This is a genomic window from Pseudonocardia sp. MH-G8 (assembly GCF_002262885.1).
Taxonomy (GTDB): Bacteria; Actinomycetota; Actinomycetes; order Mycobacteriales; family Pseudonocardiaceae; genus Pseudonocardia.
Genome location: NZ_NKYF01000029.1, coordinates 1 through 56626, shown reverse-complemented (window position 1 = coordinate 56626; position 56626 = coordinate 1). Strand labels below are relative to the sequence as shown.

Annotated in this window: 53 protein-coding genes and 3 pseudogenes (1 of these 56 cut by a window edge); 30 read left to right on the top strand and 26 right to left on the bottom strand. The window is 71.2% G+C overall.

The genetic code is table 11. From position 1 onward, the window contains the following. The 11 genes in view from CFP66_RS38775 to CFP66_RS38725 are tightly spaced (at most 45 nt apart) and all read left to right on the top strand, a layout consistent with a single transcriptional unit that may run on beyond the window. Positions 1-297: the 3' portion of a tripartite tricarboxylate transporter TctB family protein gene (locus CFP66_RS38775; protein ID WP_158228386.1), read on the top strand. The gene continues 198 nt to the left of window position 1, outside the view; 297 of the gene's 495 nt are visible here — the last part of the coding sequence; its start codon lies beyond the left edge, outside the window; its stop codon occupies positions 295-297. 4 nt (positions 298-301) lie between these two features. Beyond that, the gene (locus CFP66_RS38770) at positions 302-1795 is read left to right on the top strand and encodes a tripartite tricarboxylate transporter permease (RefSeq protein ID WP_094930352.1); all 1494 of its coding nucleotides are present in this window, start codon (positions 302-304) and stop codon (positions 1793-1795) included. After that, positions 1792-2595 carry an LLM class flavin-dependent oxidoreductase gene (locus CFP66_RS38765; RefSeq protein WP_094930351.1) on the top strand — a complete coding sequence of 268 codons (804 nt, stop codon included), beginning with the start codon at positions 1792-1794 and terminating at the stop codon, positions 2593-2595. The genes CFP66_RS38770 and CFP66_RS38765 overlap by 4 nt, the downstream gene beginning before the upstream one ends. Before the next feature lie 45 nt (positions 2596-2640). After that, positions 2641-3423 (top strand): enoyl-CoA hydratase/isomerase family protein, encoded by a 783-nt coding sequence (locus CFP66_RS38760; RefSeq protein ID WP_094930350.1) that lies wholly within the window; start codon positions 2641-2643, stop codon positions 3421-3423. A 9-nt stretch (positions 3424-3432) separates the two neighbouring features. Then, the gene (locus CFP66_RS38755) at positions 3433-4596 is read left to right on the top strand and encodes a hypothetical protein (RefSeq protein WP_094930349.1); all 1164 of its coding nucleotides are present in this window, start codon (positions 3433-3435) and stop codon (positions 4594-4596) included. Continuing rightward, complete coding sequence (locus tag CFP66_RS38750; protein ID WP_198961968.1) at positions 4593-5009, top strand: Zn-ribbon domain-containing OB-fold protein; 417 nt, start codon at positions 4593-4595, stop codon at positions 5007-5009. The genes CFP66_RS38755 and CFP66_RS38750 overlap by 4 nt, the downstream gene beginning before the upstream one ends. After that, on the top strand, positions 5006-6181 hold the full coding sequence (locus tag CFP66_RS38745; RefSeq protein WP_094930347.1) for a CaiB/BaiF CoA-transferase family protein: 1176 nt from the start codon (positions 5006-5008) through the stop codon (positions 6179-6181). The genes CFP66_RS38750 and CFP66_RS38745 overlap by 4 nt, the downstream gene beginning before the upstream one ends. Further along, positions 6178-7389 carry a CaiB/BaiF CoA-transferase family protein gene (locus CFP66_RS38740; protein WP_094930346.1) on the top strand — a complete coding sequence of 404 codons (1212 nt, stop codon included), beginning with the start codon at positions 6178-6180 and terminating at the stop codon, positions 7387-7389. Before CFP66_RS38745 ends, CFP66_RS38740 begins: the two co-directional genes overlap by 4 nt. Then, positions 7386-8768 carry an MmgE/PrpD family protein gene (locus CFP66_RS38735; protein ID WP_094930345.1) on the top strand — a complete coding sequence of 461 codons (1383 nt, stop codon included), beginning with the start codon at positions 7386-7388 and terminating at the stop codon, positions 8766-8768. Before CFP66_RS38740 ends, CFP66_RS38735 begins: the two co-directional genes overlap by 4 nt. Beyond that, positions 8765-10015: an acyl-CoA dehydrogenase family protein gene (locus tag CFP66_RS38730; protein WP_094930344.1), complete on the top strand. Its 1251-nt coding sequence runs from the start codon at positions 8765-8767 to the stop codon at positions 10013-10015. The genes CFP66_RS38735 and CFP66_RS38730 overlap by 4 nt, the downstream gene beginning before the upstream one ends. Then, positions 10012-11025, top strand: a complete 1014-nt coding sequence (locus CFP66_RS38725; RefSeq protein ID WP_094930343.1) for a TIGR03617 family F420-dependent LLM class oxidoreductase — start codon at positions 10012-10014, stop codon at positions 11023-11025. Before CFP66_RS38730 ends, CFP66_RS38725 begins: the two co-directional genes overlap by 4 nt. Here the strand turns inward: CFP66_RS38725 and CFP66_RS38720 are convergent, their stop codons facing one another. Together CFP66_RS38720 and CFP66_RS38715 are read right to left on the bottom strand one after the other, a co-directional pair. After that, positions 11026-11727 (bottom strand): IclR family transcriptional regulator C-terminal domain-containing protein, encoded by a 702-nt coding sequence (locus tag CFP66_RS38720; RefSeq protein WP_233160065.1) that lies wholly within the window; start codon positions 11725-11727, stop codon positions 11026-11028. A gap of 304 nt (positions 11728-12031) precedes the next feature. Next, positions 12032-12451 (bottom strand): annotated as a pseudogene (locus CFP66_RS38715) (integrase core domain-containing protein); the annotation flags it as partial. A 23-nt stretch (positions 12452-12474) separates the two neighbouring features. On the opposite strand from CFP66_RS38715, the gene CFP66_RS38710 reads away from it, so the two are divergent. Both CFP66_RS38710 and CFP66_RS38705 read left to right on the top strand, forming a co-directional pair. Continuing rightward, a complete protein-coding gene (locus tag CFP66_RS38710; RefSeq protein WP_094930341.1) occupies positions 12475-13434 on the top strand; it encodes an oligopeptide/dipeptide ABC transporter ATP-binding protein in 960 nt (319 codons plus the stop codon). Further along, positions 13431-14465 carry an ABC transporter ATP-binding protein gene (locus tag CFP66_RS38705; RefSeq protein WP_094930340.1) on the top strand — a complete coding sequence of 345 codons (1035 nt, stop codon included), beginning with the start codon at positions 13431-13433 and terminating at the stop codon, positions 14463-14465. The genes CFP66_RS38710 and CFP66_RS38705 overlap by 4 nt, the downstream gene beginning before the upstream one ends. A gap of 3 nt (positions 14466-14468) precedes the next feature. On the opposite strand, the gene CFP66_RS38700 is transcribed toward CFP66_RS38705, so the two are convergent. Further along, positions 14469-15368, bottom strand: a complete 900-nt coding sequence (locus CFP66_RS38700) for an IclR family transcriptional regulator (protein WP_158228385.1) — start codon at positions 15366-15368, stop codon at positions 14469-14471. A gap of 1223 nt (positions 15369-16591) precedes the next feature. Here CFP66_RS38700 and CFP66_RS38695 point away from each other — a divergent pair. The 5 genes and pseudogenes from CFP66_RS38695 (at position 16592) to CFP66_RS50490 (ending at position 18880) form a co-directional block, all read left to right on the top strand. Next, on the top strand, positions 16592-17428 hold the full coding sequence (locus CFP66_RS38695) for a dihydroorotase family protein (RefSeq protein ID WP_094930338.1): 837 nt from the start codon (positions 16592-16594) through the stop codon (positions 17426-17428). Continuing rightward, positions 17400-17933: pseudogene (locus tag CFP66_RS50505) on the top strand (FAD-binding oxidoreductase); the annotation flags it as partial. The gene CFP66_RS38695 and the pseudogene CFP66_RS50505, both read left to right, overlap by 29 nt. Positions 17934-17995: 62 nt before the next feature. Further along, positions 17996-18334, top strand: a complete 339-nt coding sequence (locus CFP66_RS50500; RefSeq protein ID WP_369805262.1) for an FAD-linked oxidase C-terminal domain-containing protein — start codon at positions 17996-17998, stop codon at positions 18332-18334. Beyond that, a pseudogene (locus tag CFP66_RS50495) lies at positions 18310-18666 on the top strand (SDR family oxidoreductase); the annotation flags it as partial. The gene CFP66_RS50500 and the pseudogene CFP66_RS50495, both read left to right, overlap by 25 nt. A gap of 85 nt (positions 18667-18751) precedes the next feature. Beyond that, positions 18752-18880 (top strand): hypothetical protein, encoded by a 129-nt coding sequence (locus CFP66_RS50490; RefSeq protein ID WP_198961974.1) that lies wholly within the window; start codon positions 18752-18754, stop codon positions 18878-18880. A 245-nt stretch (positions 18881-19125) separates the two neighbouring features. On the opposite strand, the gene CFP66_RS38680 is transcribed toward CFP66_RS50490, so the two are convergent. Then, on the bottom strand, positions 19126-20319 hold the full coding sequence (locus tag CFP66_RS38680) for a CaiB/BaiF CoA-transferase family protein (RefSeq protein ID WP_094930337.1): 1194 nt from the start codon (positions 20317-20319) through the stop codon (positions 19126-19128). Positions 20320-20372: 53 nt separating this feature from the next. Between CFP66_RS38680 and CFP66_RS38675 the strand changes: the two genes are divergently transcribed. Then, entirely contained in the window at positions 20373-21227 is an 855-nt protein-coding gene (locus tag CFP66_RS38675; protein ID WP_198961965.1) for an IclR family transcriptional regulator, read from the top strand. Between the two features lie 33 nt (positions 21228-21260). Here CFP66_RS38675 and CFP66_RS38670 read toward each other — a convergent pair whose 3' ends face one another. Further along, on the bottom strand, positions 21261-22748 hold the full coding sequence (locus tag CFP66_RS38670) for a serine hydrolase (protein ID WP_158228384.1): 1488 nt from the start codon (positions 22746-22748) through the stop codon (positions 21261-21263). A 74-nt stretch (positions 22749-22822) separates the two neighbouring features. Here CFP66_RS38670 and CFP66_RS38665 point away from each other — a divergent pair, with 74 nt between their 5' ends. From CFP66_RS38665 to CFP66_RS38640, 6 genes are read left to right on the top strand one after another with little or no spacing between them, the layout of a single operon-like run. Further along, on the top strand, positions 22823-24640 hold the full coding sequence (locus CFP66_RS38665) for a gamma-glutamyltransferase family protein (protein ID WP_094930334.1): 1818 nt from the start codon (positions 22823-22825) through the stop codon (positions 24638-24640). Next, entirely contained in the window at positions 24637-26184 is a 1548-nt protein-coding gene (locus CFP66_RS38660; RefSeq protein ID WP_094930333.1) for an ABC transporter substrate-binding protein, read from the top strand. The genes CFP66_RS38665 and CFP66_RS38660 overlap by 4 nt, the downstream gene beginning before the upstream one ends. Before the next feature lie 5 nt (positions 26185-26189). Next, complete coding sequence (locus CFP66_RS38655) at positions 26190-27143, top strand: ABC transporter permease (RefSeq protein WP_255413927.1); 954 nt, start codon at positions 26190-26192, stop codon at positions 27141-27143. Then, entirely contained in the window at positions 27140-27964 is an 825-nt protein-coding gene (locus tag CFP66_RS38650) for an ABC transporter permease (RefSeq protein ID WP_094930331.1), read from the top strand. The genes CFP66_RS38655 and CFP66_RS38650 overlap by 4 nt, the downstream gene beginning before the upstream one ends. A gap of 17 nt (positions 27965-27981) precedes the next feature. After that, complete coding sequence (locus CFP66_RS38645; protein WP_094930409.1) at positions 27982-30081, top strand: ABC transporter ATP-binding protein; 2100 nt, start codon at positions 27982-27984, stop codon at positions 30079-30081. Positions 30082-30118: 37 nt separating this feature from the next. Next, a complete protein-coding gene (locus tag CFP66_RS38640; protein ID WP_198961964.1) occupies positions 30119-30904 on the top strand; it encodes an enoyl-CoA hydratase/isomerase family protein in 786 nt (261 codons plus the stop codon). 87 nt (positions 30905-30991) lie between these two features. Here CFP66_RS38640 and CFP66_RS38635 read toward each other — a convergent pair whose 3' ends face one another. From CFP66_RS38635 to CFP66_RS38600, 8 genes are read right to left on the bottom strand one after another with little or no spacing between them, the layout of a single operon-like run. Beyond that, positions 30992-31261, bottom strand: coding sequence for a hypothetical protein (locus CFP66_RS38635; protein WP_143517525.1), 270 nt, complete (start codon positions 31259-31261; stop codon positions 30992-30994). Positions 31262-31266: 5 nt separating this feature from the next. Next, positions 31267-32466, bottom strand: a complete 1200-nt coding sequence (locus CFP66_RS38630; protein WP_094930328.1) for a homogentisate 1,2-dioxygenase — start codon at positions 32464-32466, stop codon at positions 31267-31269. A 38-nt stretch (positions 32467-32504) separates the two neighbouring features. Further along, a complete protein-coding gene (locus CFP66_RS38625) occupies positions 32505-32996 on the bottom strand; it encodes a nuclear transport factor 2 family protein (protein WP_094930327.1) in 492 nt (163 codons plus the stop codon). Between the two features lie 6 nt (positions 32997-33002). Then, positions 33003-33797, bottom strand: a complete 795-nt coding sequence (locus tag CFP66_RS38620) for an SDR family NAD(P)-dependent oxidoreductase (protein WP_094930326.1) — start codon at positions 33795-33797, stop codon at positions 33003-33005. Positions 33798-33805: 8 nt separating this feature from the next. After that, positions 33806-35137, bottom strand: coding sequence for an MFS transporter (locus tag CFP66_RS38615; protein ID WP_094930325.1), 1332 nt, complete (start codon positions 35135-35137; stop codon positions 33806-33808). 48 nt (positions 35138-35185) lie between these two features. Further along, positions 35186-36637: an FAD-dependent oxidoreductase gene (locus CFP66_RS38610; protein ID WP_233160062.1), complete on the bottom strand. Its 1452-nt coding sequence runs from the start codon at positions 36635-36637 to the stop codon at positions 35186-35188. Continuing rightward, a complete protein-coding gene (locus CFP66_RS38605; protein ID WP_233160061.1) occupies positions 36634-37473 on the bottom strand; it encodes an SDR family NAD(P)-dependent oxidoreductase in 840 nt (279 codons plus the stop codon). The genes CFP66_RS38610 and CFP66_RS38605 overlap by 4 nt, the downstream gene beginning before the upstream one ends. Beyond that, the gene (locus tag CFP66_RS38600) at positions 37470-37946 is read right to left on the bottom strand and encodes a nuclear transport factor 2 family protein (RefSeq protein ID WP_094930324.1); all 477 of its coding nucleotides are present in this window, start codon (positions 37944-37946) and stop codon (positions 37470-37472) included. The genes CFP66_RS38605 and CFP66_RS38600 overlap by 4 nt, the downstream gene beginning before the upstream one ends. Before the next feature lie 171 nt (positions 37947-38117). Here CFP66_RS38600 and CFP66_RS38595 point away from each other — a divergent pair, with 171 nt between their 5' ends. The 3 genes from CFP66_RS38595 to CFP66_RS38585 all read left to right on the top strand — a co-directional run bounded on the left by CFP66_RS38595 (position 38118) and on the right by CFP66_RS38585 (position 41456). Next, positions 38118-38804: an IclR family transcriptional regulator gene (locus tag CFP66_RS38595; RefSeq protein ID WP_233160060.1), complete on the top strand. Its 687-nt coding sequence runs from the start codon at positions 38118-38120 to the stop codon at positions 38802-38804. A gap of 520 nt (positions 38805-39324) precedes the next feature. After that, a complete protein-coding gene (locus tag CFP66_RS38590; protein ID WP_094930323.1) occupies positions 39325-40182 on the top strand; it encodes a tryptophan 2,3-dioxygenase in 858 nt (285 codons plus the stop codon). Beyond that, positions 40179-41456 (top strand): kynureninase, encoded by a 1278-nt coding sequence (locus CFP66_RS38585; protein WP_094930322.1) that lies wholly within the window; start codon positions 40179-40181, stop codon positions 41454-41456. Before CFP66_RS38590 ends, CFP66_RS38585 begins: the two co-directional genes overlap by 4 nt. 6 nt (positions 41457-41462) lie before the next feature. Here the strand turns inward: CFP66_RS38585 and CFP66_RS38580 are convergent, their stop codons facing one another. From CFP66_RS38580 to CFP66_RS38545, 8 genes are read right to left on the bottom strand one after another with little or no spacing between them, the layout of a single operon-like run. Further along, positions 41463-42593 (bottom strand): alpha/beta hydrolase, encoded by a 1131-nt coding sequence (locus CFP66_RS38580; RefSeq protein WP_198961963.1) that lies wholly within the window; start codon positions 42591-42593, stop codon positions 41463-41465. Next, positions 42590-43762, bottom strand: coding sequence for an LLM class flavin-dependent oxidoreductase (locus tag CFP66_RS38575; protein ID WP_094930321.1), 1173 nt, complete (start codon positions 43760-43762; stop codon positions 42590-42592). The genes CFP66_RS38580 and CFP66_RS38575 overlap by 4 nt, the downstream gene beginning before the upstream one ends. Beyond that, on the bottom strand, positions 43759-44091 hold the full coding sequence (locus tag CFP66_RS38570; RefSeq protein ID WP_094930320.1) for a TIGR04076 family protein: 333 nt from the start codon (positions 44089-44091) through the stop codon (positions 43759-43761). Before CFP66_RS38570 ends, CFP66_RS38575 begins: the two co-directional genes overlap by 4 nt. A 35-nt stretch (positions 44092-44126) precedes the next feature. Beyond that, positions 44127-45077: an ABC transporter ATP-binding protein gene (locus CFP66_RS38565; RefSeq protein WP_094930319.1), complete on the bottom strand. Its 951-nt coding sequence runs from the start codon at positions 45075-45077 to the stop codon at positions 44127-44129. After that, entirely contained in the window at positions 45074-46111 is a 1038-nt protein-coding gene (locus CFP66_RS38560; RefSeq protein ID WP_094930318.1) for an ABC transporter ATP-binding protein, read from the bottom strand. Before CFP66_RS38560 ends, CFP66_RS38565 begins: the two co-directional genes overlap by 4 nt. A gap of 1 nt (position 46112) precedes the next feature. Continuing rightward, positions 46113-47000: an ABC transporter permease gene (locus CFP66_RS38555; RefSeq protein WP_094930317.1), complete on the bottom strand. Its 888-nt coding sequence runs from the start codon at positions 46998-47000 to the stop codon at positions 46113-46115. After that, positions 46997-48046, bottom strand: coding sequence for an ABC transporter permease (locus tag CFP66_RS38550; protein ID WP_094930316.1), 1050 nt, complete (start codon positions 48044-48046; stop codon positions 46997-46999). Before CFP66_RS38550 ends, CFP66_RS38555 begins: the two co-directional genes overlap by 4 nt. Beyond that, positions 48043-49668 (bottom strand): ABC transporter substrate-binding protein, encoded by a 1626-nt coding sequence (locus CFP66_RS38545; RefSeq protein WP_094930315.1) that lies wholly within the window; start codon positions 49666-49668, stop codon positions 48043-48045. Before CFP66_RS38545 ends, CFP66_RS38550 begins: the two co-directional genes overlap by 4 nt. Before the next feature lie 120 nt (positions 49669-49788). Between CFP66_RS38545 and CFP66_RS38540 the strand changes: the two genes are divergently transcribed. Further along, positions 49789-50325, top strand: coding sequence for a helix-turn-helix domain-containing protein (locus CFP66_RS38540; RefSeq protein ID WP_094930314.1), 537 nt, complete (start codon positions 49789-49791; stop codon positions 50323-50325). 10 nt (positions 50326-50335) lie between these two features. Here CFP66_RS38540 and CFP66_RS38535 read toward each other — a convergent pair whose 3' ends face one another. Both CFP66_RS38535 and CFP66_RS49520 read right to left on the bottom strand, forming a co-directional pair. Next, positions 50336-51568 carry an amidohydrolase family protein gene (locus CFP66_RS38535; protein WP_094930313.1) on the bottom strand — a complete coding sequence of 411 codons (1233 nt, stop codon included), beginning with the start codon at positions 51566-51568 and terminating at the stop codon, positions 50336-50338. Next, a complete protein-coding gene (locus CFP66_RS49520; protein ID WP_094930312.1) occupies positions 51561-53171 on the bottom strand; it encodes an amidohydrolase in 1611 nt (536 codons plus the stop codon). Before CFP66_RS49520 ends, CFP66_RS38535 begins: the two co-directional genes overlap by 8 nt. Positions 53172-53328: 157 nt before the next feature. Between CFP66_RS49520 and CFP66_RS49515 the strand changes: the two genes are divergently transcribed. Further along, positions 53329-53769 (top strand): Lrp/AsnC family transcriptional regulator, encoded by a 441-nt coding sequence (locus CFP66_RS49515; protein WP_094930311.1) that lies wholly within the window; start codon positions 53329-53331, stop codon positions 53767-53769. Positions 53770-53779: 10 nt separating this feature from the next. Here the strand turns inward: CFP66_RS49515 and CFP66_RS38520 are convergent, their stop codons facing one another. The 3 genes from CFP66_RS38520 to CFP66_RS38510 all read right to left on the bottom strand — a co-directional run. After that, positions 53780-54181, bottom strand: a complete 402-nt coding sequence (locus CFP66_RS38520) for a nuclear transport factor 2 family protein (RefSeq protein WP_198961961.1) — start codon at positions 54179-54181, stop codon at positions 53780-53782. Continuing rightward, positions 54178-55446: an amidohydrolase family protein gene (locus tag CFP66_RS38515; RefSeq protein ID WP_094930310.1), complete on the bottom strand. Its 1269-nt coding sequence runs from the start codon at positions 55444-55446 to the stop codon at positions 54178-54180. Before CFP66_RS38515 ends, CFP66_RS38520 begins: the two co-directional genes overlap by 4 nt. Next, positions 55439-56626, bottom strand: a 1188-nt coding sequence (locus CFP66_RS38510; RefSeq protein WP_143517524.1) for a hydantoinase B/oxoprolinase family protein, incomplete at its 5' end; no start/stop codon positions are given. The genes CFP66_RS38515 and CFP66_RS38510, both read right to left, overlap by 8 nt.

Genomic DNA, 56626 nt, shown 5'->3' with positions numbered 1-56626 from the left:
ATCGGCGAGGCGCGGTTCACCACGAAGGTCACCGGCGAGGTCGGGCGTCCGGCACCCGGTCGTACGCGCGTGGTACTCGCCATGTCCGGCGCCATCGTGGGTTACCTGCTGCTCCTGCCGTTCATCGGCCCGTACCTGGGCGCGGGCCTGTTCGGCGCGGTGGCCGTGCTGCTTCTGCGGGACGGGGTCCGGTGGAAATCCGTGCTGTACGGCGCGGCACTCGGACTGCTGATCACCTATGTCTTCATCGAACTGCTGGGCGTACGCCTGGCGGCCGGTTCGCTGACGGGGGTGTGAGCGCATGGGCCCCCTCGACGGCCTGCTGTTCGGTCTGGAATCCGCGCTCACCCCCGAGTTGCTGCTCGCCTCGCTGGTGGGCGCGCTCGCAGGCACGATCATCGGTGTGCTGCCCGGGCTCGGTCCGGTCGCCGGTGCCGCGCTCGTCCTGCCGCTGACGTTCTCCATGTCGCCGATCGTCGGCATCGTGATGATCGCCGCGATCTACGTCGGCTCCATGTACGGCGGATCCACCACCGCCGTACTGCTCAACATGCCCGGCGAGGCCGCCTCCGTGATGACCGCGGTGGACGGTCACGCGATGGCACAGAAGGGCCGAGCCGGCGCGGCACTGAGCATCATGGCGATCGGCTCGTTCATCGCCGGCGCCATCGGCGTCGTGCTGGTCACGCTCTTCTCGCCGGTGCTCGCCGGGGTGGGCCTGCTGTTCGGGCCGGCCGAGTACCTGGCACTGGTGGCCGGCGGTCTGATCGCCCTGGCCCGGGTCGCCGGGGGGAGCGCGGCCAGCGGCTTCCTGCCGATGATCGTCGGGGTGCTGCTCGGGACGATCGGCCAGGAGGCCATCACCAGCACGTTCCGGTACACGATGGACGTGCCGGAGATGGCGCTCGGTGTGGACCTGGTGCCGGTCGCGATCGGCCTGTTCGGCATCGCCGAGTTGCTGCTGCTGCTCGAGAACCCCGGCCGGTCGGCGAAGCCCACCCGGGTCCGCTTCCGCGAGCTGCTCCCCACCCGGGACGAGTGGCGCGCCGCGTGGCCTGCCTGGGGCCGCGGCTCGGTGGTCGGGTTCGCGTTCGGCCTGCTCCCCGGGCCGTCGGCGACGCTGTCCAGCTTCGCGTCCTACCGGTTGGAGAAGAGCGTCGCGCGGAACAAGAAGGCGCTCGGCACGGGTGCGGTCGAGGGCGTGGCCGCACCGGAGGCGGCGAACAACGCCGCGGCGATCGGCGGCCTGGTCCCGCTGCTCTCCCTCGGCCTGCCGTTCTCCGCCACGTTCGCACTGGTGATCTCGGCGATGGTGGTCCAGGGCATTGAGCCGGGACCGCTGCTGATCGAGGACAACCCGGAGATCTTCTGGTCACTGATCGGCGCGATGCTGGTCGCCAACCTCATGCTGCTGGTGCTCAACCTGCCGCTGGTCGGGGTATGGGTGCAACTGCTCCGCATCCCGCAGAGCCTGCTGCTGCCCGGCATCGTGGTGGTGGCCGTCATCGGCTGCTACAGCGTGCGGAACAGCCTGCTCGACGTGTACATGCTCGGGCTGATGGCGGCGGTCGGGTACGTGATGCGCAAGCTCTCCTTCGACCTGGCGCCGTTCGTCCTCGGGCTGGTCCTCGGTCCGCTGGCGGAGAAGCACCTGCGTGAGGGGCTCTTCCTGAGCCGGGGCGACATGTCGTACTTCGTCTCGAGCCCGATCGCGATCACGCTCTGGGTGCTGGTCCTCCTCCTCGTCGTCGGGGCCGGGATCCGGACCGTGTTCACCCGCCGGAGGCGGACATGAGGGTTGGCATGATCCTCTCCGCCGCGCCGGACGGTACGGCGAGCGCCACCGGCATCGCCGACAGCGCCCGCCGGATCGAAGCGGCCGGGCTCGACGGCGCCTGGGTGTTCGACGCCTTCAACCGCGGGTTCGCATTGCCGGACCCGCTGATCGCACTCTCCGTGGCGTCCACCGTGACCGACCGGGTCGAGCTCGGCACCTGCATCCTCCAGCTGGGGCCGCGTGCGGCCGGGGAGCTGGCGACGCGCGTCATGACCACACATCTGCTCTGCGGGGACCGGCTCTCGCTCGGCGTGGGCGCAGGTTCGACGCGTGGCGACTTCCATGCGGCCAGTGCCCCGTACGGCGAGCGGCGCCGGCGGTTCGACGACGCGCTGGACGTCCTGCCCCGGCTGGTCCGCGGCGAGTGCGTGGACGGCGTCGACCTCACGCCGTGGCCGGAGGTGCGGAGCGGACCGCGGATCCTGATCGGCTCCTGGGCCCGGCCCGAGCTGATCGAGCGGGCGGCCACCACGTACTCCGGTTGGATCGCCTCGGCGGCCAAGGGCGGGCGGCTGGCCGAGGGCGTCGCGCGATACCGGGCGGCCGGCGGCGAGCGCGCCGTGGTCACCAACATCCCAGTGGACCTGACCGGCCCGGACGAGCCGCGCGATCCGGACCGCCCGCTCGACCTGATCTGCACGGCGCGACGGGCGCGAGAGCGCCTCGCCTGGCTGGCCGATCTCGGGTTCGACGACGTGATCCTGCGGACCGCACACCACGACGAGCGGAGCCTCGCAGCCATCCGCGAGCTGGTGTGAGCGCCAGGCCGCCAGGCAGGACGAGGAGGAGGAGGTTCGGAGAACGTGTCCGTCGACATCGAGGTGCGGGACGCGGTCGCGGAGATCGTGCTCAACCGGCCGGAAGCGATGAACTCCATCGATCCACCGGCCCGTGCCGCACTGCACGCGGCCTTCGAGCGCGTCGCCGCCGACCCGGAGATCCGAGTCGCGATCATCACCGGTGCGGGCGAGCGTGCGTTCTGCACCGGCTCGGATCTCAAGCGCACGATGCCGCCTGCGGAGTCGTACGCGCAGGGCGCCTTCGGCGGGGACGGCCGCGGCGACCACCTGTTGCGTGGCTTCCCACGGGATACGCCGGTGATCGCAGCGGTCAACGGTTACGCGATCGGCGGCGGCCTGGAGATCGCCCTCGCCGCCGACATCCGGGTCTGCTCGCCGAACGCGCAGTTCGGGCTCTCGGAGGTGCGTGTCGGCAGCATCCCCGGGGCCGGCGGTACACAACGCCTGACCCGGGCCGTAGGCCGTTCCACGGCGATGCAGATGCTGCTCACCGGCGACCGTATCGACGCCGCGGAGGCGCACCGCACCGGCTTGGTCAGCGAGGTCGTGGGGCCGCCAGCTGTGCTGCTGGACCGGGCGCGGGAGATCGCCGCGCGGATCGCGGACAACGCGCCGCTGGCCGTACGCGCTGTCAAGCGACTGGCCATCGACGGCGCCGACCTGCCGCTGGACCGCGGTGTGGAGCTGGAGAACTACGTCTGGGGTCTGCTGCGGGACACCGAGGACCGCATCGAGGGCCGCACGGCCTTCGCCGAGAAGCGGCCGCCGCGCTACCACGGCAAGTGAGGAAGGCGAATGACGGAATCGCTGAAGGACCGCGCCGCGATCGTCGGCGTCGGCAAGACACCTCAGGGCAAGGTCCCGGGAAGCACGCAGCTCTCGCTGGCCACCGACGCCTTCACCGCGGCGCTCGCGGACTCGGGGCTGGAGAAGTCGGAGATCGACGGCCTGCTGACCTTCCCGGGCACCACGGCGCCCGAGGGGCCGCTCAACTACCTGCGGGTGGCCGAGACGCTCGGCATCGACCCGGCCTACACCGGCAGCATGTCGATGGGGGGCGGCACCGCAGGCGCGCTGGTCCAGATGGCCGCGATGGCGGTGGCCACCGGCATGGCCACCACCGTGGCCTGCGTCTTCGGTGACGCGGCCAAGACCGGAGGCTCGCGGTTCAACCGGGCGTCGGGCTGGGGCGACTCGTGGGGAATCTGGGGGATGATGGGCGCCGCCGCCAACAGCGCGATCGCGGCCAGCCGGCACATGGCCCTGTACGGCACCACCAGCGAGCAGCTCGGCGAGGTGGCGGTGGCCTGCCGCCGGCACGCCTCCATGAACCCCGACGCCGTGATGCGCACGCCCTTCACGCTCGCCGACCACCAGGCCTCCCGGTGGATCGTGGAGCCGCTGCACCTGCTGGACTGCTGCTTGATCAGCGACGGCGGCGTCTGCATCATCGTCACCTCCGCCGAACGCGCCCGGGCGCGGGAGACGAAGCAGCCACCGGTCTTCCTCTCCGGCATGGGCCAGGCGTACACGGCCCGCACGCTGGAGCGGCCGGACTGGTGGTACGTGCCCCACCAGAAGGACGCGCTGGACAAGGCGTACGCGATGGCGGGCGTCGGGCCCGCTGACGTCGACGTGGCGCAACTGTACGACAACTTCAGCATCAGCGTGCTGCTCTGGCTGGAGCACGCCGGCTTCTGCGGGGTGGGCGAGGCCGGCCCGTACGTGGAGGGCGGGCGGATCCAGCTCGGCGGGGACCTGCCGGTCAACACGGCGGGCGGCAACCTGTCGGAGTCGTACATGGAGGGCTGGCTGCACATCGTCGAGGGCGTCCGCCAGCTCCGCGGCGACTGCGGTGAGCGCCAGGTCTCCGGTGCGGAGGTCTGCCTGGTGACCGGCCGTGGCATGACGCTGAACTGCTCCAATGCGATGATCTTGAGCAAGGACGGGCTGACGTGAGCACGTACGACAAGCCACTGCCGGAGCTGACCGAAGAGAACCGCCCGTTCTGGGACAGCCTGCGCGAACGCTCCACGCTGAGCCTGCAGCGGTGCGACGCCTGCGGGCACATCCGCTATCCCGTCGGCCGGGTCTGTCCCGAGTGCCTGGCCCCCGGCGCCACCTGGACCGACGTCTCCGGTGGTGGCGAGGTGCTGTCCCGGATCGTCTTCCACCAGGTCTACAACCAGGCGTTCGCCGACGACGTGCCCTACAACGTGGTCCTCGTGCAACTCGACGAGGGCCCGCGGATGTTCAGCAACGTGGTGGGCATCCCGAACGACGAGGTCCAGGTCGGGCTCCGGGTACGGCTGCACTGCGACCCGGTGACCGACGAGGTCACCATCCCCCGGTTCATCCCGGAGGAGCCATGACCGGAGCGCTCACGGGGTTGCGCGTCCTCGACCTCTCCGGGGCGTTGGGCAACTACTGCGCCAAGTTGTTCGCCGAGCTCGGCGCGGACGTGGTCCTCGTCGAGCCGCCCGGCGGGTCGGCACTGCGGGCCGAACCGCCGTTCGCCGGCGACGTGGTCCACCCCGATCGCGGCCTGACCTTCGGCTACGTCAACACCGGCAAGCGCGGCATCGTCCTCGACCTGGACAGCCCGACCGGGGTGGAGACGCTGCGCGAGCTGGCGCGCACAGCCGACCTGGTGATCGAGTCCGATCGTCCCGGTGTGGCCGCGTCACGCGGCCTGGCCTGGGCGGACCTGGCCGCGCTCAACCCTGCCCTGGTGCTGACCAGCATCACGCCGTTCGGGCAGAGCGGCCCGTACGCCGCGTACGAGGCCGACGACCTCCTGCTGGTCGCACTCGGCGGGTTCCTCTCCCTGTCGGGCTACCCGGACGGGCCGCCGGTGCGACCGGCGGGCGAGCAGGCCGTCGCCGCCGGCAACCTGTTCGGGGCCGTCGCCTCGATGATGGCGCTCACCTCGGCCGAGCTCACCGGACAGGGACAGCACGTGGACGTCTCCGTGCAGGAGAGCGTGGTGCTCGCGCTGGAGAACGCGGTGCAGTACTACGACCTGGAGCAGACGGTGCGCGGCCGGAGCAGCGGCCATGCCGCCCGCGCCGGATCCGGCGTGTTCGGCTGCGCCGACGGTCACGTGTACATCCTTGCCGCGGGCATCGGCGGCAACCGGTTCTGGCCCCACTTCGTGGGCTGGATGGAGGACGAGGGCGTCGCCGAGACCGGGCTGCTCCACGGCGAGCGGTGGAACGAGCGGGAGTACGTCGTCGGAACGGAGGCCCGGGAGATCTTCAACCGGATCTTCGGCAGCTTCACCGCGGGGCGCACCAAGGCCGAGCTCTACGCCGAGGCGCAACGCCGCAGGGTCCCGCTCTGCCCCGTCAGTACCGCGGCCGACCTGGTGGCCAGCCGGCAGCTTCAGCACCGGGGATACCTGGTGGAGCAGACCGGGTTCGGCGCGCTCATGCCCGGCGCACCGTACCGACTCAGCGCGACGCCCTGGCAGACCACCGGCCGCGCTCCCCTGCTGGGCGAGCACACCACCGAGGTGCTCGCCGAGATCGGAGTGAGCACATGAACGGGCCGCTGCACGGCGTCCGCGTGATCGACTTCTGTTGGGTCGGGGCCGGTTCCTTCACCACGAAGATCCTGGCCGACCACGGCGCCGACGTGATCAAGGTCGAGAGCGCGGCCAAGGTCGACGGCATCCGGCTCAGCCCGCCGTTCGCGGGAGGTCAGGCCGGGCTCAATCGCAGCGGTTACTTCGCCGACCGGAACACCAGCAAGCGCAGCATCTCCCTCGACATGAAGACCGAGGGCGGCCGCGAGCTCGCCCGCAGGCTCGTCACCGACTGCGACGTGGTGGCCAACAACTTCACCCCCGGCACGATGGACAGGTTCGGCCTCGGCTGGGAGAGCGTGCACCGGCTCAACCCGCGGGCCGTCTACCTCGCCATGTCCATGCAGGGCGACTCCGGGCCGGAGCGCGACTACCTCGGGTACGGCTCCACGATCAGCGCGCTGGTCGGGCTCCACCACTTCACCGCCGTCCCCGGGCGGCCGCCGCTGGGCACCGGCACCAACTACCCGGACCACGTGCCCAACCCGTGCCACGCGGCCTTCGCGCTGCTGGCTGCGCTGCGCCACCGGCGACGTACCGGCGAGGGCCAGTACATCGACGTCGCGCAGACCGAGCCCACGATCGCGCTGCTCGGCCCGCTGATCATGGACTGGACGGTGAACGGCAGGGACGCCGGGCCACAGGGCAATGGGCATGCACGGCGGGCACCGCACGGCGTCTACCGGTGCGCGGGCGAGGACCGGTGGATCGCGATCTCGGTCCTCCACGACGAGCAGTGGCCGGCGCTGGTCCGGGTGCTCGGGCTGAGCGGCCCGCACGAGGAGTGGCGGGACATGGACGGACGCCATCGGGACCGGGAGCGGCTCGACGCGGCGCTGGCCGCGGCCGTGGCGGAGCGCACGGCACCGGAACTGGCCGCGCGGCTGCGTGCGGCCGGTGTGCCCGCCGCGCTCGTGCAGAACGCCGCCGACCTGGTCGACGACGACCCCCAGCTCGCCGAGCGGGAGCACTGGCTGCGGATGGACCACCCGGAGATGGGCGACAGCCTGTACAACGCCCCGCCGTTCCGGCTCACTGGCACGCCCGTACGTCCGCAGCGCCCGGCGCCGCTGCTCGGTCAGCACACCGGCGAGGTTCTCCGCGACGTACTCGGCCTGACGGACGCGGAGATCGAGGAGTACCGCGGAGCGGGGGTGCTGCGATGACCGCCAGGGCGCCGGCAGCGCTGCGGATCGCAACGTTCGCGGCTGCTGCACCCGGGCCGACGCCGTACGTCCAGGACACCGTGGCCCGCGCCGTGCTGGACACCGTCGCCGTCGCGGTGGCAGCCAGGCACGACCCGATCGTCGCTGCCCTCACCGCGTACGCCGGTACCCCGGGCGAGGGCTGCAGCCGGATCTGGACGGGCGGCCACGCCGCGCCGGAACGGGCAGCACTGGTCAACGGCGCCGCCGCGCACGTCCTCGACTACGACGACGTCACGTCCCTGATGCGCGGCCACCCGAGCGTGGCCCTGCTTCCGGGCCTGCTCGCGTTGGCCGAGGCCGAGGACACCGACGGCACCGCGGTGGCGGCCGCGTACGCGGTGGGCTTCGAGGTAATTCTGAAACTCTCCCGCGCCGTCGGCCAGCAGCACTACGCCGCGGGCTGGCACTCCACCACCGCGATCGGCGGCATCGGCGCGACCGTGGCCGCCGGCCACCTGCTCGGCCTCACCGAGACCGGCATCGCCGACGCGATCGGGCTCTTCCTCGGCCAATGTGCCGGCACCCGGGAGAACTTCGGCACCCAGGCGAAGTCCTTCCAGGTCGGCGCGGCCTGCGCGGCGTCGGTCCGATCCGCGCTGCTGGCCCGGGCCGGGCTCGACGCCGGCCACGGCGCTCTGGACGGTCCGGCCGGCTTCACCGTCCTGTACGGCGGCGGCATGGAAGGCGTCGAGGCGCTCCACGCGCAGCTCGACGGGCTCGGCGCCGGGGCCGGCGAGCTGCGAATCGCCGGGCTGGACGTCAAGAAGTACCCGCTTTGCTACGCCACGCACCGCGCCCTGGACGCCGTGCTCGACCTGCGCACCGAGGCCGACCTCGGCGCCGCGGACGTCACGGGGATCGACGTCCGTACCAGCGGCGCGGCGCTGGTACCGCTGGTCCACCACCGCCCACGGACCGGCCTCGAGGCCAAGTTCAGCATGGAGTACGCGATCAGCGCGGCCCTGCTCGACGGGCACATGCGGCTGGCAGGCTTCACGGATGCGGCCGTCAACCGGCCGCAGGCGCAAGACCTGATCCCCCGGATACGCGCCACGGAGGCCGACACCCCGCTGACGCCGCGCTGGGCCGAGGTGAGCCTCGATCTCACCGACGGCCGGGTGCTCCGCCAGCGTACCGAGGTGCTCCGCGGTAGCGCGGCAGCGCCGATGTCCCTGGACGAACTCACCGAGAAGGCCACCGACTGCTTCGGCCACGGCGGTGCCCCCGAGGCGGCACGCCCCTTCGCCGACGCGCTGCGTACGTGGACCGGCCGCACCGTACGGGACGTACTGGCGCCACTGCCGGCCGCGCCGCCCGAGAACCAGGAGAGCTCATGAGCGAGCGTCAGGTCACCGACATCCGGCAGCGGGTCCGGGCCTTCGTGACCGAGGAGTTGCAGCCGCTGGAGCCCCAGATCATCCGGTGGGAGCTGGAGGCCTCGCAGCGGGTGGAGCCGTTCACCGGAGAGGCGGGCCGGAGCTACCTCTTCGACCCGCTCGGCGACCTGCCGGCCGAGGTGTACGAGCGGCTGCTCGACGCGGCCCGCGAGCGCGGCTTATGGGGCATCGACGTACCGGCCGAGTACGGGGGCCTCGGTCTGACCAACCAGGCGAAGATGGCAGCGATCGAGGAGATGGCCAAGACCATCGTCCCGTTCGTCCTGCCACCGGACTCGCCCAACCTGCACTGGCTCTCCGCTGCCTGCTCCCCCGATCAACGGGAGCGCTACCTGGAACCGTACGCGCGGGGCGCGATCACCTCCGGGATCGGGATCACCGAGCCTGGCGCCGGCTCCGACGTCTCCGGGATCCAGACCACCGCCGTACACGAGAACGGCCACTGGGTGCTCAACGGCCGGAAGAAGTGGATCGGCAAAGCCGACTGGGCCGACTTCCTCATCGTCGTCGCGGTGACCGACCCGGAGAAGGGCTCCCGCGGCGGCATGACCTCGTTCCTCGTCGACCGCGGCACTCCCGGGGTGGTGGTGGAGCGTCGGCTGCCGACCATCTCCAACTACCGGCCCTGTGAGATCCGCTTCGAGGACGTGGGGCTCGACGACGAGCAGGTGCTCGGCGAGGTCGGGCAGGCCTTCGTGCCGATGCAGAACCGGCTGTCCGTGCGGCGCCTGGAGATCGCCGCCCGCTGCGTCGGCGCCACGGAGCGGCTGCTCGACATGATGATGGAGCACGCCAAGCAGCGGGTCACCTTCGGCGAGCCGCTCGCCTCCCGGCAGACCGTCCAGAACTGGATCGCCGACGCCGGCATCGGCCTGCACGCCAGCCGCCTGGTCAACCGGGACGCGGCCGCCAAGCTGGACGCGGGCGCGAGCGACATCAGGTTCGAGGCCTCCACGGCCAAGGTGCTCGGCACCGAGCTGCTGCAGCGGGTCGCCGACGAGTGCCTGCAGGCACACGGCGGGATGGGCCTGGGCAAGGACCTGCCGATCGAGTACTACTACCGGCTGGTCCGCGTCTGGCGGATCGTCGAGGGCGCCTCCGAGGTGCACCGGGTGACGATCGCTCGGCAGCTGCTCCGCAAGGGGATGCCAGCGACGGCGGTAGCCCTGACCGGGGGGACACCATGAAGGTCGAGGCCGTGCTCCGGGAGGTGCCGCTGCGGGACGTACCGGCCGTGGCCGGCAAGTTGGATGCGGCCGGCGTCGACGTCATCGCCGACGTCGAGACCCGGCGGGACCCGCTGCTCACGCTGATGGCGGCGGCCCCGGCGGTGTCCCGCGCCGAACTGGCCACCGCGATCACGGTGGCGTTCCCGCGTACGCCGATGGTCCTGGCCGTACAGGCGCGGATGCTGGCCGACCACACCGGCGGCCGGTTCCGGCTCGGCCTCGGTACCCAGGTCCGGCGGCACGTGGAGGACCGGTTCGGCGCGCAGTGGTCCTCGCCGGGACCGCGGATGCGCGACTACGTCCGCGCGCTCCAGGCCATCTGGGCCTCCTGGGCCGACGGTGGCGAGCTCGCCCACCAGGGGCCGTTCTTCCAGCACACCTTGATGACCCCGGGGTACGTCCCTGACTCCGACCACGCGCACATCCCTGTCGACCTGGCCGCGGTGAACCCGTACAACCTGCGAACCGCGGCAACGCTCTGCGATGGCGTACGGCTGCACTCGTTCTGCACGCGCGCGTACGCAGCCGAGGTCACCCTCCCGGTGCTCCGGGATGCCGCCGAAGGGGCGGGGCGGACCATGGCCGACGTCCGCGTCTACGGCGGCGGCTTCGTCGCCACCGGCGCCGACACGGGTGAGCTGCGCGCCGCGCGGGAGTACGTCCGGTACCGGGTCGCGTACTACGGGGCCACCAAGGCGTACCTGCCGGTCCTCGCCCAGCACGGCCTCGAGGAGCTCGGCCACGAGCTGCGTGCCATGGCCAGGGCGGGCCGCTGGGCCGAGATGGCCGCCCGCGTCGACGACGACGTGCTTGCCCTCTTCTGCGCCTCGGGCACGTACGACCGGATCGCCGGCGCGGTGGCCGAGCGCTTCGCCGGCATCGTCGACGTCATCCAGCTCCCGGCCCCGCCGCCCGGTACCGACTGGGAAGGCCTGCGGCGCGCCGTCGCCGCCATCGCGGAGATCTGATCAGGGCTCCTGCGCGAAGGACCGGCGGGCACCGAAGATCAGGCTGACGTCGCGCGCACCGTCCAGCAGCGGGGGGACGATGCGCCGCTCGACCTCGTCGAGGTCGAGGCGGTTGCCGTGCGCGGAGACGTTGATCGCGGCGACCACCTGCTCCCCGTCGCCGAAGACGGGGGCGCTGACCGACATCAGACCCCGCTCGAGCTCGTGCTCGGTGGTCGCCCACCTCTGGCTGCGTACCGTGGCGAGCTCCGCGCGCAGGGCGGTCTCGTCGGTGGTGGTGGCGTCGGTGACGGCGGTCAGCTTGGCGGTGGCGAAGTACGCGTCCAGCTGGTCCGGCGGGAGGTAGGCGAGGATCGCGCGGCCCATCGAGGAGGCATGGGCAGGCACCCGCCCGCCGACGAACACCGCCACCGTCACCAGCCGACGGCTGGTGCGGGCAACGCAGACGACGTCCGTGCCGTCCAGCACGCCCGCGAGCACGTTCTCGTCGACCGCCTCGCTGAGCCGCTCGAGCAGCGGGTTGGCCGCATCCCAGGGGTGGACCGAGGACAGGTAGCTGTAGCCGAGCTCGAGCACGGTCGGGCTGAGCGAGAAGTACCGCCCTGCCAACCGGACATAGCCCAGGCTCTCCAGGGTGAGCAGGAAGCGGCGGGCCGCGGACCGCGGCATCCGCGTCCGCTCGGCGATCTCGGTCAGCGTCATTCGAGGGTGCCTGGGGGAGAAGGCCCTGATGATCTTCAGCCCGCGTTCCAGGGACTGGACGTACTCGGCAGGACGTTCCTCGGCGCTCAAGCGCGTTCACCCGGGTTGACTGGGACCATGCGGGTCAGGGTAGCGAGCGCAGGTTGCGACTCGACACGAACGAGCCCGCGCTCGTAGTCAAAGACGCCCCTGACCGCTCTCGTCTCCGGCAATGGCGGTCCTCATGGAGTCCGCCCCCCCTGCGGAACCGGCAACGGAACCTGCCGAGCGCCGCCGACTGAATCGCCCCGGCGTGTCGGGAGGCTTACGCAGTTGAGTGGCCGACCTCAGCGAGGGCGGCGTGTTGACGGTAGTGGGCGGCCTCGAGCTCGACTGGTGGGATGTCGCCACAGGCTTCGAACAGCCGGCGGTGGTTGAACCAGTCCACGTATTCGAGAGTGGCGATCTCGACCTGCTCGACTGTCCTCCAGGGCCCGCCGGGCTTGATCAACTCAGTCTTGAACAGTCCGATCAACGACTCGGCCAGCGCGTTGTCGTAGGCGTCTCCGACACTGCCCACCGACGGTGCAGCGCCCGCCTCGGCGAGGCGCTCGGTGAACGCGATCGACGTGTACTGGGAGCCGGCGTCGTTGTGATGGATCAACCCGTCGAACTCGACGATCCCGGCTTGGTGCCGGGTCCAGACCGCCTGCTCCAGCGCGTCGAGCACCAGCGTGGTCTTCATCGTCGTCGCTGCCCCCGGGCGGCGTGGGGGACCCACAGGCGAACGCGGACCTGCTGGACGGCGCCGACGTGGTGGTCCGCGACGGCACGCCGGACGAGCCCGCGCAGCCACTGGCCCTGCCTGACTCGGTGGTGGAGTGCGTCGTCACCGACTTCCCGCACAACGGGCCCTACGCGCGCTGGCAGGCCGACGAGATGGTGCACCAGGCCCTCTCCGGCTACATGAACGCGACCGGCCGCGCCGCCCGGCGCCCGCTCTACGGCGTCGGGCACCGGGCGTACTACGCGTGCGGCACCACCGCGTTCATCTCGGTGCTCGCCGCACTGCACGAGCGGCGCCGGTCCGGGCGGGGACAGCGGGTCCGGGCCACCGTGTTCGAGTCGATGGCGGCAATCGGTCAGAACTTCGTCACCCAGTACAACTACAACGGGACCACCGAGAGCCGGGCGCGCTACACCGGCCTGCTGGCCACGCTGAAGTGCTCCGACGGATACATCGTGATGTTCGCGATGCGCGACTCGGCGGCTGTCTGCCAGGCCGGCATCCTCGAGCTGCTCGAACGACTGGCACAGGACACGAACCTCGCCACACTGCTCATCACCCACGATCTCGGCGTGGCCGCCGGGCAGTGCCGGCGCGTGGTGGCCATGTACGCCGGCCAGGTCGTCGAGGACCGTCGCACGCAGGACTTCATCACCGCGCCGGCACACCCCTACTGCCAGGGCCTGATGCGCTGCGTGCCCGACCCGTCCGTGCTCGGCACGATCCGGCCGGGCATCCCCGGTTCCCCACCCGCTCCCGGGTCCGTACCCCACGGTTGCCGGTTCCGGGAACGATGTGACCTCGCTGAAGCGGGGTGCGAGACTGACCAGCCGCTGCTAGCGATCACCGCACGTGGTCGCCTCGGGACGGTGCGGTGCTGGCGCGCCGAGGAGTTGCCAGGGGCCGCTGCGCCCTCGACGAAAGCCGAGGCGAGCGCGTGAGCCACCGACCCGCGACCCCGAACCCGACTGACGACGGCGAGCCCGGTGCGCTCCTCGACCTTCGCGACGTCGTCGTGGAGTATGGAGCCGGCGCCCATGCTGTGCGGGCCGTCGACGGCGTCAGCCTGCAGGTGCCCCGGGGCGCGACGATGGCCATCATCGGAGAGTCCGGCTGCGGCAAGTCGTCGCTCGCCAAGGCCGTCTGCGGGTTGGTCCCGACGGCCTCGGGCCACATGACCTTCGCCGGCCAGGCCATCGGCACGAGCAAGGACCCGGCCGAGCTCGCCGGCCGGCTCGGCATCCAGATCGTGCTGCAGGACCCAGCCGGTGGGCTCGATCCGCGGTGGCCGATCTGGCGCAGCGTGGCCGAGTCACGCCGCCGACTCCGCGAGCCGCGCGAGGAATCGCGCCGCCGCGCCGAGGCGGCACTGGCCGAGGTGGCGATCGGCCCGCACCTGGTCGAGAGACGTCCAGCGGAACTCTCCGGAGGTCAGCGCCAGCGGGTGACGATCGCCCGGGCGATCGCGGCCGAACCCCGATTGATCGTGCTCGACGAGGCGGTGTCCGCACTCGACGTGTCCGTGCGCAACGAGATCCTGATGTTGCTGCAGAAGCTCAAGGACCGGTACGGGCTGACCTACGTGTTCATCACCCACGACGTCTCGGTGGTCACGCAGTGCGCGACCGATGCCACGGTGCTCTACCTCGGACGGGCGGTCGAGACCGGCACCGTCGCCGAGGTGCTGCAAGGACGGTCGCACCCGTACACCGAGGCGTTGCTGTCGGCCGTGCCGACGCTCACCGGGGACCTTCGTGCGCGGCTGCGCATGGCGGGCGAGCTGCCCAGCCTCGCCGATCCGCCGTCGGGTTGCCGTTTCCACACCCGGTGCCCGTTCGTCCGACCGCGGTGCAGCGGCGACGAGCCGGAGCTCGTAGTGCGCGCAGGCGGCCACCGCGCTGCCTGCCACTTCGTGGGCGAGCTGCACCCGCCGCGCGAGGTCGCGCCCGACGAAGTGCCCACACCGACCTGATCGTCAGGAGGCGGAGCAGGCTTCGTCGTCGGTGTCGTCGGCGGGGGCGAAACCTGAGGCGACGCGGGCGAGCAGGTCGTTGGTGCGGGCCGCGACATCGCGGCAGAGCTCGGTGAAAGTGTCCAACCGTTCCGGCGAGTAGCGGAAGGCCGGCGTGGACACCGACAGCACACCGATCAGCACGCCCTCGCGCAGCACCGGTGATGCCACCCCCCACGACTCCTTGCCGATCGATTCCACGACGCCGTCACGCAACGCCCGTTCGCAGTCGGCCACCAGGTCTGCGACCGGGCGCTTGCCGCTGGAGCGAGTGTCGTAGTTGCCGTCGGCGTCGGTGATCCCGGGCAGAGTCTTCTTCAACAGCCCGTGCGCGAGGAAGACAATTCCCGAAGCGCCGTGGTGCAGGGGGAACCGGCCCCCGACCGGCACGACCCGCCGGATCTGCTCCTTGGTCTCACCGACCGCCAGGCACTCACGCATCCCGTCGCTCTCGACCATGAACAGCGACGTCTCGTGCGTCTTCTCGTTGAGCTCGGCCACCGCCGAGGTGATCAACCGCCAGGCGAGGCTGTCCGGCTCCAACGCGAAGAACATCCGGATGAGGGCCGGCCCCGGCGCGTAGCCGTCGACGCTGCGGGAGACGAATCCCTCGCTCTCAAGCGCGTTCAACAGCCGCACCGCCGTCGGGCCTGGGACATCGGCAACCTTCTGCAGCTGCCCCGTCAGCCGTACGCCTCCGCCCACCGCCTTGAGCAGGCTCAGCGCCCGCGCTACGGAACGCACCGGCGAGACACCAGAGCTGCCCGACTGGTCCACTGTACGATCCCCTACTTCCGCCTGATGACTACACCAATATACGGCCGCGCCGATTGCTCCCGGATGCTGGCCTCCCGCGGCGATCAAGGGAGTCAGGATCAGCTGCGATTCGCGCAGCTCAGAGCGTGTCCAGCGAGGCGAGGTGGACTGCAGCGCGCTCCCCGGTCCTCCGAGAGCCGGAACAAGGTGCGCGGACGAGAAACGATCGCACCGGTTGGGCCTCGAGAAGCCCGCTGCCTCCAACATCCCGACGGGCGGCTGCCCCCGCACCCACCAGAACTGGGGCGAGGCCGAAAATAGCTGCTCCACGCCTCGACCGCACGGCTCGTCGGCGGCGGACCGTCTTCATGCCCCAGGGCGGACAGATCAGTTCGAGCGCCGCCCGCGCCAACGGGGCACCCGGTGGCCGGCCGCCCATCTTCGACCGGGCCGGCGACGCCGGCGCAACGTCGTCGAACGTTGCTTCAACCGGATCAAGCAAACCCGCGACCTGACCACGCCGGCCTGGGCAAACGCGCCGACGCATCACCGACTCGGTCGTGTTTCGACTGAACGCCGACTTGCAGCTCAAGTTTTCACGGCGTAGCGACCTCAAGCTCCGGCCCACCTCGCTCGAATGGAATCGCGGTCAAGTGCGCCGCCGCAGCAACACAATCCCCAGCTGGCGTCAGAGCAGGTCAGCACTGCCTCGACAGCCCCCAAAGGTCGCATTGATCACAGCGGTCCGCGGCCTGCTCGCTACCCTGTCCAGCAGCGAACCAGACGTCTGGGCCAGGTGGTGCCGCAGCGCCATCTGGCCCAGAGTCGCGGCCGCGGTCAGGCCGTGGGGGCCGAGGACGAGCTGGAGTCGGGTGGGGTACCGCACGGTGCACCCGGCCTACACCCCACACCGGAGGTGCCCGTCTGCGTGGCCGACTGGCCAGCCGGAGCCACACACAACCGGCACTGCAGCGCCGCGGAATCCGCGTGAAATGCTCGAGCTGACACTCGGTCGAACTTCCACACCACGACCGCGTCAAACTGACGATCGGCCGACTGCGCCTGCAACCCACGGTCGGCGATCACCGCCAACGCGGCCAGTATGGCGAAGGCCGCTACACTGCTGACATTCCTGGTCATCGATCGGTGCGTTCACGCGCGAATAGCAACCAGCTTCGTCCGCTGCCCCCAGGGGCCAGTAGATCAGCTCCCAAGCGACTTCAAAACATCGAAGATTCCGTCTTCTCGCTCGCGGCGGACTGTCGGTAAAGGTCTTCCTCGCCCATCCCGACAAGAAGATTCAGGCGGAGCTGTCGGACCTGGTCACCGCCATGAGCCAGACCGTGCGTGCGGGCATCCCGACAGTCGTGCACGCCGAGCTCGGCAGCGCTGTCGACGAGCTCCTCGCCGTGGGGTTCGCCGGCCGCAGCGACCTCGCCGGCATGCATTCCTGGCGCTCCACCGAGATCGAGGCGGCCGCGGTCACCGCCGCGGCCGCGCTGGCCAAAGCCACCGGGGCACACCTGTACGTGGTTCACGTGTCCTGCGCGGATGCGATGCGGGCGTGCCTGCGGGCCCGCGCCGAGGGCGTCGACATCAGCATCGAGACCTGCCCGCACTATCTGGTCCTGACTCATCAGACTGGTCCACGCGGCGGTCAGGGATTCGTGCTGCCCCCGCTGCGGACCCTCGACGACGTGCACGAGGTGCGGCGCGCGCTGGTCGACGGCAGCGTCGACACGGTCGGTAGCGACCACTGCGGGCACGGCGCGCAATCCAAGAAGCCCGATGACATCGCCGGGTTGAAGGCGGGTCTGCCCGGGCTCGAGCTGATGATCCCGCTGCTGATCGACGCGGCCCTGCGCCCCGATGCCTGGCTGCCTCGCCGCCGGGTGGTCGATGTCTTGGCCGCCGGCCCGGCGAGGGTGTTCGGGTTGACGGGCAAGGGCCATCTCGCACCGGGCTTCGACGCCGATGTGGTCCTGGTCGACCCGGCGGCGTCGCCGGTAGCGGCCAGCGAGAACCTGCACGACGCGGCCGGCTACACCCCCTACGACGGGGCGACCCTGACGGGGGGCATCGCTCAGGTCTGGCGGCGCGGTGAACTCATAGTCGACGGCGCGGTCGCCACCGCCACGGGTGGCGGACGTTTCGTGGGGGGCCGATGAGCCTCATCGACGAGCTGACCCGGATCGTCGGGCCCAGCCACGTCGCACCGACGACGCGGCGCTTGCCGGCCGGCTCACAGACTACACCGGGCATTGGCACGGCACGGCGCGCGCATTGATACGCCCTGCGGACACCGACGAGCTCGCGGCAGTGGTCCGCGCCTGCCACGTGGCCGATCATCCGGTGACTGTGCAGGGCGGGCGGACCAGCCTCGTCGCCGGAACGGTGCCTCACAACAACGACATCTTGCTCTCCACCGAGCGGCTCGACCGGCTCGGCGAACCCGACCCGCGGGGTCGGATCCGAGTTGGTGCCGGCACCATCCTCGTCGCGGTGCAGTCTGCCGCGGCGAGGGTGGGCATCGAGTTCGGCGTCGACCTGGGGGCGCGCGACACCGCGACCCTGGGAGGGATGGCCGCCACCAACGCCGGCGGGCTGCACACCGTCCGTTACGGCCCGGTCTCCGCCCAGGTTTTGGGGCTGGAGATCGTCCTACCGGACGGGCGGGTCGTGCGTCGGATGAGCGACGTCCGCTCCGACAACACCGGCTACGACCTCGTCAGCATCTGGGTGGGCAGCGAAGGCACCCTGGGGGGATCACCGAGCTGGAGCTGGCGCTGTATCCACTCCCGGAACACCGCGTCCTCGCCCTCCTGGGCTTCGCCGAGCTGCCCGCGCTGCTGGCCGCTGGCGAGACGCTGCGCACCGTCGATGGAGTGCGCGCGCTCGAGCTGCTCGACGGCCGCGGACTCGACCTCGCCGAGCATCGGCTCGGGCTGCCCCGTCCCACCCGCGAACGGCACCCCTGGTATCTGCTGGTGGAGGTGGGCGGAGACCTTCGAGAAGGCCGTGGCCGAACTCGGCGCCGACGACCGTTTGCATGGCGTCATCGCCGACAACGGTGACCCGGCCGCCGCGGACCACTTGGGCCGCCCTCGGGCGGTGGGGCAGGCTCGACAGCGTCCTCGTCAGCGTGGGCGGCCCGCCCGGCGGCAGTGTCCTGGCCGTCACCGACGAGCAGTGGCGCGAGGCGTTTGACACCGTGTTCCTCGGTGCGATCCGGCTCGCCCGGGTCGCGGCCGGAGCAATGGGCAACGGCGGCGCGCTGGCGTTCGTCCTGTCGAGCTCGGTGCGCCAACCCATCCCGAATCTGCCGCTGTCGAACGGGCTGCGACCCGGCCTGGCGATGGCAGCCAAGACCCTTGCCGACGAATTGGGCCCGCGCGGGATCCGGGTACTGAACCTGTGCCGGCTCGGATCGCCACCCCCGCACGCTCGAGGTCGACGCCGCATCTTCCGATGCCGGGTTCCGCAACCGAGCGATTCCGCTCGGACGACTCGGAGGCCCGAGGAGTTTCTGCCCGGTCGCTGCGTTCGTCCTGTCGCCGATCGCGTCCTACCTGACCGGATCAGCCATCACGATCGACGGAGGGCTGATCCGAAGCTTCTGATCCGGTCCCGCAGGTGGTGCACGGGCGGTCGGGCCATGGGGCCCGCGAGCTCCGCTCCGGAGAACCCCGGCCACTCCGCGGGAATCGCGGCGTACTGGGGAGCGCCCTGTCGAACCAGGTCGGCGCGGCGATCAGTTCGACGGCGTTCCCGGTGACCGGAGCGGCCGGGGTGGCGGCGCGGCAGCCCGGCGACAGCCCGTGGTGCGATTCGCGATGGCGCGCCGCCGCGTTGCCGGCAACCGGTCTCACGCCACGTCGCCGCTGCTGCGCAGGCTGGTGCTCTGTTCCGCCGTGAACCCGGCCTCTGCGAGGACCTCGTCGGTGTGTTGCCCCAGCATCGGCGCAGCTCGTCGGACTGCACCCGGTGTCACGCTCATCTTCACGGGGATGCCGAGACCACGGATCTCGCCCTCGACCGGATGCTTCATCGTGACCACCATGTCCCGCGCCGTTGTGTGGGGGTCGTCGCACGCCTGCCGGTAGTCCTGGATCGGGGCGGCGGGCACACCTGCTTCCAGCAGCGCCGCGACGAGCTCGTCGCTCCGCCATTCCATGAGCGCCGACTCGAGTACGGCAGTGAGCTCGTCGCGGTGACGCATCCGGTCGGCGTTGGCCATGAACCGGGCATCGCTCTGCAGATCGGGGCGGCCGAGCACCGTGCAGAGTGCGGACCACAGCCGCTGGTTGTTCGCCCCGATCACGATGTGACCATCAGCAGTCCGGAGCTTCTGGTACGGCGCACTCATCCGATGGGCCGACCCGACTGGGCCCGGGACCTCCCCGGTTGCCCACAGCTCGGCCGTCTCCCAGATCGACAACGCAAGCGCGGACTCGTACAGCGACACGTCGATGTGCTGGCCCGCGCCCGTCGTCTCACGGGCAGCATGTGCGGCGAGGATCCCGATCACGCCGAACAGGCCGGCCGACAGGTCGGCGATGGGTATCCCGCACTTGAGCGGATCGGAACCTGGCTCGCCGTTCACACTCATCACCCCGGACATCGCCTGGGCTATGAGGTCGTACCCCGGCCGGGAAGCATAGGGACCTGTCTGCCCGAAGCCGGAGATCGACGCGTAGACGATCCTCGGGTTAATTTTTGTGATCGTGGGGTAGTCGATGCCGAGCCTGGACGTGACACCCGGCCGGAAGTTCTCGACGAGCACGTCGGCGGTTCCAGCCAGCCGGTGGAAGACCTCCCGGCCGCCAGGGCTCTTCAGGTCGATCGCGATGCTGCGCTTGTTCCGGTTGACGGCGAGGAACGCCGAACTCTCGCCACCGGCCAACCGGGTGCCGAGGCCGGTGCGGGCGGCGTCCCCGTTGCCGACGGGTTCCACCTTCGTGACGTCAGCGCCCAGATCACCGAGGAGCTGGCAACAGAAGGGGCCGGCCATCACCTGGGTGACATCGAGGACTTTCAGACCGTTCAAGGCCGACGACATTCGGGCTCCGGTGGCTCGCGGGTGGAATCGTTGCGCTAGGCATGACGCAACGGGTGGCGTCCAAGCGGTGCCGGCTCCTGCGACAGGGTGTGCCGCCAGGCGGTACGCTGTTCCAATACCGCCTCATCGTATGGAAGGGCGTCATGGCCGTCAACGAGGTCCGAAGCGTGATGACGGCACTGCGCGTGCTGGACGAGGTCGCTGCACGCGAGCCCGTGGGGGTGAGTGAGCTGGCGCGGGCTCTCGAGATTCCCAAGAGCTCGGTGCAGAGGACGTTGCGCACGCTGCACGCCGCCGGCTGGATCCAGCCGATCGGAGCGGAGATGACCAGATGGGGTTTGACCACGCACATGCTCCGGACGGGTCAACGCGCCGCCGGTGGGCTGAACCTCCGAGACGTCGCGGTACCGGTAATGGAGAAACTGCGTTCAGCGACCCAGGAGACGGTCCACCTGGCCGTGTCCGAGCAGGACAAGGTCATCGTGATCGAACGCCTCGACAGCCCCCAGCCGGTGCGGACGTTCATCCCGCTGGGCATGGCTGCACCCATCTACGCCTCCGCGAACGGCAAGGCGATCCTCGCGACGTGGCGTGAGGAGGAGCTCACCGCGTTGATCCATCGCGGGCTCCCCGTCCACACGTCGACCACGATCACCGACGAGGGGGAGCTGCGGGCTCGGCTGAACGAGGTCCGTCGGCTCGGCTACGCCGTCAACGACGAGGAGTGGCGGACCGGGGTGTCGGCCGTGGCCGCCGCCATCACCGCCGACGACGGTTCCGCGATCGCGGGATTGAGCATCTCGACGCCGGCGCAGCGCATGTCCCGGAAACTGCAGGGGCGGTACGGGGAGCTCCTGAAGGATGCCGTCCGACAGATCAGCGCCGCGCTGGGTCGTGGCAGGCATTGAACCCGGCGTCTGCCACGTCCTGGCCGACCGGCCTCATGCGCTCCCGACGGCCTCCATCAGCAGTCGCAGCATCGCGTTCGTGGCCTCCCGCGGAGCGTCCGTGTCCGACCGATGGCCCATGCGGACGATCACGAGGTCGGCGGAGGGCACAACGAACACCCGCTGCTCGCCGTAGCCGGCCATGAAGTAGGCCTCCTCCGGCAGCGCGAACTCCCGCGTGCGGTTGAGCCAGAACTGGCCGCCGTAGCACGGCTCTGGCCACGCCGCGGCCGGCGTGCTGACGAACTGCGACCAGCCCTCGGGCAGCACGCGCTCGCCCTCCCAGACCCCGTCCTGCAGGTAGAGCAGCCCGAGGCGCGCCCAGTTGCGCGCCGTCCCGTAGTCGAACCCGGTGAGCAGGAAGTTGCCGTGCCAGTCGGTCTCGAGGACCTGGCGGCGGATGCCGATGCGGTCGAAGAGGGCGGCCTGCGGCCACTGGTGATAGTTCTCGCCCAGTTTCTCCGTGACCGTGCGCCGGATGATCGCCCCGAGGGTCAGCGGGTCGCAGTTGCGGTACCTGCCCACCGTGCCCGGCGGGTGCTCAGCGGGTGAGCCGATGGCGCGCTCGAACGCGTCGACGGTGTCGCTGTAGATGTAGAGGTGCTCCGGCACCGCGAGCGGCCAACGCTGGCGGGGATCGTCCTGCCCGGAGTAGAGCAGCCCGCTGCTCATCTGCATCAGGTCGCGGATCCGGATGGTCGCTCTGGGGTCGCCGTCGCCCTGCCACTCCTGGATCGGTGCCGGTTGGTCGAGCGACAGGTGGCCCTGCTGGATCAGAACACCGATCAGTGTGCCCGTCAGGCTCTTGCCCATGGACCAGCTCTCGAGCTGCGTGTGGGCGTCGATGCCGTCGCGGTAGCGCTCACCGACGATCTCGCCGCGGTGCAGCACCACCACGGCGGCGGTGGCGGCGAGGTCACCGCGGAAGCCGGCGTCGATCGCGGCGGCGACGAGCACCCGGTCCACGGCGGACACCCCGGCGCCGCCGAGGAGGTCGCCCATAGGCCATTCCTGGGTCGCGGGGTCGGGCAGCGTGGTGCGCACAGGTACCGGCTCGAAACCGAGGGGCCGGTCGTCCGGCGGCAGGATGACGCTGCCCTGGTCGCCGGTGAAGCGCGCGGTGCGGGAGACCGCACCGAGGCTCAGGAGCCGCTCGCTCTCGACCTGCCAGTTCGCGTCGAGGTCGGCGTAGTACGCGCGATATCCCTTGACGATCTGTTCCACGCCAGGCCGGTCCAGCACGACCGACACCGTCACCGACCGTTCCTCGCCGTCGACCTCCACCCGGACCAGGTCGTACAGCACGTCGTGCAGGTGGTGGACGAACAGCGCGTGCACGAGGCTGTGCCGGCGCGCGTCCTCGATGCTGCGGCCCGAGAGGAAGACGGCCGAGCAGAGCACCTTCGCCGCGGTGCCCAGCACCAGGTGCAGCGGGATCACCGCTCCGCTGTGGTCCGCCGGGAAGTCGATCGCTGGCTGCATGTGCGTGGGTCCTTCCGTCGACCGCATTGACGCCCGGATGAGCAGGGCCCTAGTCTGGCACACCGTGCCGTAGAATGGCACACCACGGAGACGTCGCCGATCGGAGGCCCCGGTTGCAGTTCCCGAAGGTTCCGGCCGGTACGTCCGCCGATGTCACGTCCTACGGCGGCCTGTGCAGCTCGTCCGACCCCCGGGCGACGGGGGCGGGCGTGCAGATGCTGCTGCGAGGCGGCAACGCGGTCGATGCGGCCGTGGCAACCGCCTTCGCGCTCGCCGTGCACGAGCCTGCGATGTCGCACCTCGGCGGCCAGGGCAACATGCTCGTGCACCTGGCCGACTCGCAGGAGACCGTGGCACTCGACTTCTACGCCTGCGCCCCCGGTGCCTCCGAACCCGGGATGTACGAGTGGATGCCTGGCCCCACCCAGGGTGCCTACCGCTTCACGACCCGGGGAGAGAAGAACACGACCGGGCCACTGGCCGTCGCCATACCGGGCAACGTCTGCGGGTGGGTGACAGCCCAGCGCCGATGGGGAGCCCTCGACCTGAGCGAGGTGGTCACGCCGGCGGTGCACGACGCCAGGACCGGCACGCCGGCCACGGCCCGCATCGCGGCGTTCATCGTCGAGAGCCGGGACCGGCTCGCGCGGTTCCCCGACACGGCGGCGACCTTCCTCCATGCGGACGGGAGCCCCAGGCGCGAGGGCGAACTGCTGCTGCAGCCACACCTGGCCGACACCATCGAGTCGATCGGCGCCGAGGGCTACGAGCCGTTCTACCGCGGCGCCGTCGCGCAGGCGATCGCCGCGCACGTCAGCGGTGCGGGCGGCATCCTGAGTGCCCAGGATCTCGCCCGCTACCCCGACGAGCTGATGTGGACACGTGAGCCCGACTGGCTCGACTACAAGGGACACCGCATCGCCGGCGCCACGCCCTCGTCGAACGCGCTCCTGATGAACCTGCTGGCAATCATGGACGGTCTGGATCTCGGGGGCGAGTCACCGCTGCGGCCCGACCGGCTGCACCTGCTGATCGAGTCGATGAAGCTGGCCTTCGCCGAACGCTCCCTCCACATCGGGGACCACACGCAGGTGAACGTCCCACTCGAGGGCCTGACGAACCCGGAGTACGCGGCGCTACGGCGCGGGCTGATCGATCCGGCGCGGGCCTCGTTCCCGGGACCGGGCGACCCGTGGGCCTTCCAGGACGAGCGGCCCGACCCGGAGCGGCTGACCCCCACGGCTCCCGTCACGCCCGCCCCCGTCATCGGCACGACCCACCACTCCCACGTCGATCGCCACGGCAACTTCGTCTCCATGTCGCAGAGCCTCGGCGACGCCTTCGGCTCCTGCGTGACGGTGCCGGGCACCGGGATCATCCTCAACAACGCCATGAAGCTGTTCGACCCGCGACCCGGGGCCCGACCGGCGGGTATCAGTCCCTACCGTCGCCCGATGGCACCGTGGCCCACCCTCGTGCTGCGGTCCGGGCGGGCCGTGATGGCACTCGGCAGCCCGTCGGGCACCCGCATCCCCAACGCGCTCGCGCAGGTGCTCTCCAACGTCCTCGAGCAAGGAATGGGTCTGCAGGACGCCGTCGACCTGCCGCGCGTGCACTGGTCGGGCGACGAGCTGGAAGCGGAGTCGGACCTCCCAGAGGAAACCCGGACGGGCCTCGCCGACAGAGGGCACGACGTCCGGTACCGGAACGCGCGCTCCCCGTGGTTCGGGGCCGTCCAGGTGGTGGCGCGGGACCCGGAGTCCGGGTTGTGCATCGGGGCTGCCGACCCACGGCGGGCGGGCGCAGCGGCGGGCGTCACGATGCCCGCGCTGCGGCCGACGCCGGCCCCTCGCTCCCCCAGCCCCATCGACGAAAGGCACGGTCCATCGTGAGGAAGACAGGCGTCGCAGCGCTGCTGGCGCTGACGCTCATGACGGTCACGGCGTGCACCGCGAACCTGCCCGACGAGTCGGGAGCCGGCGGTCCGGGCGGCGGGAACCTGCGCATCGGGCAGGAGTACGACCTCGGCACGCTGGACCCGCAGGTCCTCACGTCGGTGGGCGACAAGCAGATGACCACCAACGTGTTCGAAGGCCTGGTGAAGTACGAGCTCGGCGGCGTCAAGGTCGTACCCGGCCTGGCCACCGAGTGGTCCACCGACGAGGCCGGCACCACCTGGACGTTCCAGCTGCGCCCGGGCGTCCGGTTCCAGAAGGGCTACGGCGAGCTGACTGCGCGCGACGTGGTCTTCACCCTCGAGCGCCTGCTCGACCCCGCGCTGGCGTCGCCCAACGCGTCCCTGCTCTCGGGCCTGAAGGCGGTGCGCGCCGATGACGACCGGACCGTGGTCCTCGAGCTCAGCGCCCCGGATCCGGCGCTGACCGACAAGCTGGCCAGCTGGTACACCGGCATCGTCAGCGAGAAGGCAGTGACCGAGAAGGGTGCGGAGTTCGCGCGCGACCCGGTGGGCACCGGGCCCTACCAGTTCGACCGGTGGACCCCGGGCCAGGAGACGGTCCTGACCGCATTCGCGGAGTACTGGGGCGGCGCGCCCGCGCTCGGGCAGGTGACATACAAGGCCATCCCGGACGTGACGACGCGGAACAACGCGTTCGCCGCCGACGAGATCGACATGATCCAGGTGACCGATCCCGACATCCTCGCCCGCTACGAGGGCGACCCGGACATCGAGATCTCCTCGGTACCGGGCCTGATCACCCGGTTCTTCGGCATGAAGACCGACGTCGCGCCGTTCGACGACCCGCGGGTCCGCAAGGCCGCCACGCTGGCGATCGACCGGCCGGCGATGCTCGACGGGCTGTTCAAGGGGATCTCGACGCCGGCGACCGGCATCCTGTCCCCCGAAGCCAACTTCGCGGCCGAGAACATCCTCGACTACCGGCACGACCCGGTGGAGGCGACCCGCCTGATGAACGAGGCCGGCTACGCCGGCGGCGTCGATGTCACGTTCACCGTGCCGAACGTGGACCGGTTCTCCCGGCCCGCGACCGTGATCCAGCAGGACCTGGCGAAGATCGGCATCCGCGTCGAGATCCAGATGATGGAGACGCAGAGCCTGCTTGCCGCCCTCAAGTCGCAGGAGGGGCTGCAGATGTTCATCCTCAGCCGTGGCCAGGAACCGATGCCCGACCGCGTGTTGTCGACCTGGTTCAGCTCCGGGGGAGTCCCGGAGAACAACTGGTCCCGGATCAGCGATCCCGAGGTGGACCAGTGGCTCACCGAGGCGACGACGACGACCGACGAAGCGGTGCGGGCGGATCTCTTCGGCAAGGTGCAGCAGTGGGCTGCCGAGCAGAACGCCTACTACTACATCGACCACGAGGATTTCCTGTTCGCGACGCACGCCCGCGTGAAGGGCTTCGTGGGTGACCCCATCCGGAGCATCCGCCTCGACGACGTGTCGCTCTCGGGCTGATCGTCGTGCACACCGTTCTCCGCAGAGCTCTCGCGGCACTGCCGACGCTCCTCGGTGTGCTCGTTGTCGTCTTCCTGGTCGTACACCTCATCCCGGGCGATCCGGTCCGGGCCCTGCTCGGCGACCAGGCGACGGCGGAGCAGGTCGCCAGGACCCGTCAGGACCTGGGTCTCGACCAACCGCTGCTGTCGCAGTTCCTCGACTACCTCGCCAGGCTGCTGCGAGGTGACCTGGGCGTGTCGATCGCCAGCAGGCAGCCGGTGGCCGACCAGATCGCGGCCCGGCTGCCCTCGACCGCCACGCTGGCGATCGCCGGTGTGCTGATGTCGGTGGTGATCGGGGTTCCGCTGGGGGTCCTCAGCGCCACCATGCGGGGTCGCGTCGCCGACCTCGTCACGCTGGTGATCAGCAGTTTTGGAGTGGCCGCTCCCCCGTTCTGGATCGGGATCCTGCTGTCGACCGCGTTCGCCATCCACCTCGGCTGGTTGCCCGCGATCGGCGGCGGCGAGCCCGGCGACACCGGTTCGATCCTGCGGGCGCTCGTGCTGCCGGCCACCGCCCTTGGCCTGTCCGGCATGGCGCTGGTGGCCAGGATGACGAGATCGAGCATGCTCGATGTGCTCAGCGAGGACTACGTGCGCACGGCACGGGCGAAGGGGCTCGGCGAGCGGGCCGTCGTCTACAAGCACGGCCTGCGCAACGCGGCGATCCCGATCGTCACGGTGATCGGGCTGAACTTCGGCCACCTGCTGGGCGGCACGATCGTGATGGAGACGGTCTTCGCGCGGCCCGGCATCGGCAAGCTGCTCCTCGACGCGATCCTCGGCAGGGACTATCCGGTGGTGCAGGGCGTCACGCTGGTCATCGCCGTGTCGTTCGTCCTCGTCAACCTCCTCACGGATCTCACCTACCCCTTCTTCGACCCACGGCTCAAGACACGTGAGGAAGCCGCCCGATGAGAGCACGGCTGACTGCCAGCCGCCCCCTGATGGTCGGCGGGGCGCTCGTCCTGCTGGTGGCGCTCACGGCGCTGCTCGCTCCGCTGCTGGCTCCGCAGGATCCGTACCTGCAGGACCTGGGCGCGCGGCTGCTCGGGCCCGGGGAGCAGGGCCACCTGCTGGGCACCGACCAGTTCGGCCGGGACCTGCTGAGCAGGCTCGTCTACGGCGCACGGGTGTCACTGCAGGCCGGCCTGGTGGCCGTCGCCATCGGTGCCGGCGTCGGGCTCGTCCTCGGCCTGTGCGCCGGGTACCTCGGCGGGTGGGTCGACATGATCATCGGTCGCCTGTTCGACATCATCCTGTCGTTCCCCACCATCCTGCTGGCGCTGGCGATCGTCGCCGTGCTCGGGCCGTCCATGGTGAACCTGATCATTGCCATCGGCGTCACGACGGTGCCCAACTACGGCCGCGTCCTGCGGGGCGCCGTGATCGCGGTGAAGTCGAGGGAGTTCATGCAGGCCAGCGAGGCATTCGGAGCGTCGAACACCTACGTCATCACCCGGCACGCCCTGCCGAACGTGCTGCCCCCGCTGATCGTGACGACCAGCCTCGGCATCGCCGCTGCCATCCTCGTCGAGGCCACGCTCAGCTTCCTGGGCCTCGGGGTACCGCCGCCGACAGCGACGTGGGGCTCCGTCATCAACGACGGCAAGCAGTACCTCGACATTGCACCCGGCATCTCGACCTGGGCGGGCATGGCGATCGTCGTCGCGGTCCTCGGGTTCAGCCTGTTCGGAGACGGGCTGCGCGACGTACTCGACCCCCGGCTGCACAAGTGAAGGAGCACGGCATCCGCATGACTGAGCCGGTGCTGTCCGTGCGGGACCTCGTCACCGAATTCCGGACGAGCGCGGGCGTGGTGCACGCCGTCGACCACGTCAGCTTCGACCTCTACCCGGGCGAGACTCTGGCGGTCGTCGGAGAGTCTGGGTCGGGGAAGAGCGCCACCGTCCTCTCCGCCCTCGGGCTGATCCCCAAGACCGACGGCAAGGTCGTGGGCGGCAGCGTGCTGTTCCGCGGGCGCGACCTGCTGGCGCTGCCGGCCGAGCAGCTGCGGCGCGTGCGCGGCCGTGATATCGCGATGGTCTTCCAGGACCCGATGACCTCGCTCAATCCGGTGTTCACGGTCGGAGCCCAGCTCAGCGAGGCCATCATGGTCCACCACCCGAAGATGCGCGCAACGGCGGCACGGGCCCGGGGTATCGAGGTGCTGGCCCTGGTGGGGCTGCCGAACCCGGAACTGCGGTACGACCAGTACCCGCACGAATACTCCGGCGGCATGCGGCAGCGGGCGATGATCGCGATGGCGATCATCAACGACCCGGAGATCCTCATCGCCGACGAGCCGACGACCGCCCTGGACGTGACCATCCAGGCCCAGGTCCTCGAGGTCCTGCGGAAGGTGCAGCGGGAGACCAGGTCCGCCTCGATCATCATCACGCACGACCTGGGAGTGGTGGCCGAGACCGCCGACCGGGTGCTGGTCATGTACGGGGGCCGCATCGTCGAGTCCGGTGACGTGACGACCATCTTCCACAGCCCGCGGCACCCCTACACCGCCGGTCTGATGCGCAGCATGCCCCAGGTCAGTGACCGCGCCGACCGCCTGGTCCCGATCCCCGGGGACGCCCCGAGCATGGACGACCTGCCATCCGGCTGCGCCTTCCACCCCCGGTGCACCCTTTCGGCGGGTCGCACCGCGTGCACCACCGACAAGCCCGAGCTCCACGAGATCTCCGGGCCGACGCACGTGGCGGCGTGCCACTTCTGGTCCGAGGTGTCCGCCCCCTTCGCGGACGGTCTCCTGGTACCGGACGGGCCGGTCGCGGAGCGGGGCGACTCCGGCCACGCGGACGAATCCGACCGGGACCGTCCCGAGCTGCTGAGCGTCCGTGATCTGGTCAAGCACTTCCCGGCGAAGCGGCGGCTGTTCGGACGCCGCGGCGCCCCGGTGCGGGCGGTCGAAGGTGTGAGCCTGGAGCTCAGGGCGGGCGAGACGCTCGGCCTGGTCGGGGAGTCCGGCTCGGGGAAGACGACCGTCGGCAAGGCGATCATGGGGCTGGTCGGCTCCAGTGGGGGCCGGATCGCCTTCCTCGGCGAGGACATCACGGGACACGACCGCAAGGCGCTGCGTGACGTGCGGCGTGACCTGCAGATCGTGTTCCAGGACCCCTACACGTCCCTCGACCCGAAGATGAAGGTCTCCCAGCTCGTCGCCGAGCCGCTGCGCATCCACGGCAGGTACGACGGCGAGAAGTCACACGCCTACGTGCGCACCCTGCTCGAACGCGTCGGGCTGCCGGCCGGGTTCGCCGCCCGCTACCCACACCAGCTCTCGGGTGGGCAGCGCCAGCGGGTCGGCATCGCGCGCGCCCTCGCCCTCGAACCCCGTGTCATCGTCCTGGACGAGCCCGTCTCTGCCCTCGACGTCTCCGTGCAGGCCCAGGTGATCAACCTCCTGCAGGAGCTGCAGGACGAGCTCGGACTCGCGTACCTGTTCATCGCCCATGACCTGTCCGTGGTCCACCACGTGTCCGATCGGGTCGCGGTGATGTACCTCGGGAAGATCATGGAGATCGGGTCGCGCAGCGACATCTACGGCGCACCGACCCACCCGTACACCCAGGCGCTGCTCTCCGCCGTGCCGCTGCCGGACCCCGCGCAGCGCGATCGCGGGGACAAGATCGTCCTGACCGGCGACGTTCCCAGCCCGTCCGCGCCACCGTCGGGATGCGTGTTCCGCACGCGGTGCTGGAAGGCCGACGACAGATGCGCGTCGGAGGTTCCCGAGCTGGCCGACCGCCTGGGGATCGGCCACCCCAGCGCGTGCCACCACCCGGAGCCGGCCACGGCGAACCGGCCTGCCGTCACGGCCGGAAAGCCCACCCCCAGCTGATCCGCCAGCGACTCCGCACCCACCGAGGAGACGAACCGTGACCACCCGCACCGAGGTCGGCGTCGGCGTCGAACTGCGCTACGAGACCCCGCACATCGTCGTGCTCACCATCGACAGCCCGCCCTCCAACGCTTTCACCTGGGAGAGCCGTCAGTCCATGCTGCGCGCTCTCGACGTCATCGAGGCGGATGACAACATTCGCGCGGTCGTCATCACGGGAACCGGCAGGGCGTTCACATCGGGCGCCAACCTGCGCGAGGACCAGGCTCTCACCGACGAGCAGCTCGCCGACTACATCGGCGAGTTCAGTGGGATGCTCAACCGCATCGAGGCCCTTCGGATGCCCGTCGTCGCTGCAATCAACGGAGCCACAGTCGGCGGAGGTCTGGAGTTCGCTCTTGCCTGCGACATCCGGCTCGCCTCAAGCGAGGCGTTCTTCGTGGCCGCGGGGGTGAACGTCGGGCTGATCGTCAGCTTCTGGCGGCTGCCCCGGGTCGTCGGCCTCGGACCCGCGAAGGAAATCATCCTTACCGGGAGCCGATACACCGCAGAGCAGGCCATGCGCTGGGGACTGGTCACCGAGGTGTACGAACCCGAGGCACTGCTCCCCGCCGCTCTCGCCAAGGCACAGCGGATCGCTACACGTGCCCCGCTGTCGGTCGAGGCCGCGAAGTCGGCCGTGACCCGCGCCTTCGAACTGAGCTTCGACCAGGGCCAAGCCCTCCAAACGAAGAAGTTCGTCGAGATGTACCGCACTGAAGATCATAAAGAGGCGTTGCGCGCGTTCTTCGAGAAGCGCGACGGCGTCTACGCCCGGCGCTGACCGGCTGACCACCCCTGGCCCACCGAGCGTGCACGGACCGAGTCCACACGCTCCGGCGGCCTCGGTCGCCGATCAACCCGCTCGCGATCAAGTAGCGCCCGGGCTCCCGAGGAGCTGCTCCAGCAGCGCGATGCGCCGTTCCAGCTCCTCGGGCTTGGGCGGTGGGTCGCTGTCGGCGGGCAGGTGCGCGGTCAGCTCGTCGAGCCGGGCGGCCGGCACCAGGAACGGCCCGACGAGCAGGGCGTACCAGCTCGCGCGGTGCTTCCGGTGGGCCGGGACCGCCGTCACCATCGGCGCGTTCTCCGGCGGGAACAGCGCGGCGTCGTCCAGCATGCCGGCGAGGGACCCGTCGCTCATCGTGCTCACGAGCCAGGCCCGCGACCGGACCACGTCCACGCGTAGGTGCCGTCGTCGGCTGTACGGCCACCCTCGCCCAGCTCCAGCGGCCGGAACGTGTCCACCATGACGGCCAGCTCGTCGAAGAACTCCGCGCCGAGCGACCGCTCCACGGCGCCCGGCTGCGGGCCGTGCGGGTGCCCGCCCGGGTGCAGCGAGACCGAGCCCTGCCCGATGCCCGACCCCTTGCGGGCTTCGTAGTCCCCGCCGCAGTAGAACATCACCTCGTCCGAGTCCACATTGGAGTGGTAGTACGGCACGGGCACCGACAGCGGGTGGTAGTCGACCTTCCGCGGTACGAAGTTGCACACCACGAAGTTGTTCGCCTCGAACACCTGGTGCACCGGCGGCGGCTGGTGCACCCGACCCGTGATCGGCTCGAAGTCGGCCACGTTGAACGTGTACGGGTAGAGGCAGCCGTCCCAGCCGACCACGTCGAACGGGTGCGCGGGGTACACGTATCGCGTGCCGGACACCCCGCCCGGGCCGCGGTGCTTCACCAGCACCTCGACGTCGGTGCCCTCGACGAGCAGCGGCTCGGCGGGCCCGTGGAGGTCGCGCTCGCAGTACGGGGCATGCTCCAGGAGCTGCCCGTACCGCGACAGGTAGCGCTTCGGCGGCGCGATGTGCGAGTTCGCCTCGATCACGTACAACCTCAGCGCCTCGTCCCCCACCGGCACCCAGCGGTGTGTCGTCGCCCGCGGCAGCACCACGTAGTCGCCCTGCCGCGCCGGCAGCACGCCGAACACCGTCTCCACGTTCGCGGCCCCGGATTCGACGTAGACGCACTCGTCGCCGATCGCGTTGCGGTACAGCGGCGACGCCGCACCGCAGACGACGTACGAGATCCGCACGTCGGCGTTGCCCAGCACCAGCCGCCGCGTCGTCACCGCATCCCCGGCTTCCCACCCTTCGCCGGGGAACAGGTCCTGCAGCCGGAGGTGCCGCGGGATCAGCGGCTGGTTCGGCGTGGTCGTCGGGTCCGGCGGCTCCCACGGGGTCGCATCCACGATCGCCGACGGGATCCCGCGGTGGTAGAGCAGCGACGAGTCGGAGGAGAAGCCCTCCTCCCCCATCAGCTCCTCGTAGTACAGCCCACCCGTGGGCGTGCGGTGCTGCGTGTGCCGCTTCGGCGGGATCTCACCGGACCGCCGGTAGTACGCCATGCTCGCCTCCTGGGAAGAGCCGCGGAAGTCTCGGAACGTCAGGGGCGGCCGGTGTAGACCGGATCGTCGGCGGTGCGCCGGGCGTGTACCCACGACGGGTCGAGCTCGTCGACCACGCGTTCGGTGCGGTACTCGTCGAAGACGACGATCCGGTCCGCGATCCGCCACTCGCCCGCCCTCTTCTCGAACCGGTCGACGTAGCGGCACCTGATCGTGGCCAGTACGGCGGGCCCGGAGGCCTCCTCCGGGCGGAACCGGAAGCAGCAGAGGCAGTAGGCCTCGGAGCGGGCGCCGGCGTCGTCGTCCAGCTCGATCAGCACGTTGGTGACGTAGTGCATGGACGAGTCGATGGTGCGGTGCCGCGCCTCCATGTCCTCGATCAGACCGGAAATGCCCCCGTTGTACGCACCGTGGTTGTCGTTCGCATCGTCGAAGTAGCACGCGGCGACCGCGGCGAAGTCCTTCCGGTCGACGGCGCGTGCGTAGCGGTACAGGACCTCGGTGATGGCCTGTTTGTCCGCCAGTGACATCGTCTCTCACCCCTCGTCGTGTGCCCGCAAGCCGTCGAGGATGCGGTGGTAGAGCCCGCCGGAGGTCAAGCCGCCGTCGATGACGATCTCGGTTCCGGTGATGTAGCGCGCACGGTCGGAAAGCAGGAACAGCACGGCCTCGGCGATCTCCCCGGGCTGTGCGACCCGTCCTGCGGGCACCGAGCGCAGGCTCTCGTCCACGAAGGCCTCCGAGCCCGAGCGCAGCAACGGCGTGTCCACGAGGCCCGGATGGATCGAGTTCACCCGGACGCCCGCCTCGGCGAACTCCAGGGCTCCCACCTTGGACAACCCTCGGACCCCCCATTTGCTCGCGCTGTACGCAGCGGCGAAGTACCCGGCCATCCCCGCGGTGGACGACACGTTGACCACCGACGCGGAGCCGGTCCGCTGCAGCAACGGCGCCAGCAGCTTCATCCCGTAGAAGACACCCGACAGGTTGACGTCCACCACCCGCCGCCAGTCCTCGACGGTCGTGTCGACGATGCCGAACCGGTGGCTGACGCCGGCGTTGTTGACCAGCCCGTCCAGCCGGCCGTCCTCCTCCTCGATGCAGGCGGCAAGACGGGCCCAGGCCTGCGGGTCGGTCACGTCCACCGGGACGAACCGCGCCGGTGCCCCGGTCGCCCGGATCTCCTCGATCAGCGCCTCCCCGGCGGTGGCGGCGACGTCGGTCACCCAGACCTTCGCACCCGCCCTTCCCAGGGCGAGGGCTTCGGCGCGTCCCATCCCGCTGGACGCCCCCGTTACGACGACGCTCCGCCCGGCGAACTCCTCTGTCACGGCCCCTCCTAGTCGATCCGCAGCGCTGTGCCGCGAGTCTCGGCGATGAAGAACGTGGTGATCAGCGTGATCAGGGCGCAGAACACGAAGAAGCCCGCGGGGGCCAGCGGCTGGCCCGTCATGCCGATCAGCCAGGTCGCGATGAACGGCGCGGTGCCCCCGACGAACGTGTTCGTGACGTTGTTGCCGAGCGCGAGCCCGCTGTAGCGGGTGGAGGCGCTCAGCATCTCGGCGTAGGCCACGTAGGACGTCCCGTTCACGACCGAGACGCAGACGAACAGCACCGTCTGGCCGAGGACGGCCTGCCAGGCCGGGCCCGCGGACATGAGCATGAACATCGGTACGCCGAGGACGACGGCCGCGGTGCTGCCGATGAAGAAGACGGGCTTGCGCCCGATCCGGTCCGCGAGGACCCCGGAGAGCGGGAGGGCCACCGCCCCGGCGATCAGCGCGATCGACGTGGAGATGAAGGCCACCTGGGAGGAATGACCCGCGGTGGTCTGCAGGTAGGTGGCGGCGTAGACGGTGGCGATGTAGTACCCGCCCGTGATGAGAGGTCCGAGGCCGATGATCTTCAAGACCGCGCCGCCGTTGGTCGTCAGCAGGTCCTTGATCGGGACCTTCTTGACCTCCCCCTGCTTCTCCAGCTCCTGGAACTGGGGGGTGTCCTCCAACCGGGTGCGGATCCAGAGCCCGACGAGGCCGATCGGCAGGCTCAGCAGGAAGGGGATGCGCCACGCCCACTCGAGCAGCTGCTCCTCGGTCAGCACCGAGGTGGCCCCGAGCGCGACCAGGGAAGCGGCCAGGGAACCGAAGTACGTGCCGGAGTTCACCATCGAGGTCTGCGTCGCGCGCCAGCGGACGGGGGCCGACTCGGTCACGAAGGCGTTCGCGCCACCCAGCTCACCGCCGGCGGCGAAGCCCTGCAGGCAGCGGCACAGCACCAACCCCACGGTGGCCCACACACCGAGGGTGAAGTACGAGGGCAGCAACCCGATCCCGGCGGTGGCCACCGCCATCAGCAGGATGGTCCACGACAGGGCCTTCTTCCGGCCGTACCGGTCCCCGATGTGCCCGAAGATGATGCCGCCGGGCACCCGGAGGAAGAACGCCACCGCGAAGGCGGCGAAGGTCCCGAGCAGCGCGGCGGTCGGATCTTCCGAGACGAAGAAGAGCGCGGCGACGAACGTCGCCATGTAGCCGTAGATGCCGAAGTCGTAGTACTCGACGACCGTTCCGATGATCGCCGCACGGATGACCCGCGCCTGGGATTGGCGCCGGACGGGTTGTCCGACGGATCCGGAAGCGGTCCCTGGCGGCGACGTGCTCGCCTCTGCCATGACGTTCTCCTCGTTGAGTACCGTGCTGAACGGGGTGGACCGCGCGGACTACGTGGTCGTGCCGGCGCCCGCGCGTGCGCCGGTCCGCTGTGCGGCGTTCCTGCCCGCGATTCGGCCCATGGTCAGGGCGTTGGCGACGGCGTTCCCACCGCCGACGTAGCGCAGCCCCAGGACGCCGCCGCCGGCCTCGCCCGCCGCGTACAGGCCGGGGACGGGTGTACCGCTCTCGTCGAGCACCGCGGCAGCCTCGTTGATCTCCAACCCGGCATGGGTGCACACCAGCTCCGCGGGTAGCACCCGGACCGCGTAGTAGGGCGCCTCGGCGATCGGGCTGAGGCTGCTCTTGCCGCCCTTCGCGGCGAGGGTGTTGTGCCGGAGGAAGTCCTCGTCGACCCCGTTCGGCAACTGGGCGTTCCAGCGGTCGACGGTCCGGCGCAGGTGCCCCGCCGGAACGCCGCAAAGGGACGCGAGCTCGTCGAGAGTCGCCGCGCGGACGACGCGGCCCGCGTCGGCCTCGGCTGCGACGTTCTCGGCGGACCAGTCGGCGTAGCCGGGAGGCAGGGCGAGACGGGCCCGTTCGTCGAACACGGCCCAGCACTTGCCACCGTGCGCATCGATGATCCCCGTGGAGACCGCGTAGGAGGCGTCCTCGTCCATGAACCGGCGACCCGACCGGTCGATGTAGAGCCGCGACGGCGGAGGGAAGCCCGCCTGCCAGTGGTGGAAGCGCACGAAGGACGCGGTGGGCAGCATCAGCCCCCAGTCCTGCCCGACGATCCCCGACCCCACCTGGTCACCGAGCCGCAGATGGTCTCCCCGGCTTCCCGGGGCCGCCACGACGAACAGGGATCCGCCGGCCCGGAGCGCGGTCGGGTAGTGCCGCTCGACGAGCTCACGGTCCTGCGCCAGCCCGCCGGTGGCCACGACCACCGCCCCCGCCCGCACCTCGACGTCGTCGGCAATGACCCCGACCACGCGGCCGTCGTCGTGCAGGAGCTCCTGGACGCGGGTGTGCAGCACGGCGTCCACGCCGTGGCCGCGGCGGGCCCGGTCCAGGACCTGGACCAGCCCGTAACCCTGGTCCTTCGGCACATGACCGCGCCACACGTCCTCGACCCCGGCCTGGCACAGCCCCGGCATGTGGGCATTGCCGGAGATCCGTGCCGGGACCTCCACACCGAGTCCGATCAGCCACTCCAGCGTCGGGGCGGCATGGCGGCAGAACGTCTGGATGAGCCCGGGCTTGAGCATCCAGTGGTTGAGGTCCATGTAGTGCTGGAAGAACCGCTCCGCCGTGTCCGCGATCCCCAGCTCGCGCTGCACGCTGGTGCCGGCCGCGGTGAACAGCCCGGCCGAGAGCTGCGTGGATCCGCCGAGCTCGCCCTCGGACTCGAAGAGGATCACGGAGGCCCCGGTCTCCGCGGCGGAGACCGCGGCCGCGAGGCCAGCCCCGCCACCGCCCAGCACGACGACGTCGTACTCCACCTGGGGGCCGCTCACACGTGCCTCGATCCGCCGTCGACGGCCAGCGTGTGACCGGTGACGTAGCGAGCGCTGTCGGACAGCAGGAACAGCAACGGTCCGACGATCTCTTCCGGCGACCCGAGCCGGTGCAGCGGCACGGTGTCCAGCGCCTTCTGCAGGGCGGCCGGGTCGTCCTGCACCCACCGGGTCATCTCCGTGTCGACGAATCCCGGCGCGATCGCGTTGACCCGGATGCCGGCATCACCCAGCTCGACCGCGAGGCATTCGGTGAGGTGCTGCACCGCGGCCTTCGAGCTGCAGTAGGCCGCGCGACCGCGCCGGACCCGCACGGCCGCGACCGAGGCCATGTTGACGATGACCCCACCTGCCCGCATCTGCCGTGCGGCCGCCTGCGCGCCGAACAGCACCCCCTCCACGTTCACGGCGAGGGTCGCCGAGATCTGCTCCGCGGGAATGTCGATGACGGGCGCCTCGGGGAAGATGCCCGCGTTGTTCACCCAGAAGTCGAGACGACCGAAGCGCTCGACGGCCAGCCGGGCGAGCGACTCCTGCTCGCCGGCGTCGCGGACGTCGACGCGAGCGCCCATCACCGAACCCCGAGCGACCGAGCCCGCCGCCGTGCTGACCTCGGCCGCGAGCGCGGACGCCATGGCCGTCATCCGCGTCTCGTCGATGTCCGCACCGATGACGTGCACTCCCCGCACGGCCAGACCCGCGGCGAAACGCGCCCCGATGCCCCGGCACGCGCCGGTCACGACCGCGACCTTGCCCGCCAACTCGGGATGCTGGACGGCCATCGCCTCGCCCTGCACACGGCCCGGGTTCTCCGCGCGTTCCAGGATCGTCGTCACTGCTGCACTCCTCGGGATGGGTTCTCCTGCTGCACGGCGTCGTCGCGCTGCACGGTGCGGGCCCGCACGCGCCAGCCACCCTCGTGCCGTACCACCCGGTCGAGGAGCGTCGCCAGCCGGACGAGGCGTGGCACGCCGCCGCGAGGCGTGGCCACGACCTGCAGGTAGGCCCGGACATCCAGCTCGTCGGACCCCCGACCGTCCGTCCGGCCGGGCTCGGGCGCGTCCACGGCGAGGGTGCTCACGACGTGGCGGCGCACCTCGCCCGCCGCGAGCGCGTCCGCGGTGAACCGCTCGGCGAACGCGATCAGCTGGGACGTTCCGACCACGCGGCCGGGATAGGTGGGTGAGCTGAAGACACCATCGGGGGTGAAGGTCGCCGCCCAGCCCTCGGCGTCGCCGCTGTCGATCCGATGTGCCTGGTGCCCGTACAGCTGATGGATCTCCACCACCGCGTCCACCGGGACCGCCATCCCCCGCACCTCCTCGTGCAACCTCGATCCGAGCGGCGTGCTAATATCGCACACACCGTGCGAATTGCTTGCCGGACCGTACGTAGGGCTCACCCGAGCCGTCAAGGGAGTGCCGTGGATCCAGATCTGGACGTTCGCGACGACGGGCAGCGAGCGGCGCTTCGACCCGCCGTGGAGCTGGATCGCGCAATGTCGAAGACGCTGCACCTCGGACTGCGTGTACTAGAGCTCCTCGCCGAGCGTCCCGACGGTCTGTCGGTGACGGAGGTGGCCGCCGGCATCGACGTCCACCGGACGGTCGCTCACCGGCTGCTACGCACCCTGGAGGCACACCACCTCTGCCGGCGCGACAAGCTCAAGCGGTTCCTCCCCGGATCCGGCCTGGTGACGCTGGCGGCGCCGGTTGAACGCGACCTCCGAGCGCTGGCCGCGCCCGTACTCGAGGAGCTCGCCGATGCGGTCGGGGCAACGGCCCATCTCGTCGTCCAGGAGACAGACACACATGTCCGGTCGCTACTGGTCGTACAACCGCAGAACGCGGCAGTACACGTGACCTTCAGGACCGGACAGCTCGACTCGATCGACCAGGGCTCGGCCGGTCTGGCGATGCTGGCCGCGCTCCCACACCGAACCGGCGAGCGCCCCGAGGTGGGACTGGCGCGCGAGCGCGGATTCGCGCACAGCTTCGGAGAGGTCATCCCCGCCGTCCACGGCATCTCGGCCGTCGTGCCGGGCCGGCGCGCAGGCTCCTTGGCGAGCATCGGCGTCTCGGTGTTCCAGGTCACTGACGAGACGGCATTGGGCAGCGCCGTTCGGGGGGCCGCGCAACAGCTCGGCGCTCTGCTTCGCGAAAGCTGACCGCAGTCCGGGTTGACCTGCCCGTGAGTCGCGCTCTGCGGACGGCGCGCGATCAGCCTGTGGCAGCACTGAAGCGCCCCGAGTTCAGCGCAGGAGGCGGTGACCAGCTCGAGGTCCTCGACGGTGCGCGACCGCCGTCCTGGCGGACACATTCGGCCCGGTAGCCCGATCAGCGACTCAGCCATGGTCTGCGATTGTGGCGACCTGCTCGAGGAACCGCAGAAACTCCTGCGACGTGGGCGGGCGCCCAGCCATGCACATCAGCGTTGCGTCGAGCTGATGATCAGGCCGGTCCAGCTGCGGAGCAGCTTGCACTCGCCGCTCCGAACGCCTCGGCGAAATCCGGGCGGATATCCGCCTCACCAGCAGGAGCCTCGTTCACCTTCAGATCGGAAGGTTGGCATGAGCATCTGCTGCCGCGCTCATGGCAGATGAAGCGATGCGCCGTCCGTTCGACATTCCGCCGGCGGCCTGCACCGCGTGATGATGAGACTGCGAAGCAACGTCGACGGAGGTGCCCATGAGCGTCCGCCCGATCGAGGAGGGTGTGGTCCGGGAGCTCGGAGACACCGGGGAGCGGGTGAACCTCTCCTACAGCGCCTACCTGCACCTGGACGAGCTGTTGTCGACCCAGCACCCGGTGAGCCGGCCGGTGCACCACGACGAGCTGCTGTTCATCGTGCAGCACCAGGCCTCGGAGCTGTGGTTCAAGCTGGTGCTGCACGAACTGCGAGCAGTACGCGACCGGCTGCGCGCCGACGAGCTGCGCCCCGCGCTCAAGGGGCTGGCCCGGGTCAAGCACATCCAGCACCAGCTCACCGAGCAGTGGTCGGTCCTGGCGACGCTGACCCCGTCGGAGTACGCCGAGTTCCGCCGCTTCCTCGGCACCTCCTCAGGTTTCCAGTCCTACCAGTACCGGGCTGTCGAGTTCGTGCTCGGCAACAAGAACGCCGAGATGCTCGACGTGTTCGCCCACGACGAGCGCGCCCAGGCGATGCTGCGCACGCTGCTCACCCAGCCGACCGTCTACGACGAGTTCCTGCACCACCTGCACCGGCACGGGCACGCGGTGCCAGAGTCGGTCCTGCGCCGCGACGTGTCACAGCCCTACGCCTTCACCCCCGAGCTGGTGCCGGTGTTCCGTCGCATCTACGAGCACTCCCGCGAGCACTGGGGGGCCTACGAGGCCTGCGAGGAGCTGGTCGACCTGGAGGAGAACTTCCAGCTGTGGCGCTTCCGCCACCTCAAGACCGTGGAGCGCACGATCGGGGGCGCGCGCGGCACAGGCGGCTCCAGCGGGGTCGCATTCCTGCGGAAAGCGCTGGACCTGACATTCTTCCCCGAACTGATCGCCGTCCGGACGGAGATCCAGGCATGACCGCCGCCACCGGAACCGGCACGTGGGCCGAACGCGCCGCGGCGCTCGACGCCGCCGACCCGCTCGCGCCCCTGCGGGCCCGGTTCCTCCCTGCCCCCGGCGTCGTCGCCTACCTGGACGGCAACTCGCTCGGCCGCCCGGTCGCGAGCACGGCCACTCGGCTCGAGGAGTTCGTCCGCGAGGCGTGGGGGACGCGCTTGATCCGCGGGTGGACCGAGGACGGCCCGGACGGGCCCTGGATGGGGTGGCCGGAACGCGTCGGGGACCGCATCGCCGCCACCGCCCTCGGCGCCGGTCCCGGTCAGACGGTGCTCGCCGACTCCACCACCGTTGTCCTCTACAAGCTCGCCCGCGCCGCGGTCGACGCCGCCGCGGCCGCCGACCCGGCGCGGAGTGTGATCGTCGCCTGCGCCGAGGACTTCCCCACCGACCGGTACGTCGTCGAGGGGATCGCCGCCGAGCGGGGCGGCAGCGTGCGCTGGATCGAGACGAGCCTCGCCGGCGGTGTCACCCCCGAGCAGGTCCGGAACACGACCGGTCCGGACACGGCGCTGGTGCTGCTGTCCCACATCTCCTACCGCTCCGGATGGCTCGCCGACGCCCCGGCGATCGTCGCGGCGGCGCACGACGCGGGCGCCTACGTCCTGCTCGACCTCTGCCACTCCGCGGGCTCGGTCGAGCTGGCCCTCGACGCGTGGAGGGTCGACCTGGCCGCGGGCTGCACCTACAAGTTCCTGAACGGGGGCCCAGGCTCGCCCGCGTTCGGGTTCGTCCGCCGCGACCTGCAGACCGTCCTGCGCCAGCCGATCCAGGGGTGGATGGGCCGGCACGACCCGTTCACCATGGGTCCCGGCTACCTGCCCGCCGGGGGGATCCGGCACGTCGTCAGCGGCACTCCCCCGATCCTCGCGGCCGTCCCCCTACTGGCCGCGCTGGACCTGCTGGAAGACGCCGGGATCGCCGCGGTGCGCGCGAAGTCGGTGGCGCTCACCGGGTTCGCGCTGGAACTCGTCGACGCCTGGCTGGCCCCGCACGGCGTCGACGTGCTCTCGCCCCGTGAAGGGCACCACCGCGGGGGACACCTCACGATCCGGCGCCCCGGCTTCCGCGCGGTCGTCGACGCCCTCTGGGCGCGCGGCGTCCTCCCCGACTACCGCGAGCCGGACGCCATCCGGATCGGCCCCGCTCCCCTGTCCTCCTCGTTCACCGAGGTCCACGACGGGCTCGCGGTCCTGCGCGACCTGCTCGACGGCGTCGGTGTGCAGAAGCGCTGACCCGCGTCACGGAACCGGCGGCGAGTTCGTTCCTTCGCAGAGCAGCCGGGACTCGACCAGCGCCGCGGTCCTGCTCCAGATCGGGCTGTCCGGGTCGATGACGGAGAAGTGGTCCCCGCGGTCCTCGAGCACCGTCACCTCGTCCCCCGCCGCCCTCGCCGCAGCCGCATAGGTGCGGCTGAGGTCCAGCAGGTCGAGGTTGTCCTGGACCCCGCACACGACCGCGATCGGCGACCCGATGGGGAGACGGGCGATCGGCGACGATCGGCGGTAGACGTCAGGCAGCTGTGTGCGGCGCCCGCCCAGCGCCGCGGACACCGCGCCCTCCCCGAGCCAGCGTCGATCGGCGACGTCGAGGTCGAGCACCCCGGCGAGGGACACAGTGAGCGCGGGGCCGACGGCGGCTGACCGGTCGTTCGCGAGATCCGCGGCCAGGCGCACCACCAGCTGCCCACCCGCCGAGTGGCCGAGCAGCACGACCCGGTCGAGGTCGAGGTCAGCGGCCACCTCGGGGCCGGCCAGCGCGGCGAAGCCGGCGGCGACGTCCTCGACCGTGGCGGCCCAGCCGTGGTCGTCAGGACGCCGGTACTCGAGGTTCCAGGTCGCGTAGCCGCGGGCGTTCAGGTCGGCCGCGAGGGGTTCCATGAGGTCGGACTCCCACCGGGAACGCCAGTAGCCGCCGTGCACCAGCACGGCCACCGGGTGCCGGCCGGCGCCGGGTGACGCGGGCAGGCGAAGATCGGCGTACTGGTCGGGATCCGCGCCGTAGGCGACCCGCAGGGCCGGGCGGCGCCGGAAGTGCCAGACGTCCACCGCGAAGCGCAACCCGTCGATGCCGCGACCCCGGATGTGCTCCCGCACGCAGCCGGACCGGTCGGCGGGCCGCTCCTCCGGGTCGATCCGGATCACCGCCCCCTGCAGGCCCTTCTCGGCGAGGTCCGCGGGGCCTGCCGGCAGGTAGCCGAACAGCCCGTGCGGCGCACGCTGCGCGAGCTCGCGCGCCAGCGCGGGCTCGTCCTCGGGGAAGGTCAGGGACCCCCGCTCCCCCCGGCGCGCGAGCGCGCGGGCGAAGATCTCCTCTGCCGTGGTTCGGTCGCCCAGCACCCCCGGCGCGACGACGACGTCGAACGTGCTCACAACTCCTCCTCGCTGAGGCTCATCGGCCGCGTTCGCGGAGCTGCCGTGCCTGGTGGTGAGCTCGCATGCCCGCTCACGTTCCGCCTTCCCCCGACCACCAACAGGTCCTCGTCCGGTGGGACGTCGCGGCCTCGCCGCCGGTCGAGCAGCGGGACGACCCGCTGACCGATCAACGCGATCCCGGTGTCGTCCCGCAGGCCGTGCGGCGTGCCGAACTCGATCCGGTCCGTTCCCGCGTCGATCAGCCGTTGCGCCTGCGCGGCCACCTGCTCCGGGGTTCCGGAGAAGGCGAACCGGTCGAGGAGGTCGTCGGGGATCAGCGCGCCGGCGCCGGGGTGGTCGCCCGCGGCGACCCGCTCCTGCACCTTCTCCAGGAGGCCGTGAGGCAGCTCCACGGTCGGGTCCAGCTGCGCCACGACGGCCAGGTACATCGCGACCTCGGCGCGGGCCCTGCGCCGAGCACGTTCTCCGTCCTCGTCCACGACGGTGACGGCGCCGAGCACGAGCCTCGTGCTCCCCGCCGCACGCCCCGCTTCCCGTTCCCCGGGTGCGAGGCGCTCGCGCATGACCGCTACGAGCTCGGGGTTGGCGCTTCCGCCGACCTTCACCTCGTCGGCGACGGTGCCGGCGAGCGCGCACGCCCTCGGCCCCCACACCCCGAGCAGGAGCGGCACCCGGGACCGCTGCACGGGGAAGCGCAGCGACACACCGCGGTCCCGCCGGAACACCGCGCCCTCAACGCCTGCGGTGTTCCCCGCCAGGAGGTCGCGGACGTAGCCCACCGCTTCGCGCAGGTGGCTCACCGGCGCGGGCTGGTCGAGGCCGACGCTGTGCAGCCACGTCCCGCGGGCGAGCCCCAGGTAGGCCCGCCCGTGGGAGGCGAGGTCCAGGGCCGCGACCTGGCCGGCGATCTCGTAGGGGTGCATGGAGTAGGGGTTCCAGCAGGCGGCGCCGAGCCTGACGCGATCGGTGGCCGCGGCCATCTCGAGCAGGGCGAACAGCGGCGGCTGGAACATCAGGTCGGAGAAGACGCTGATCACATCGATCTCGCTCTGCTCGGCCAGCCGGGCCAGGCGGGCGTACTCGCCGGCGGGCTTGTCGCTCTGCAGGCCGATCCCGATCTCGACGCGGTCGGTGCGCGGCCAGGCGCCCTCGGGAGCGTCTCTCACGTGAGGTCCCCGGAGTTCAGCCGCGCGACGCCGGTCCGGTCGATCCGCATGATGACTCGCTCCTCGGGGTCGGGGCAGGCGACGTAGGAGTCCTTCGTCAGCCAGTCGCACGGCGGCAGGTCGCGCTGCTTGGCCGGCAGCAACGGCAGGGCGGCGGCGAAGGCGTACATGCAGAAGTGCTTGCCCTCGGGCAGCCGCATCTCGTTCGACCGGACGATGTCGATGTGATCGCCCACCTGCAGTCCGCAGACGGACCGACCCTCGATGCGGTCGACGGTCACGCGCAGGTCGTACAGCTGCATGTCCTCGGACGGGACATCTGGATCCATGTGCTCTCCAAGTGCTGGGGTGCGCAGGCGAGGTGTCAGGAGCGGACGGGGATCGACGGCTCGCCGGCGAGCCAGCACGCCGCCAATCCGCCGTCGTGCGGCACCAGAGCCGGGGTCTTCGTGCAGATCTCAGCGGCGTGGGTGCACCGCGGCCGGAAGGTGCACCCCTGCGGGGGGCGTGCCGGGTCGGGCACCTCGCCGGGCAGCGCCTCCGGCAGTCCCGCCCCGGCCGCCACCCGTGGCACGGCGGCCATGAGGGACCGGGTGTAGGGGTGGGCCGGCCGCTCCCACAGGCGGGCGCTGGGCGCCACCTCCGCGAGCTTGCCGAAGTACATGACCGCCGTGGTGTCCGCGATGTGCCGGACCAGGGCCAGGTCGTGGGAGATGAACAGCATTCCCATGCCGGAGTCGCGGACCAGGTCGGCGAGCAGGGTGACCACGTGCACCTGCGAGGAGGCGTCGAGCGCGGTCACCGGCTCGTCGGCGATCAGCACCGAGGGCCGGGCCACCAGGGCCCGGGCGATGGCGATCCGCTGCAGCTGTCCCCCGGAGAACTGGTGCGGGTAGCGCGCCACAACGTCCGTGGAGAGGCCGACTCGCTCGAGCTGGTGCACGGCGAAGTCGCGCCGCTGCTCGCCGGCGAGCTCGGCCGGGCACCCGTCCATGAGCTGACTGACGATCCGCCGCCGCGGGTTCAGCGACGAGTACGGGTTCTGGAACACCATCTGCAGGCCCAGCTCCCGGCTCGCCCGCCGCCGCCAGCTCAGCGGCGCCACCGGGACTCCGTCCAGCAGCACGGTCCCGGACGCCGGGCGCAGGAGTCCCGCGGCGACCCGGGCGAGCGAGGTCTTGCCGCACCCGGACTCACCCACGAGCCCGATGACCTGTCCGGGCGCCACGTCGAGGCTCACCCCGTTCACCGCCCGCACCATCCGCCCGTGCGCCCCGCGGTACTCCACGACCATGTCCTGGATCTGGAGAGTCATCGCGCACTCTCCACGGCTCGTGGCCGGGCGGGGGCGTGCACGAGGCATGCCGCGGTGTGTCCGGCCGCGGTCTCCCTGTCGCCCCGCGGCGGCACCGGCACCAGCTGCGGCCGCTGCACGCTGCAGTCGCCGTCCCGGTCCGGGCAGCGGGGCTCGAACGGGCAGCCCGGCGGTGCGGTTGACGCAGTGACCGGCTGCCCCGGGATCGGCTGCAGGACCGGCGGCTCGTCGGAACCCTCCACCGGCTCCGGGCGCGCCCGCAGCAGCGCCCGCGTGTACGGGTGGCGGGCATCCCGCAGCAGGTCCTGCGTCGGGCCCGTCTCCAGGACACGGCCGGCGTAGAAGATGTAGGTCCGGTCTGCGAGGGCGGCCAGGACGCCGAGGTCGTGGGTGATGAACAGGATGCTCAGGTCCATCTCCCGCACCAGCCGGTCGAACAGCTGCAGGATCCCAGCCTGCACGGTGACGTCCAGGGCCGTCGTCGGCTCGTCGGCGATCAGCAGCTTCGGTTCGGCCGCGAGCGCGATGGCGATCGCGATGCGCTGGCGCATCCCGCCCGAGAACTGGTGCGGGTAGGAACGCAGCGCGCGGGCGGGGTCCGGGATGCGCACCTGGTCCAACAGTTCGACGGCCCGGTCCCGGGCCGCGCGCCGCCCCAGGCCCAGGTGCCGGCGCATGTGCTCGGTGAGCTGCGAGCCGATCGTCAGCATGGGGTGCAGGGCCGCGGTGGCGTCCTGGAACACCATGCTGATCTCCCGCCCCCTGACCTGCTCCCATGCCGAGCGGGGTGCGGCGGTGAGATCGGTCCCCTCGACGACGATCGACCCCCGCACGCGGGCGCCGTCCGGCAGGAGTCCCAGCAGCGCCCGTCCGGTCATGCTCTTGCCCGAGCCGCTCTCGCCGGCGATGCCGACGATCTCGCCCGGGTCCACGTCCAGGGAGATGTCGTCGAGGACCTCGACCGGATCGGGAAGCCCGGGGAGCGTCACGCCGACCCCGGACATCGTCACCAGTGCACGCTTGTCAGCGACCATCTCAACGCCCTCCCAGCGCCTGCGGATCGAACCGATCGCGCAGCGCGTCTCCCAGGATGTTGCAGGCCAGGACGACCGTGAGGATCGCGAGACCCGGGAAGACGCTCACCCACCAGCGGCTGATGTCGTTGGTCCCGAGCGCGATCATGGCGCCCCATTCCGGGGCGGGCGGCCGCGGGCCGAGGCCGAGGAACGACAGGGCGGCGAGCAGCAGCATGGCGTTGCCGAGCTCCAGGGTCGCGAGGACGACGGCCGGCCCGACGCTGTTGGGGACGACCTCGCGGCGCAGCGCCGTGAACGGTCCGACGCCGAGCATTCGGGAGGCGTTGAGGTAGTCCTCGCCGCGGATCGACAGCACGGCGCCCCGGATCACGCGGGCGTAGATCGGCCACGAGACGACGACCAGCGCCACGACGGCGTTCGTGGTGCTCGGCCCGAAGGCCGCGGCCACCGCCATCGCCAGGATGACCTGGGGGAAGGCGAAGAACAGGTCGGTCAGACGCATGATCGACTCACCGACGATGCCGCGCACGTAGCCGGCCACCAGGCCGAGGAGGCCGCCGACGGTCAGGGCGCACGCGACGATCGTGAGCGCCAGCGGGATGGACAACCGCGCGCCGTGGATCACCCGGCTCAGGACGTCGCGGCCCAGCTCGTCGGTGCCCAGGAGGTGTGCGCGGCCCGGTGGGGCGTACACGTCGGGCGTCTGGTGCAGCGGGTCGTAGGGCGCGAGCAGCGGGGCGGCGAGGGCGACGAGCAACCACAGCCCGGCGACCGCGATCGCGCCGATGACCACGGGCTGGCGCCAGACGCGCCCGGCCTCGGTGCGGGCGGACCACCAGCGCCGCCTGGGCGCCGCGGTCGACAGCACCGTCGTGTCAACTGTCACGTCAACCGCACCCTCGGGTCGGCGAGCCCGTACAGCAGGTCGACGACGAGGTTGACCCCCAGGTAGACGGCCGCGATGAACAGGCTGGCGCCGAGGATCGCGGAGCGGTCCAGCGCGGTGGCGCTCTCGTAGGCGTACTGCCCGAGGCCCGGCCACGAGAAGATGCTCTCGACGAGCACCGTGCCCGCCAGCAACGACGCGAACGTCAGGCCGGCGATGGTCAGGATCGGCAGCAGGCCCGCCCGGAGCAGGTGCTTGCCCAGCACGACGCGGCCGGGCATGCCCTTGGCGCGGGCGGCGAGGATGTAGTCCTTGCGGAGGACCTCGAGCAGCGCGGAGCGCACGAACCGGGTCAGCGTAGCGACCGTGACGAGCGTGAGGACGAGGATCGGCAGCGCGGCGTGCTGCGCGGCGTCCCAGGCAAGCATCAGGTCGCCCTGGAGCAGCGCATCGAGGGTGTAGATGCCGGTGACGTGCTCGGGTGGGCTGTACCGAGGGCTCAGTCGGCCGCCGCTGGGCGAGAGCCCGAGGACGTAGAAGAACAGGTACAGGACCAGCAGGGCCAGCCAGAACGGCGGCGTCGACAGGCCGGTCAGGGAGAAGACCCGAATCGCCTGGTCGGCGGCTCGGCCGTGCCGAACGGCCGCGAGCAGCCCGAGGCCGATGCTGATGACCAGCGAGAGGACCAGGGTGGGCAGGGCCAGCTCCATCGTGGCGGGCACGTAGTCGAGCAGCTCGTCGAGGATCGGCCGTCCGGTCTGCTGGGACACGCCCAGGTCGCCCTGCACGAGGTTGCCCACGTAGGTCAGGTACTGCAGGGGCAGGGGTTGGTCGAGGCCCCACCTCTCCTCGAACGCCGCGACCAGTTCCGGGTTGCCCAGCGCCGCGTCCGAGAGGTTGGCCGCGACCGGGTCGCCCGGCGCGAGCTGCACCAGGCCGAAGCCGATCACCGTGGTGCCCAGCAGCAGTCCGAGGGTGATCGCGAGCCTGCGGACCAGGTACCGGAGGAACCCGTGTCCGGAGCGGCTGGTGACGGGTGCCGTCATACCGGTCCCGGCTTCACGGCGGCGAGGTCCACGATCCAGCCGGCGGGCGTGTAGTCGGCGCCGACGACGTCCGCGGTCGACACCACGGTGCCCGAGTTCTGGGCGAACGGCACGTACGGAGAGCCGGCCGCCATCGCGTGCTGCCATTCCGCGAGTGCCTGCTCGAGCGCATCGGCATCGACCGCGGCGAGCGCCTCGTCCGCGAGGCCGGTGACCTCCTCGGCGGCGGGCCCGCTGCTCCACCGGACCCGTTGGGCGTTGACGCCGCCCGGACTCAGCTGCCGCACCAGCGACTCCGGCCGCGGGTAGGACAGCGCGTGTGGCGTGAACCCCAACACGACGTTGCCGCCGCGCTGCTCCTCGAGGAAGGCCGGCATGGCCAGCGGGGTGAGCTCGAGCCGGATGCCGGCCTCCGCCGCGTCGCCCTGCACCTTGGTCGCGACGGTGCCCAGGTCGACGCCGCGGTAGGTGATGGCCGGGTAGATGAAGCGCACCGGGGTGTCCCCCACGCCGGACGCGGCGAGGCTCGCCTTCGCGGCATCCAGGTCCCGCACTGGCCCCTCCTCCACCGGGAGAGCGCCCGGGTAGGCGTCGGCGATGAAGCCGCCGACCCGCCCGCCGCCCTGGCCGAACTGCGCGGCCAGGCCCTCGTAGTCGAGCGACCGGCGCAGGGCCGCCACCCAGTCGGGGTTCGCCGTCGCCGGGGACACCGCGGGGTCGGTGTTCATGTAGAGCATGTACAGGGTGTCCTTGACCTGGGAGACGCGCACCGTCTCCGGCAACCCCTCCAGCAGGCTGCCCGCCACGTCGATCGCGATCTCGGCACCGGCGGAACGGCTGATCGACAGCTGCTGGTTCTGCGCGTCCGCGTTGCGGATCACGACCCGCGCATAGCCGGGCGCCTCGCCCTGGTAGGCCTCGTTGGCGGTCAGGACGATCTCGTTGCCGGGGTCGTTGCGCTCGAGCACGTACGGCCCGCTGCCGACGGAGGTGCCGTCGAGGAAGGACTGGGCGGTGTCGGACGCGGCGGCGTCCGCGGCGTCGGTGGCCCCATTGGCCCGGGCCACCTCGGAGTTGAGGACGCTGGAGACCGGCATCGCCATGAGGGCCGGCACCTCCGCGGTGGGGCGGTCGGACGTGACGACGACCGTGCGGTCGTCGGGCGCCGAGAAGGAGAGCCCCGCGAAGAAGTTCGCGCCGCTCGCCTTGAGGTTCTGCATGCGACTGAGGGAGAACAGGACCTCCTCGGAGGTCACCGGAGAGCCGTCCGAGAAGACCGCGCCGTCGCGGAGCGTGAATGTGTAGGTCGTCCCGTCGTCGGAGGCCTCGTAGGACTCGGCGAGGTCAGGCACCGGCTCGCTGACGTCCCCACCCTCGAAGGTCATGAGCGAGTCGTAGAGCGAGTGGATGGCCAGGTAGCCGGTCTGCTCGTAGACCTGCCCCGGGTCGAGGGTCGAGTAGACGAACGAGGTGTTCACCAGCAACGTTCCCCCGGCGTCACCCCCACCTCCGCCACCTCCGGCACCTGCGGTGCAGCCACTGGCGAGCAGCGCAGCGGCCGCGAACGCGATGCCGTAGCGGAGGAGAGCCGGTCGAACGGCGACTCGGGAACTGTTCGGCATGGGCATCCTTGCGCAGGAGGGGAGCTGACCAACCAGCGCGTATAGTGTGACTGTACAAAAAGATAGAGTCAATGAACAGCTTGTAACAGAGGCCGAGACAGGTCTGCCGGGGGGATCAGCGTGCTCAACGAGCAAGTTCGGACACTGCGCAAGCAACGCGGGCTGTCCCTGCGCCAGCTCGCCGAGGCCACCGGGCTGTCGGCCGCCTTGCTCAGCCAGGTGGAACGCGGCGCCACCGACCCCAGCCTCAGCACGATCCGCAAGCTGGCCGCGGTGCTCGGCGCGGACCTGCCCACCCTGTTCGCGGAGTCCCCGCCGGCGGACGTGCACCACAGCCGTCCGGGTCGCCGCCCGCTACTCTCGGCCGGGGTCGGCCTGATGTCCTACGAACGGCTCACGCCCGGCCGATCGGACCTGGAGGTCCTCCACGGCCGGCTGGCTCCCGGGCAGTGCACGTCCGAGGAGCCCTGGGCCCACCCGTCGACCGAGTGCGCGGTGGTCGTCGTCGGGCGGATGGCCGCCGAGGTCGACGGCGTGCGGTACGACCTGGACACCGGTGAGAGCCTCACGTTCGACTCCCGGCGCCCGCACCGGTACCTCAACGACACAGACGCGCCTGCCGAATACCTGCTCGCGGTGACCCCGCCGATCCCCTGACCCATCCCCGTCAGGCGCCGGCAACCCGGGTGTCATCCCGCACCACCCGGCCACCCTTCATCACCCAGGAGGTCGACCGGTAGGTGGACACGTCGGCGGACGGATCACCGGCGGTCGCGACCAGGTCGGCGAACTTCCCGACCTCGACCGATCCCACGTCGTCCTGCGCACCCAGCCATGTCGCCGGCACGAGCGTGGCGGCGGCCAGGGCCGCGGGCGCGTCCAGCCCGTTCTCCGCCATGTGCTCCAGCTCCCGCACCGCCGCGCTCGTGCCCTCGAACCGCCAGAAAGGTGGCATGTCCGAGCCGAGCATCACCGTGACACCGGCGGCCAGCGCGCTGCGGTAGCTCTCGATGTGCCGTGGACCGGCGCCGAGGGAGCGCTGCTGCATCCACTCCGGGACGCCCAGCTCGTCGAAGAACGACTTGCACCGGGTGACGACGAGGGTGGGCACGTAGGCGCAGCCCGCCGCGGCCATCTGCGCCGTGACCTCGTCGGTGAGCTCGTAGCCGTGCTCGACGCAGTCCAGCCCCAGCTCCACGGCCTCGGCGATGATCCCGGCCGGCCCCGCGTGGGCGGTCACCTTCCGGTTCCACTCGTGTGCCGTGGTGATCGCGGCCTCGAGCTCGTCGCGGGCGACCTGCCGCGTCGTGATCGTCTCGTGCTGCCCTGAGATCCCGCCGGAGATCATGACCTTGATGAGGTCGGCGCCCGCCCGTATCTGCTGCCGCACCCCGCTGCGGAACCCGACGGGCCCGTCGCACTCCAGCGCCCCGGACGACGTGTGCCCGTGGCCGCCGGTGCACGAGATGGGCCGGCCGGCGGTGAAGATCCGCGGGCCGGGCACGTGCCCGGCCTCGATCGCCTGCCGGAGCGCGAAGTCGGCGTGCTCCTTCTCCCCGACGCACCGGATCGTCGTCACCCCGGCGCGGAGGGTGGCCGCCGCGCCGCCGGCCATGTGGAGCACCAGCTGCGCCGGGTTCATCTGCTTCACCGCCGCCCCCCGTGGGCCGGGCAGCGACAGCGAGAGGTGCGTGTGCATGTTGATCAGGCCCGGGGACAGGTAACGACCACCGAGGTCGATGGCCTGGTGCTCCTGCGCCCCCAGCGCCGCCCGGACCTCCGCCTCGGTGCCCACGGCGCGGATGCGCTCCTCCTGCACCCAGACGGCGGCGCCGGTCAGCGCAGTGCTGCGGGTCGCATCGACCACGGAGCAGCCGTGCAACAGGACGGAATCAGGCATCGAAGGCACTCCCTGCGGTCGAGCGGTGGACGACGCGGCCGCCGATCGCGACCGCCAGCGGTTCCTGGACCGGCCAGTCCTTCGGCTCCAGCGTGAGCGGGTCCTGCGGCCAGACGACGAAGTCCGCGCGGGCTCCCGGGGCCAGGTGCCCGAGGTCGGGTTCACCCAGGTAGTCCCCCGCGTCGCGGGTGTACATGGTGAACGCCTGGCGCGGCGCGACGACCTCGTGGTCACCGAGGCTGGATCCGTCCCAGGCCCGCCGGGTGACCGCCATGAGCGCTCCGTGAAGCGGTGCGCACGGGTGGGTGTCCGAGCCGGCGGCGAAGCGGAAGCCCATCGCGGCCATCGTGGCCAGCGGCATGGCGCGAGCGGCCAGCGGCCCCCAGGCGGCCCGCATCTCGTCGCTGTACACGTAGGCCAGCGGCGGGTTCACCGAGATCTTGATGCCCAGCCGGCCGCACTCGACGACGTCGAGGGCGTCGATCAGGAAGGCGTGCGCGATGCTCACCTGGCCGGGAGCGATATCCCCTCCGGCCGCCCGCACGTCGCGTACCGCGGCGGTGATCTCCCCGATCGCCCCGCCGCCCATGGCGTGGATGCAGATCGGCCAGCCGCGCACGGCGCACAGTGTCAGGATCGTCCGCAGCTCCTCGCCCGTGTAGTGCGCGCTGGTCGGGCCGATCTCCTCCCCCGAGCGCATCCAGGCGTTCGTGAACTCCCCGTCCAGCAGCAGCTTCACCGACCACGCACGCAGGCTCTCGTCGCCCTCGCCCGGGAAGGCGCTGCCTGCGAGCATCCGGTCGAGCTCCACCTGGAACGGCTTGCGCCAGTCGAAGCGGTTCATGAGCCGGACCCGCTGCGGCAGCAGGTCCCGCCGTCGGGCCTCCTGGTACAGCGCCCACGCCGGTTCGAACGCCCCGGCCAGGCCGGGATCCGCGACCGCGGTGATGCCCATCCGGAGCAGCGTGCGGCAGGCGTCGGCGAGGATGGACAGGCGGTGCTCGTCGTCGGCCATGCTCTGCGTGTAGATCGCGTCGTTGACCACCCGGACGGCCGGTCCGTGCAGGAAACCGGTGGCGGGGTCGTAGGACTCGCTCGCGAGACCTGCCAGGAGGTCGGCCATGCGGCGGGCGCCGGCGGTGTTGATGACCGCGTGGTCGGGGCGCCGGTAGAGGTAGACCGGGGTGCGCGGGGACACCGCGTCGAGCTCCTCCCCCGTGGGCAGCCGACCCTCGGCGAGGTTGCGCTCGTGCCACGCGGCGGTGTCGGCGAAGCACCGGATCCAGACGTGCTCGGGGGCGCTTCGGGCCCGGTCGTGCACGAGGCCCACCACCCCGGCGACCGACCGGGCCGCCTCCAGCCGGAGCATCGTCAGCTCGTGTGACACCTTCTCGAGGTGGATGTGGGTGTCGATGAACCCCGGCCAGACGGTGGCACCGGCGAGCTCCGTGCGTCGGGTCGCGGGCCCGGCCAGCGCAGCGAGCTCCGCGTCGGACCCGACGGCGGCGACGCGCCCGCCCTCGATCGCCAGCGCGGTGCCGCCGGGGGCGCCCGGATCGAACGTCTCGACCCATCCGCCGGTCAGCAACCAGTCAACAGCCATCGGCGTCTCCTCGGTTCCCGGTCTCGTCCGCCGAGAGTCTCTGTCGGGTACCGGGCTCGACAAAAGGGCGATCGACGGCAGTATCGTCGGATCGACCTGTCGAACTGAAGGTGGATCGGGTCAACGACCTGGAGCCCCGAGAGGTGGCGACGATCACGTGGACAGCACGGACTGGGCGATCCTCGACGAGTTGCAGCGGGACTGCCGGATCTCCTTCAGCGAGCTCGGACGCCGGGTGCACATGTCCGCCCCCGCGGTGACCGAACGCGTGCGCCGCTTGGAGGAGGCCGGCGTCATCACCGGCTACCGCGCGGCCGTCGACCTCCGCGGCACGGGGTGGCCGGTGCTCGCGCTCGTCCGGATGCGCTGTTTCGGGCCCCGGTGCGTCCTGCAACACCTCGACGAGCTGACCGACTCGCCGCACGTCCTCGAGGTGCACCGCATCACCGGCGACGTGTGCTGCGAGCTCAAGGTCGCGGCGACGTCGATGGCGGACTTCGAGGCGACGGTCGACCGGCTGGCCGAGTACGGCCAACCGTCGTCCACCTTGATCCTCTCCAGCCCCAAGACGGCAGGAGCCGTGCGGCGACCACACTGAGCTCGATGCCCTACCGGGCCCGGCTGATCTCGGTCATCTGCTCGGCGTGGTGGTGCACGATCCGCCAGCCGTCCGCACGCCGGCGCAGCACGTCGGTGACCCGGGTGGTCTCCACGGCGGCACCGGTGGAAGCGGCGACGAGCAGCAGATAGCGCACCACGGCCACGTCCTCCCACACGTCCACCCGCTGCGGCTCGACCCGCAGCTCGGCGACCGTCGAGTTCGCCGGAGGTCGCCGGTCCCGGTAGGTGTCGAGCTCGGCCCGGTCGAGCAGCCGCGGCAGGTGGGTCTCCCACGTGGTGGTCGTCGGATCGAGATGACGGTCGAAGCGGGCGCGGTCGCCGTCGAGGAACGCGGCGTACATGTCGCGGATCCCGGTCAGCACCGCCTCCTCGGCCACGCTCGCGGTCACGCCGCCACCGCCCGCCGGTCGTCGCGCACGATCTCGCCGTGCTTCATGACCCAGCGGATGCCGCGCAAGTGCGCGGTGTCGCGGAGCGGATCGCGGTCCATGGCGACGAGGTCGGCCTGCTTGCCCACCTCGATGCTGCCGGTCCGGTCGCCGGCGCCGAGCCAGCGGGCGGGGCCGATCGTCCCGGCCTGCAGCGTCGCGACCGGGCCGAGACCGAACGAGCTCATGTGCTCCATCTCGCGCACGATCGCCGAGGTGCCCTCGAACAACCAGAACGGGGGCATGTCGCTGCCCACCAGCACCTCGACGCCTGCGTCCAGCGCCATCCGGTAGGACTGGACGTGCCGCTCCCCCGCCCCGAGCGAGCGCTCCTGCATCCACCGGGGCACACCCAGCTCGTCGAAGAACTCGCCGCACCGCGTCACGACGAGGGTCGGCACGAGCGCCGTGCCCGACTCCGCCATCAGCGCGGTCACCTCGGGGGTGAGCTCGTAGCCGTGCTCCACGCAGTCGAGCCCGAGCCGCACGGCGCGTTCGATGACCTCAGCCGGCCCGGCGTGGGCGGTGACCTTGCGACCCCACGCGTGGGCGGTGGAGATGACGGCGGCCATCTCCGCGTCGGTGAGCTGCGGGGTGGCGATACCCTCGTGCTCGCCCGCGATGCCACCGGAGATCATGACCTTGATCAGGTCGGCGCCCGCCTTGATCTGGGTGCGCACGCCGCGGGCGAACGCGTCCGGCCCGTCGCACTCGAGGGTGCTGCCCGAGCCGTGCCCGTGCCCGCCCGTGCAGACCAGCCCCTGCCCGGCCGTGAACATGTCGGGACCCAGTGCCTCCCCGCGACGGATGGCCTGCCGGAGGGTGATGTCGACGTGGTCACGCTCGGCGACGCAGCGGACCGTCGTTATTCCCGCGAGCAGGGCCCGGCGGGCGCCGTCGGCCATGTGGAGCGCGATGCCGGCGTCGTCGAGACCGGTCACGTAGCGGCCGCGCTCGCCGGGCAACGCCAGCGAGAAGTGCGTGTGCATGTTGATCAGGCCTGGGGCGAGGTACGCACCGTCGAGGCTCTCGGTCGGGGTGTCCCCCGCGGCGGCGCGCACCTCATCGCGGCTGCCTAGGGCGGCGATGGCCCCGTCGCGCACCCAGACAGCGCCGGGGGCGCTGGTGCCCGCGACGACGTCGACGACGTGCGCGTCGACGAGGACGACGCCGGTGGGCCGGGGCCGCGCGGTCGCGACGAGGCGCAGGTCGGTGGGGTCAGACATCGGTCACTCCGTAGATCGTGCGGGCCGCCGCGGCGGAGACGTAGCCTTCGGCCACGTCGCACCGGACGGCGTCGGGGTCGCGGTCCCGGGGGTCGCCGTGGCCGGCACCGCCCCCGGTGTAGAGGGTCACGAGGTCGCCCGCATGCACGGGGATGCGCCGGGTCCCGAGCAGCACCTCGCGATCGGTGCCGGGGAACGCGCGGACCGTCGTCGGGCGGGACGGGTGGCCGCCCGCGAGTGGCCACGGGGCCGTGCGGGTCTTCTTCACGACCGAGAGGAACTCGCCGTCGGAGACGAACCGGATATCACGGCGGATGCCCGGGCCGCCGCGGAACCGGCCGGGTCCACCGGAGTCGGTGCGCGCCTCCATGCGCTCGATCCGCATACCGCTGCGGACCTCGAGCACCTCGATCGGCGTGGTGTGCGCGACGGTCTGGCAGAGGTGGTTCTGCGGGCCCGCGCCGTCGTGCCGCGCCGTGGCGCCCCAGCCTACGACGTCGTTGTTGCTGATCGCGAAGAACGCGCCGGTGTCGGGGTGGGTCCCCACCATCATGAAGCCCGGCACGTCGCCGCCGGAGCAGGCCGCAACCCGGTCCGGTGCGCCCATCGCCACCGCCTTGAGGATCAGCTCCACCGCGAGGTTGCCGGTCCACTGCGTGAACGTCGCCGCGGGGTACACCGCGTGGAAGAGCGACCCCTCCGGTGCGGTGACGGTGAGCGGTCGCATGTGGCCGGCGTTGGTCGCCTCGAACGGGGTGGTCAGCGCCTTGAACGCGACGCGGGCGCAGGCGATCGTGGCCCCGATCGGCAGGTTGACCGGCCCGCGGACGGCCGCCGACGAGCCGGTGAAGTCGACGTGGAAGCCCGCGTCGTCGACGGTCACGGTGACCTGCAGCGGGATCGGGTCGTCGCTGATGCCGTCGTCGTCCATCCAGTCGACCGCGGTCCAGGAGCCCTGCGGCAGCCGGGCCAGCGCCTCGCGCGCGGACCGCTCCCCGACATCGAGGAACCGGGCGATGCCGCGGCGCACCGCGTCGAGTCCGAACTTCTCGACGACGTCGAGCAGCCGGCGCTCGCCGGTGCGCAGGCACGACACCTGCGCGTGCAGATCACCCAGCACCAACTCCGGCATCCGCGAGTTGAACCGGATCAACTCGTGGATCGCGTGCACCGGCTCACC

Bases quoted from the DNA above. Each gene is read 5' to 3' on its own strand.
- CFP66_RS38585 (WP_094930322.1), top strand. From the start codon at position 40,179: ATGACCGCCGCCACCGGAACCGGCACGTGGGCCGAACGCGCCGCGGCG.
- CFP66_RS38770 (WP_094930352.1), top strand. From the start codon at position 302: ATGGGCCCCCTCGACGGCCTGCTGTTCGGTCTGGAATCCGCGCTCACC.
- CFP66_RS38725 (WP_094930343.1), top strand. From the start codon at position 10,012: ATGAAGGTCGAGGCCGTGCTCCGGGAGGTGCCGCTGCGGGACGTACCG.
- CFP66_RS38635 (WP_143517525.1), bottom strand. From the start codon at position 31,261: ATGAGCGACGGGTCCCTCGCCGGCATGCTGGACGACGCCGCGCTGTTC.
- CFP66_RS38625 (WP_094930327.1), bottom strand. From the start codon at position 32,996: ATGTCACTGGCGGACAAACAGGCCATCACCGAGGTCCTGTACCGCTAC.
- CFP66_RS38755 (WP_094930349.1), top strand. From the start codon at position 3,433: ATGACGGAATCGCTGAAGGACCGCGCCGCGATCGTCGGCGTCGGCAAG.
- CFP66_RS38630 (WP_094930328.1), bottom strand. From the start codon at position 32,466: ATGGCGTACTACCGGCGGTCCGGTGAGATCCCGCCGAAGCGGCACACG.
- CFP66_RS38600 (WP_094930324.1), bottom strand. From the start codon at position 37,946: ATGGCGGTCCCGGTGGACGCGGTGGTGGAGATCCATCAGCTGTACGGG.
- CFP66_RS38765 (WP_094930351.1), top strand. From the start codon at position 1,792: ATGAGGGTTGGCATGATCCTCTCCGCCGCGCCGGACGGTACGGCGAGC.
- CFP66_RS38680 (WP_094930337.1), bottom strand. From the start codon at position 20,319: ATGTCGTCGGCCTTGAACGGTCTGAAAGTCCTCGATGTCACCCAGGTG.
- CFP66_RS38730 (WP_094930344.1), top strand. From the start codon at position 8,765: ATGAGCGAGCGTCAGGTCACCGACATCCGGCAGCGGGTCCGGGCCTTC.
- CFP66_RS38650 (WP_094930331.1), top strand. From the start codon at position 27,140: ATGAGAGCACGGCTGACTGCCAGCCGCCCCCTGATGGTCGGCGGGGCG.
- CFP66_RS38535 (WP_094930313.1), bottom strand. From the start codon at position 51,568: ATGCCTGATTCCGTCCTGTTGCACGGCTGCTCCGTGGTCGATGCGACC.
- CFP66_RS38720 (WP_233160065.1), bottom strand. From the start codon at position 11,727: ATGACGCTGACCGAGATCGCCGAGCGGACGCGGATGCCGCGGTCCGCG.
- CFP66_RS38670 (WP_158228384.1), bottom strand. From the start codon at position 22,748: ATGCAGCCAGCGATCGACTTCCCGGCGGACCACAGCGGAGCGGTGATC.
- CFP66_RS38645 (WP_094930409.1), top strand. From the start codon at position 27,982: ATGACTGAGCCGGTGCTGTCCGTGCGGGACCTCGTCACCGAATTCCGG.
- CFP66_RS49520 (WP_094930312.1), bottom strand. From the start codon at position 53,171: ATGGCTGTTGACTGGTTGCTGACCGGCGGATGGGTCGAGACGTTCGAT.
- CFP66_RS38590 (WP_094930323.1), top strand. From the start codon at position 39,325: ATGAGCGTCCGCCCGATCGAGGAGGGTGTGGTCCGGGAGCTCGGAGAC.
- CFP66_RS38545 (WP_094930315.1), bottom strand. From the start codon at position 49,668: ATGCCGAACAGTTCCCGAGTCGCCGTTCGACCGGCTCTCCTCCGCTAC.
- CFP66_RS38515 (WP_094930310.1), bottom strand. From the start codon at position 55,446: ATGTCTGACCCCACCGACCTGCGCCTCGTCGCGACCGCGCGGCCCCGG.
- CFP66_RS38665 (WP_094930334.1), top strand. From the start codon at position 22,823: ATGGCACACCACGGAGACGTCGCCGATCGGAGGCCCCGGTTGCAGTTC.
- CFP66_RS38740 (WP_094930346.1), top strand. From the start codon at position 6,178: ATGAACGGGCCGCTGCACGGCGTCCGCGTGATCGACTTCTGTTGGGTC.
- CFP66_RS38745 (WP_094930347.1), top strand. From the start codon at position 5,006: ATGACCGGAGCGCTCACGGGGTTGCGCGTCCTCGACCTCTCCGGGGCG.
- CFP66_RS38570 (WP_094930320.1), bottom strand. From the start codon at position 44,091: ATGGATCCAGATGTCCCGTCCGAGGACATGCAGCTGTACGACCTGCGC.
- CFP66_RS38560 (WP_094930318.1), bottom strand. From the start codon at position 46,111: ATGGTCGCTGACAAGCGTGCACTGGTGACGATGTCCGGGGTCGGCGTG.
- CFP66_RS38695 (WP_094930338.1), top strand. From the start codon at position 16,592: ATGAGCCAGACCGTGCGTGCGGGCATCCCGACAGTCGTGCACGCCGAG.
- CFP66_RS38550 (WP_094930316.1), bottom strand. From the start codon at position 48,046: ATGACGGCACCCGTCACCAGCCGCTCCGGACACGGGTTCCTCCGGTAC.
- CFP66_RS38565 (WP_094930319.1), bottom strand. From the start codon at position 45,077: ATGACTCTCCAGATCCAGGACATGGTCGTGGAGTACCGCGGGGCGCAC.
- CFP66_RS38735 (WP_094930345.1), top strand. From the start codon at position 7,386: ATGACCGCCAGGGCGCCGGCAGCGCTGCGGATCGCAACGTTCGCGGCT.
- CFP66_RS38615 (WP_094930325.1), bottom strand. From the start codon at position 35,137: ATGGCAGAGGCGAGCACGTCGCCGCCAGGGACCGCTTCCGGATCCGTC.